59 protein-coding genes (1 of these 59 running past the window's edge) are annotated in these 54,947 nt (G+C 71.2%); 28 read left to right on the forward strand and 31 right to left on the reverse strand.

Features of this window, described 5'->3' with window-relative positions; all coding sequences use genetic code 11:
- The 3 genes from FK530_RS16975 to FK530_RS16985 all read right to left on the reverse strand — a co-directional run.
- On the reverse strand, window positions 1-1,653 hold a 1,653-nt coding region (locus FK530_RS16975), incomplete at its 3' end, for a SpoIID/LytB domain-containing protein (protein WP_146488172.1).
- 228 nt (window positions 1,654-1,881) lie between these two features.
- Window positions 1,882-2,685 carry an HAD family hydrolase gene (locus tag FK530_RS16980; protein WP_231706683.1) on the reverse strand — a complete coding sequence of 268 codons (804 nt, stop codon included), beginning with the start codon at window positions 2,683-2,685 and terminating at the stop codon, window positions 1,882-1,884.
- A gap of 112 nt (window positions 2,686-2,797) precedes the next feature.
- A complete protein-coding gene (locus FK530_RS16985; protein ID WP_146488174.1) occupies window positions 2,798-3,562 on the reverse strand; it encodes a lysophospholipid acyltransferase family protein in 765 nt (254 codons plus the stop codon).
- Window positions 3,563-3,663: 101 nt separating this feature from the next.
- Between FK530_RS16985 and FK530_RS16990 the strand changes: the two genes are divergently transcribed.
- The gene (locus tag FK530_RS16990) at window positions 3,664-5,253 is read left to right on the forward strand and encodes a Rieske 2Fe-2S domain-containing protein (RefSeq protein WP_146488175.1); all 1,590 of its coding nucleotides are present in this window, start codon (window positions 3,664-3,666) and stop codon (window positions 5,251-5,253) included.
- Window positions 5,250-6,818 (forward strand): roadblock/LC7 domain-containing protein, encoded by a 1,569-nt coding sequence (locus FK530_RS26700; protein WP_231706679.1) that lies wholly within the window; start codon window positions 5,250-5,252, stop codon window positions 6,816-6,818. The genes FK530_RS16990 and FK530_RS26700 overlap by 4 nt, the downstream gene beginning before the upstream one ends.
- Here the strand turns inward: FK530_RS26700 and FK530_RS17000 are convergent, their stop codons facing one another.
- Complete coding sequence (locus FK530_RS17000; RefSeq protein WP_231706680.1) at window positions 6,819-7,703, reverse strand: oxygenase MpaB family protein; 885 nt, start codon at window positions 7,701-7,703, stop codon at window positions 6,819-6,821.
- A gap of 106 nt (window positions 7,704-7,809) precedes the next feature.
- Between FK530_RS17000 and FK530_RS17005 the strand changes: the two genes are divergently transcribed.
- Window positions 7,810-8,370 (forward strand): hypothetical protein, encoded by a 561-nt coding sequence (locus FK530_RS17005; protein WP_146488176.1) that lies wholly within the window; start codon window positions 7,810-7,812, stop codon window positions 8,368-8,370.
- A 33-nt stretch (window positions 8,371-8,403) separates the two neighbouring features.
- Here the strand turns inward: FK530_RS17005 and serS are convergent, their stop codons facing one another.
- The gene (gene serS, locus FK530_RS17010; protein WP_146488177.1) at window positions 8,404-9,657 is read right to left on the reverse strand and encodes a serine--tRNA ligase; all 1,254 of its coding nucleotides are present in this window, start codon (window positions 9,655-9,657) and stop codon (window positions 8,404-8,406) included.
- An 87-nt stretch (window positions 9,658-9,744) separates the two neighbouring features.
- Here serS and FK530_RS17015 point away from each other — a divergent pair, with 87 nt between their 5' ends.
- From FK530_RS17015 to deoD, 3 genes are all read left to right on the forward strand, one after another.
- On the forward strand, window positions 9,745-10,752 hold the full coding sequence (locus tag FK530_RS17015; protein WP_146488178.1) for a septum formation family protein: 1,008 nt from the start codon (window positions 9,745-9,747) through the stop codon (window positions 10,750-10,752).
- 2 nt (window positions 10,753-10,754) lie between these two features.
- A complete protein-coding gene (locus FK530_RS17020; RefSeq protein ID WP_146437560.1) occupies window positions 10,755-11,099 on the forward strand; it encodes a metallopeptidase family protein in 345 nt (114 codons plus the stop codon).
- Window positions 11,100-11,172: 73 nt separating this feature from the next.
- The gene (gene deoD / locus FK530_RS17025; RefSeq protein WP_146488179.1) at window positions 11,173-11,880 is read left to right on the forward strand and encodes a purine-nucleoside phosphorylase; all 708 of its coding nucleotides are present in this window, start codon (window positions 11,173-11,175) and stop codon (window positions 11,878-11,880) included.
- Between the two features lie 44 nt (window positions 11,881-11,924).
- Here deoD and FK530_RS17030 read toward each other — a convergent pair whose 3' ends face one another.
- From FK530_RS17030 to FK530_RS17055, 6 genes are read right to left on the reverse strand one after another with little or no spacing between them, the layout of a single operon-like run.
- Window positions 11,925-13,448: an NCS1 family nucleobase:cation symporter-1 gene (locus FK530_RS17030; RefSeq protein ID WP_410468465.1), complete on the reverse strand. Its 1,524-nt coding sequence runs from the start codon at window positions 13,446-13,448 to the stop codon at window positions 11,925-11,927.
- Between the two features lie 21 nt (window positions 13,449-13,469).
- Window positions 13,470-14,966 (reverse strand): CoA-acylating methylmalonate-semialdehyde dehydrogenase, encoded by a 1,497-nt coding sequence (locus tag FK530_RS17035; protein ID WP_146488180.1) that lies wholly within the window; start codon window positions 14,964-14,966, stop codon window positions 13,470-13,472.
- On the reverse strand, window positions 14,963-16,279 hold the full coding sequence (locus FK530_RS17040) for an aspartate aminotransferase family protein (RefSeq protein ID WP_146488181.1): 1,317 nt from the start codon (window positions 16,277-16,279) through the stop codon (window positions 14,963-14,965). The genes FK530_RS17035 and FK530_RS17040 overlap by 4 nt, the downstream gene beginning before the upstream one ends.
- Before the next feature lies 1 nt (window position 16,280).
- Entirely contained in the window at window positions 16,281-17,306 is a 1,026-nt protein-coding gene (locus FK530_RS17045; RefSeq protein ID WP_146488182.1) for a TIGR03842 family LLM class F420-dependent oxidoreductase, read from the reverse strand.
- Window positions 17,307-17,315: 9 nt separating this feature from the next.
- Window positions 17,316-18,737 (reverse strand): dihydropyrimidinase, encoded by a 1,422-nt coding sequence (hydA, locus tag FK530_RS17050; RefSeq protein ID WP_146488183.1) that lies wholly within the window; start codon window positions 18,735-18,737, stop codon window positions 17,316-17,318.
- An 8-nt stretch (window positions 18,738-18,745) separates the two neighbouring features.
- A complete protein-coding gene (locus tag FK530_RS17055; protein WP_146437566.1) occupies window positions 18,746-19,594 on the reverse strand; it encodes a nitrilase-related carbon-nitrogen hydrolase in 849 nt (282 codons plus the stop codon).
- A gap of 122 nt (window positions 19,595-19,716) precedes the next feature.
- Between FK530_RS17055 and FK530_RS17060 the strand changes: the two genes are divergently transcribed.
- On the forward strand, window positions 19,717-21,105 hold the full coding sequence (locus FK530_RS17060) for an aminotransferase-like domain-containing protein (RefSeq protein WP_146488184.1): 1,389 nt from the start codon (window positions 19,717-19,719) through the stop codon (window positions 21,103-21,105).
- Between the two features lie 9 nt (window positions 21,106-21,114).
- Here FK530_RS17060 and FK530_RS17065 read toward each other — a convergent pair whose 3' ends face one another.
- Both FK530_RS17065 and pheA read right to left on the reverse strand, forming a co-directional pair.
- Window positions 21,115-21,741 carry a histidine phosphatase family protein gene (locus FK530_RS17065; protein WP_146488185.1) on the reverse strand — a complete coding sequence of 209 codons (627 nt, stop codon included), beginning with the start codon at window positions 21,739-21,741 and terminating at the stop codon, window positions 21,115-21,117.
- The gene (pheA, locus tag FK530_RS17070; RefSeq protein WP_146488186.1) at window positions 21,738-22,670 is read right to left on the reverse strand and encodes a prephenate dehydratase; all 933 of its coding nucleotides are present in this window, start codon (window positions 22,668-22,670) and stop codon (window positions 21,738-21,740) included. Before pheA ends, FK530_RS17065 begins: the two co-directional genes overlap by 4 nt.
- An 88-nt stretch (window positions 22,671-22,758) precedes the next feature.
- On the opposite strand from pheA, the gene FK530_RS17075 reads away from it, so the two are divergent.
- The gene (locus FK530_RS17075) at window positions 22,759-23,736 is read left to right on the forward strand and encodes a hypothetical protein (protein ID WP_146488187.1); all 978 of its coding nucleotides are present in this window, start codon (window positions 22,759-22,761) and stop codon (window positions 23,734-23,736) included.
- A gap of 1 nt (window position 23,737) precedes the next feature.
- Here the strand turns inward: FK530_RS17075 and FK530_RS17080 are convergent, their stop codons facing one another.
- Window positions 23,738-24,133, reverse strand: coding sequence for a hypothetical protein (locus FK530_RS17080; protein ID WP_146488188.1), 396 nt, complete (start codon window positions 24,131-24,133; stop codon window positions 23,738-23,740).
- A 91-nt stretch (window positions 24,134-24,224) separates the two neighbouring features.
- Here FK530_RS17080 and FK530_RS17085 point away from each other — a divergent pair, with 91 nt between their 5' ends.
- The 3 genes from FK530_RS17085 to FK530_RS17090 all read left to right on the forward strand — a co-directional run bounded on the left by FK530_RS17085 (window position 24,225) and on the right by FK530_RS17090 (window position 25,982).
- Window positions 24,225-24,959, forward strand: a complete 735-nt coding sequence (locus FK530_RS17085; protein WP_146488189.1) for a DUF2470 domain-containing protein — start codon at window positions 24,225-24,227, stop codon at window positions 24,957-24,959.
- Between the two features lie 173 nt (window positions 24,960-25,132).
- Entirely contained in the window at window positions 25,133-25,696 is a 564-nt protein-coding gene (locus FK530_RS25895) for a type IV toxin-antitoxin system AbiEi family antitoxin domain-containing protein (protein WP_158645119.1), read from the forward strand.
- Window positions 25,680-25,982: a DUF559 domain-containing protein gene (locus FK530_RS17090; RefSeq protein ID WP_158645120.1), complete on the forward strand. Its 303-nt coding sequence runs from the start codon at window positions 25,680-25,682 to the stop codon at window positions 25,980-25,982. Before FK530_RS25895 ends, FK530_RS17090 begins: the two co-directional genes overlap by 17 nt.
- A 47-nt stretch (window positions 25,983-26,029) precedes the next feature.
- On the opposite strand, the gene FK530_RS17095 is transcribed toward FK530_RS17090, so the two are convergent.
- Window positions 26,030-27,559 (reverse strand): MFS transporter, encoded by a 1,530-nt coding sequence (locus FK530_RS17095; RefSeq protein WP_146488191.1) that lies wholly within the window; start codon window positions 27,557-27,559, stop codon window positions 26,030-26,032.
- The gene (locus tag FK530_RS17100) at window positions 27,556-28,122 is read right to left on the reverse strand and encodes a TetR/AcrR family transcriptional regulator (protein WP_158645121.1); all 567 of its coding nucleotides are present in this window, start codon (window positions 28,120-28,122) and stop codon (window positions 27,556-27,558) included. The genes FK530_RS17095 and FK530_RS17100 overlap by 4 nt, the downstream gene beginning before the upstream one ends.
- A 76-nt stretch (window positions 28,123-28,198) precedes the next feature.
- On the opposite strand from FK530_RS17100, the gene FK530_RS17105 reads away from it, so the two are divergent.
- The gene (locus FK530_RS17105; protein ID WP_146488193.1) at window positions 28,199-29,029 is read left to right on the forward strand and encodes a hypothetical protein; all 831 of its coding nucleotides are present in this window, start codon (window positions 28,199-28,201) and stop codon (window positions 29,027-29,029) included.
- Window positions 29,030-29,035: 6 nt separating this feature from the next.
- Here FK530_RS17105 and FK530_RS17110 read toward each other — a convergent pair whose 3' ends face one another.
- On the reverse strand, window positions 29,036-30,496 hold the full coding sequence (locus FK530_RS17110; protein ID WP_146488194.1) for an NCS2 family permease: 1,461 nt from the start codon (window positions 30,494-30,496) through the stop codon (window positions 29,036-29,038).
- Window positions 30,497-30,560: 64 nt separating this feature from the next.
- Here FK530_RS17110 and FK530_RS17115 point away from each other — a divergent pair, with 64 nt between their 5' ends.
- The 3 genes from FK530_RS17115 to FK530_RS17125 all read left to right on the forward strand — a co-directional run bounded on the left by FK530_RS17115 (window position 30,561) and on the right by FK530_RS17125 (window position 33,500).
- Window positions 30,561-31,340, forward strand: a complete 780-nt coding sequence (locus FK530_RS17115; RefSeq protein WP_146488195.1) for a CPBP family intramembrane glutamic endopeptidase — start codon at window positions 30,561-30,563, stop codon at window positions 31,338-31,340.
- Between the two features lie 66 nt (window positions 31,341-31,406).
- On the forward strand, window positions 31,407-32,831 hold the full coding sequence (locus tag FK530_RS17120) for an LCP family protein (protein ID WP_438947254.1): 1,425 nt from the start codon (window positions 31,407-31,409) through the stop codon (window positions 32,829-32,831).
- 9 nt (window positions 32,832-32,840) lie between these two features.
- The gene (locus tag FK530_RS17125) at window positions 32,841-33,500 is read left to right on the forward strand and encodes a TetR/AcrR family transcriptional regulator (RefSeq protein WP_146488196.1); all 660 of its coding nucleotides are present in this window, start codon (window positions 32,841-32,843) and stop codon (window positions 33,498-33,500) included.
- Between the two features lie 21 nt (window positions 33,501-33,521).
- On the opposite strand, the gene FK530_RS17130 is transcribed toward FK530_RS17125, so the two are convergent.
- From FK530_RS17130 to FK530_RS17160, 7 genes are all read right to left on the reverse strand, one after another.
- Window positions 33,522-34,418, reverse strand: a complete 897-nt coding sequence (locus FK530_RS17130) for a DUF5926 family protein (RefSeq protein ID WP_146488197.1) — start codon at window positions 34,416-34,418, stop codon at window positions 33,522-33,524.
- Between the two features lie 10 nt (window positions 34,419-34,428).
- Complete coding sequence (locus FK530_RS17135; protein ID WP_146488198.1) at window positions 34,429-35,187, reverse strand: glycerophosphodiester phosphodiesterase; 759 nt, start codon at window positions 35,185-35,187, stop codon at window positions 34,429-34,431.
- Window positions 35,172-36,005 carry a DUF4328 domain-containing protein gene (locus tag FK530_RS17140; RefSeq protein ID WP_146488199.1) on the reverse strand — a complete coding sequence of 278 codons (834 nt, stop codon included), beginning with the start codon at window positions 36,003-36,005 and terminating at the stop codon, window positions 35,172-35,174. The genes FK530_RS17135 and FK530_RS17140 overlap by 16 nt, the downstream gene beginning before the upstream one ends.
- Entirely contained in the window at window positions 36,005-36,355 is a 351-nt protein-coding gene (locus tag FK530_RS17145) for a rhodanese-like domain-containing protein (RefSeq protein WP_166443306.1), read from the reverse strand. Before FK530_RS17145 ends, FK530_RS17140 begins: the two co-directional genes overlap by 1 nt.
- Window positions 36,356-36,487: 132 nt before the next feature.
- Entirely contained in the window at window positions 36,488-37,396 is a 909-nt protein-coding gene (locus FK530_RS17150; protein ID WP_146488200.1) for a S49 family peptidase, read from the reverse strand.
- 46 nt (window positions 37,397-37,442) lie between these two features.
- A complete protein-coding gene (locus FK530_RS17155; RefSeq protein ID WP_146488201.1) occupies window positions 37,443-37,862 on the reverse strand; it encodes a DUF2752 domain-containing protein in 420 nt (139 codons plus the stop codon).
- A 68-nt stretch (window positions 37,863-37,930) separates the two neighbouring features.
- Window positions 37,931-38,329, reverse strand: coding sequence for a hypothetical protein (locus FK530_RS17160; RefSeq protein ID WP_146488202.1), 399 nt, complete (start codon window positions 38,327-38,329; stop codon window positions 37,931-37,933).
- Between the two features lie 291 nt (window positions 38,330-38,620).
- Between FK530_RS17160 and FK530_RS25900 the strand changes: the two genes are divergently transcribed.
- From FK530_RS25900 to FK530_RS17185, 6 genes are all read left to right on the forward strand, one after another.
- Window positions 38,621-38,773, forward strand: coding sequence for a hypothetical protein (locus FK530_RS25900; protein WP_158645122.1), 153 nt, complete (start codon window positions 38,621-38,623; stop codon window positions 38,771-38,773).
- A 198-nt stretch (window positions 38,774-38,971) separates the two neighbouring features.
- Window positions 38,972-39,574, forward strand: coding sequence for a superoxide dismutase (locus FK530_RS17165; protein WP_146488203.1), 603 nt, complete (start codon window positions 38,972-38,974; stop codon window positions 39,572-39,574).
- Between the two features lie 129 nt (window positions 39,575-39,703).
- Entirely contained in the window at window positions 39,704-40,177 is a 474-nt protein-coding gene (locus FK530_RS17170) for a hypothetical protein (RefSeq protein WP_146488204.1), read from the forward strand.
- 43 nt (window positions 40,178-40,220) lie between these two features.
- Entirely contained in the window at window positions 40,221-40,829 is a 609-nt protein-coding gene (locus FK530_RS17175; RefSeq protein ID WP_146488205.1) for a class I SAM-dependent methyltransferase, read from the forward strand.
- Between the two features lie 303 nt (window positions 40,830-41,132).
- Entirely contained in the window at window positions 41,133-41,873 is a 741-nt protein-coding gene (locus tag FK530_RS17180; protein ID WP_146488206.1) for a TMEM165/GDT1 family protein, read from the forward strand.
- Window positions 41,874-41,932: 59 nt separating this feature from the next.
- Window positions 41,933-42,691, forward strand: a complete 759-nt coding sequence (locus tag FK530_RS17185) for an SDR family NAD(P)-dependent oxidoreductase (RefSeq protein WP_146488207.1) — start codon at window positions 41,933-41,935, stop codon at window positions 42,689-42,691.
- Here the strand turns inward: FK530_RS17185 and FK530_RS17190 are convergent.
- The 3 genes from FK530_RS17190 to FK530_RS17200 form a co-directional block, all read right to left on the reverse strand.
- A complete protein-coding gene (locus tag FK530_RS17190) occupies window positions 42,688-43,800 on the reverse strand; it encodes an MAB_1171c family putative transporter (protein WP_146488208.1) in 1,113 nt (370 codons plus the stop codon). The genes FK530_RS17185 and FK530_RS17190 overlap by 4 nt on opposite strands.
- Window positions 43,791-44,303 carry a hypothetical protein gene (locus tag FK530_RS17195; RefSeq protein WP_146488209.1) on the reverse strand — a complete coding sequence of 171 codons (513 nt, stop codon included), beginning with the start codon at window positions 44,301-44,303 and terminating at the stop codon, window positions 43,791-43,793. Before FK530_RS17195 ends, FK530_RS17190 begins: the two co-directional genes overlap by 10 nt.
- A 91-nt stretch (window positions 44,304-44,394) precedes the next feature.
- Window positions 44,395-44,886 (reverse strand): helix-turn-helix transcriptional regulator, encoded by a 492-nt coding sequence (locus FK530_RS17200; protein WP_068523327.1) that lies wholly within the window; start codon window positions 44,884-44,886, stop codon window positions 44,395-44,397.
- Between the two features lie 183 nt (window positions 44,887-45,069).
- Between FK530_RS17200 and FK530_RS26335 the strand changes: the two genes are divergently transcribed.
- A complete protein-coding gene (locus FK530_RS26335) occupies window positions 45,070-46,239 on the forward strand; it encodes a hypothetical protein (protein WP_146488210.1) in 1,170 nt (389 codons plus the stop codon).
- 19 nt (window positions 46,240-46,258) lie between these two features.
- Here the strand turns inward: FK530_RS26335 and FK530_RS17210 are convergent, their stop codons facing one another.
- On the reverse strand, window positions 46,259-47,806 hold the full coding sequence (locus FK530_RS17210; RefSeq protein WP_166443307.1) for a TM0106 family RecB-like putative nuclease: 1,548 nt from the start codon (window positions 47,804-47,806) through the stop codon (window positions 46,259-46,261).
- Window positions 47,807-47,903: 97 nt separating this feature from the next.
- Between FK530_RS17210 and FK530_RS17215 the strand changes: the two genes are divergently transcribed.
- Complete coding sequence (locus FK530_RS17215) at window positions 47,904-48,599, forward strand: DUF6474 family protein (protein WP_146488211.1); 696 nt, start codon at window positions 47,904-47,906, stop codon at window positions 48,597-48,599.
- A 22-nt stretch (window positions 48,600-48,621) separates the two neighbouring features.
- On the opposite strand, the gene FK530_RS17220 is transcribed toward FK530_RS17215, so the two are convergent.
- On the reverse strand, window positions 48,622-49,182 hold the full coding sequence (locus FK530_RS17220; protein ID WP_146488212.1) for a M15 family metallopeptidase: 561 nt from the start codon (window positions 49,180-49,182) through the stop codon (window positions 48,622-48,624).
- Window positions 49,183-49,373: 191 nt separating this feature from the next.
- On the opposite strand from FK530_RS17220, the gene FK530_RS17225 reads away from it, so the two are divergent.
- Together FK530_RS17225 and FK530_RS17230 are read left to right on the forward strand one after the other, a co-directional pair.
- Window positions 49,374-50,234, forward strand: a complete 861-nt coding sequence (locus FK530_RS17225; protein WP_146488213.1) for a glycosyltransferase family 2 protein — start codon at window positions 49,374-49,376, stop codon at window positions 50,232-50,234.
- On the forward strand, window positions 50,231-50,860 hold the full coding sequence (locus FK530_RS17230; RefSeq protein ID WP_146488214.1) for a VC0807 family protein: 630 nt from the start codon (window positions 50,231-50,233) through the stop codon (window positions 50,858-50,860). The genes FK530_RS17225 and FK530_RS17230 overlap by 4 nt, the downstream gene beginning before the upstream one ends.
- A gap of 10 nt (window positions 50,861-50,870) precedes the next feature.
- Here FK530_RS17230 and FK530_RS17235 read toward each other — a convergent pair whose 3' ends face one another.
- Window positions 50,871-51,362 (reverse strand): hypothetical protein, encoded by a 492-nt coding sequence (locus FK530_RS17235; RefSeq protein ID WP_146488215.1) that lies wholly within the window; start codon window positions 51,360-51,362, stop codon window positions 50,871-50,873.
- A gap of 87 nt (window positions 51,363-51,449) precedes the next feature.
- Between FK530_RS17235 and FK530_RS17240 the strand changes: the two genes are divergently transcribed.
- Window positions 51,450-52,376, forward strand: coding sequence for an SGNH/GDSL hydrolase family protein (locus FK530_RS17240; RefSeq protein ID WP_146488216.1), 927 nt, complete (start codon window positions 51,450-51,452; stop codon window positions 52,374-52,376).
- Between the two features lie 30 nt (window positions 52,377-52,406).
- Here the strand turns inward: FK530_RS17240 and FK530_RS17245 are convergent, their stop codons facing one another.
- Window positions 52,407-53,957 carry a succinic semialdehyde dehydrogenase gene (locus FK530_RS17245; RefSeq protein ID WP_146488217.1) on the reverse strand — a complete coding sequence of 517 codons (1,551 nt, stop codon included), beginning with the start codon at window positions 53,955-53,957 and terminating at the stop codon, window positions 52,407-52,409.
- A gap of 238 nt (window positions 53,958-54,195) precedes the next feature.
- On the opposite strand from FK530_RS17245, the gene rraA reads away from it, so the two are divergent.
- Together rraA and FK530_RS17255 are read left to right on the forward strand one after the other, a co-directional pair.
- Window positions 54,196-54,687 (forward strand): ribonuclease E activity regulator RraA, encoded by a 492-nt coding sequence (gene rraA / locus FK530_RS17250; RefSeq protein ID WP_146488218.1) that lies wholly within the window; start codon window positions 54,196-54,198, stop codon window positions 54,685-54,687.
- Between the two features lie 30 nt (window positions 54,688-54,717).
- Window positions 54,718-54,947 carry the 5' portion of a MerR family transcriptional regulator gene (locus FK530_RS17255; RefSeq protein WP_146488219.1) on the forward strand. It continues 502 nt past the right edge of the window, so 230 of the gene's 732 nt are visible here — the first part of the coding sequence; the start codon lies at window positions 54,718-54,720; its stop codon lies off the right edge, out of view.

The raw sequence follows: 54,947 nt of genomic DNA on the forward strand, positions 1-54,947 counted from the left end.
GTAGGCGGCCTGGATGGCGGCCTTGCCGGTCACGGCCTGCACTCGGGGCGCCGCGGCGGTGGCGGCGGGCGGGGCGGGGATGCCGGGGATCACGGGGGCGGCCGGCGCGGTGGGTGCGGCCGGCGCGGCGGGAGCCGCGGGCGCCACAGGCGCCGCGGGGGAACCCGCGGCAGCGACCGCCGGGGCGGCGCCGGGGACCGTCGGGACGGCAGGGGCCGCGGGCGCGGCCGGGGCCGCAGGGGCGCCGGGGGCTGCGGCGACAGCGCCTGCGCTCGGCGCGGTGGCGGTCGGGGTCGACGCGCCCGTCGGGGCGGTCTGCGCGGCGTTCGGGGCCGTGGGGACCGGGTTGAACGGGTCGACGGGAGCCGCGACGATCGGGCGGTCGACGACGCGGCCGGGCACGGGCGCCTGGGTCGCGGTCGACGGCGCGGACGCGGCGCCGGGGGCGCTCGGGGCGCCGGGAGCCGGTGCCGACGCCGGGGCCTGGCCGTCGATGGTGAACCAGTCCGACCGGAGGCCGAGCTTCTTGCGGACCTCGTCGCCCTTCGCGGTGACGGTGCGGTTCGCCCCGACGATCTCGACCGCCTCGACGCGCCCGGCCTGGGCCGATTGCACCTTGACCACGCGGATCGACTTCAGCGCACCGACGCCGAACTCCTGCGCGATCTTCGTGGCGGGCACCTTCTGGGTCCAGTTCTTGAACGGCGAGACGACGTCGCCGTCGTCCTTGACGGCCGTGAAGTCGCCGCCCGCGGTCCAGCCGCCCGTGGAGCTGGAGAACTCGGTGGGCACGGCGAAGCCGTTCTTCGCCATGACGAGGCCGGCGGTGCTCGCGACGGCCTTGTCGGTGCGCGGGTCCTCCTTGCCCGCGCCGCCGTAGACCTGCGAGTCCTGGGTGTCGTTGTAGCGGTCGCCGCGCTTGGCGCCCTCGGCGAGGGCGTACGAGCGGGCGGCGATGGCCTGGGCGCGCAGAGCCTCGTAGCCGCCCTGATCCGCCCACTCGACCTTGCTCTCGACGGGGACCACACCGCGGACGTAGTCCTCGATGTTGACCACGTTGAAGACCTTGCCGTCCTTCGCCGCGATGCCGCCGCGGTAGGTGGCGTTGGTGCCGCAGAACTTCAGCAGCTCGCCCGCGGGGCGGTTCGCGGCGGCGTTGAGCGGGGCGATGACGGCGTCGTCGCCGGCGGGGACGGTCTTGACGACGGGGCCGCCGCAGCCCGTGGTGATGACGGCGTTGCCGCCCTCGAGGCGCACGGCCTGGCCCTGCGCGATCGGCTGGTCGCCGATCTTCGCGCCGGCGGGGGCCAGCACGTTCGCGGTTTTCTGGGTGGTCAGCTGCACGCGGACGGGCAGGTTCACGTCGGCGCGGGAGAGCTGGGAGCCGCCGTAGTAGTGGGCGACGATCTGCTCGGCCTTCCAGCCCGACTTCGCGTAGCCGAAGGCCCCCCACTGGCCGAGGCCGCGGCCGTGGCCGTTGCCCTGCCCGGTGAAGGTGACGTCGCTGCCGGCGGCCAGGTCGGGGTCGCCGACGATGTTCGTGGTGCTGAGCAGCGCGGTCGCGCCACCCACGGCCAGGACCGGGAGCAGCGCGAGCGCGACGGTACGCCGTCCGCGGCGGCGACGAGGACCGCCGTCGATCCACACGGGCATGGCTTCTCCTTAGCTCGACAGGTGAGCCGTGCCCGATCGGGCAAAGCTCAACGTGAGGTCGAGACTAACACCATCTGCAACATTCGTCACGTGAGCAACACTCGTCACATGTGTCACATAGCGAAGGGGGTGGGTGGGCGCGCGGGGCCCAGACCACATCTTTCGAAGCGTTCTGCGACGAGATGGCCCGGATCCCTCGCAGAACACTTCGAAAGATGTGTGCCGACGCTAGAACCAGCGCTCGAGCACCCGGGCGACGCCGTCGTCGAGGTTGGTCGCCGTCACGACGTTCGCCGCGCCGCGGGCGATCGGGTGGGCGTTACCCATGGCGACGCCCATGCTGGCCCAGCGGAGCATCTCGGCATCGTTGGGCATGTCGCCGAAGGCGGCGGTGCGGACGCCGTCGGTCAGCCCCAGGTGCTCGATCGCGAGCCGGATCCCCGTGGCCTTGGTGACCCCGGGGACGTGGAACTCGATGAGCCCGTTGTTGGTGGCGTAGGTGACGTCGGCGAGGCCGTTCAGGTGCGGCGCGATCCGGGCGTGCATCTCATCGGAGGTCATCCCCGGCTGCCGGACCAGCAGCTTCACGGCGGGATGCGCGAGGACCTCGGCGTCGGCGGCGGTCACGGTGTCGGGCTCGAGCCAGGCGTGCTGATACCCGGTGGACGCGGCGAACCGCGGCGTCGCGGAGTCGTGCTCGCCCTGCGCGACCCGCTCGGCCGCGAAGCCGGCGCCGGGCAGGTGCCGTCGGACGAGCTCGGCGACGGTCTCGAGCAGCTCGGGCGACATCAGCGCCGCCGAGACCACCCGGCCCGAACCGGTGTCGTACAGCACCGCGCCGTTCGCGCAGACCGCCAGCGGCGCGAAGTCGAGCTGCGCGGCGATGGGATCGACGGCCCGCGGCGGCCGGCCGGTGGCGAGCACGAAGTGTCCGCCGGCCGCGCGCACCGCGTTCACGGCGACGTGGGTGCGCAGCGTGAGCCGCTCGTGATCGTCGACGAGCGTGCCGTCGACGTCGCTCGCGACCAGCAGAGGCGCCGAGCCGAGCGCGTCGAGACCGGGCGCCTCGACGCCGGCCCCGCCCGCCTCGCGGGAGGCGTCCACCACGCCGAACTCGCTGCCGCCGGCCCCTGTCCGTGGCGCCTCAGGCACCGTCGGCCTGACGTTCCTCCCGGCCGCGGCGACGCTCCTCGAGGTCGGCGGCATCCATGGCGTCCGCCTCGTCCAGCGTGGGCGCGGTGCCGCCGAGGCGCGCTGGCACCCACGGCTCGCCCTGCGGGTGCGGCCCGTAGAGGTCCTGCAGCTGCAGCAGCATGGCCTGCATCGACTCCTTGAGCCGCGCGGTCAGCTCCTCCGGCGGCCCCACGGGGTCGAGCGGATCGCACACGCCGATGACGATGCGGAACTTGTTCCGGCCGAGCTTCTTGGGCAGGCCCTTGGTCCAGATCTGCTGGGCGCCCCACACCACGACGGGGACGATCGGCACGTTCGCCTCGATGGCCATGCGGGCGGCGCCGGACTTGAAGCCCTTGAGCTCGAAGCTGCGGCTGTGCGTGGCCTCGGGGTACACGCCCACGAGCTCGCCGGCCTTGAGCGCGTCCACCGCGGCCGCGTACGCGGAGGCGCCGGCCTCGCGGTCGACGGGGATGTGCTTGAGCGCGCGCATGATGGGCCCCGACGTGGAGTTGTCGAAGACCTCCTTCTTCGCCATGAACCGCACCTTGCGGCGCCCGGCTGCGTACGCGGGCTTCCCGGCGAAGGGGAAGTCCAGGTAGCCGGTGTGGTTGATGGCGACCACAGCCCCGCCCGTACGGGGGAACTTATGGAAGTCCACCTCGGTGAACTTGATGCCTTGGAAGGCCCACATGCCGCGGGCAACTTCGAGAATCGTTCCGTAGACGGGTTCCACACCGCCAGCGTAGCCGCGGAGCCGAGTCCGCGGTGTGTCAGCCGGGTGCTCGGGCGCCCATTAGGCTGTAGCGGTAACGAACACAGGCGAAAGGCTCCACAGTGCAGGTCACCAGCGTCGGGCACGCGGGTTTCCACGTCTCCACCGCCGCAGGAACCATCCTGTGCGATCCGTGGGTCAACCCCGCGTACTTCGGGTCGTGGTTCCCCTTCCCGGACAACACCCAGCTGGACTGGAAGACGCTCGGCGACGTCGACTACCTCTACGTCTCCCACCTGCACCGGGATCACTTCGACGCGCGCAACCTCGCGGAGAACGTCAGCAAGGACGCCACCGTCCTGCTGCCCGACTACCCCGTGCCGGACCTGCGGCGCGAGCTGGAGAAACTGGGCTTCACGAAGTTCTTCGAGACGCAGGACTCGGTGAAGCACACGATCAGCGGCCCCAAGGGCGATCTGGACGTGATGATCATCGCGCTGCGCGCCCCCGCCGACGGCCCCATCGGCGACTCGGGCCTCGTCGTCTCCGACGGCGAGACGGTGCTGTTCAACATGAACGACGCCCGCCCCGTCGACATGGAGGTGCTCGACGAGTTCGGCGGCGTCGACGTGCACCTGCTGCAGTACTCGGGCGCCATCTGGTACCCCATGGTCTACGACATGCCGAAGGGCTCCAAGCGGCGCTTCGCCGAGCAGAAGCGCCAGCGCGGCATGGACCGCGCGCGCAGCTACGTCGACCAGGTCGCCGGCACCTGGGTCGTGCCGTCGGCGGGCCCGCCCGCCTTCCTCGACCCCGAGCTGCGCTACCTCAACGACGAGGGCCGCGTGGACCGCGAGACGATCGGCGGCGACCCGTCGAACATCTTCCCGGACCAGATCACCTTCCTCGAGGAGATGCGCAAGAACGGGAACGACGGGGGCCTGCTCATGATCCCCGGCACGGTCGGCGAGTTCCGCGGCAAGGAGCTGGTGGCGCTCACGCACCCGGTCTCCGAGGCCGAGGTCATGGACATCTTCGAGAACAAGACCGCCTACCTGGACGCCTTCGCGGCGCGTCAGGCACCGGTCCTGGAGGCCGAGAAGGCCACCTGGGCGAAGGACGACGGTACGCCGCTCCTCCCCGCTCTCAAGGCCAAGTTCGAGCCGATCATGCAGGCGTCCGCGCTGATCAGCGACGGTATCGGGTACCCGGTCGGGCTGGAGATGGCCGCGTCCGACGGCTCCGTCGAGACCGTGGTGCTCGACTTCCCGCAGCGCATCGTCCGCGGGCCGGAGGAGGGCGACGGCAAGTACCGGTACGGCTTCCGCATCGCCGCCGAGCTGGTGCGCACCGTGCTCCGCGACGACGAGCCGGACTGGGTGAACACGATCTTCCTGTCGACGCGGTTCACCACGTGGCGCATCGGCGGCTACAACGAGTTCCTCTACACCTTCTTCAAGTGCCTCACCGACGAGCGGATCGCCTACGCCGACGGCTGGTTCTCCGAGGCGCACGACGACACCGCGTCGACCGAGCTGGACGGCTGGGAGGTGCAGCGCCGCTGCCCGCACCTCAAGGCGGACCTGTCGAAGTTCGGTGTGGTCGAGGGCGGCAAGCTGACCTGCAACCTGCACGGCTGGCAGTGGGACCTGGAGTCGGGCCGCTGCCTGACCTCGAGTGGGCACGAGCTGCGCGCGAAGAAGCTGCCATGAGCGGGCCGCGGCGTCCGCGCAACAACCGGCAGCGCGTCGAGGACTACTACGGCGTGCACGACACGGGCATGGGCTCGCGCCCGGCGCCCGCCGCACCGCCCGCTCCCCCGACGGTGCCCCCGGCGGGTCCACCGCAGGGCCCGCCCCAGGGGCAGGCACAGCAGGGACCTCCGCCGCAGGCTCCGCGCCGGCCGCGGGTGATCCCGCCGCCCGAGGAGCAGCTCGCCGCGAAGGAGGCGGCCCGTGCCGCCGCGGGCGTGCCGCCGTCCGCGCCCGGCTCGCCCTCCGCTCCGATGCCGGGCCCCGGTCCGGCACCGTCCGACCCGCTGGCCGGCGTCGCGGCCCCGTCGTTCCCGCAGCCGGGCAGCCCGGCGCCCGACGCGCCCCGCACCAAGCCCGACCCCTTGACCGATCCACTCACCTCGGAGACCTTCCAGGGCGTGCAGCAGGCGTCGGACACCTTCGAGGCGGGCGTGGTCGGCGGCTTCGGCTACAGCGCGTCGACGGGCCCGCAGACGCGTTCGAACACGTCCGCGACCGCGTTCGACGGCGGCTTCGACCAGTTCGCGCCGCCCCGGTTCGAGCGCCGCGCCGACGGCCCCGAGGGGGACGGCTGGACCGACACCGCGCCGCAGCCGGGGCACGCGGGCGAGACCTTCGAGGCGACGTTCGAGGCGCACCCCGAGAGCGAGACGCTCGACGAGCCCGACGAGTCGTACATCGACGTCGAAGTGGTCGACGTCGAGGTGCACGAGGGTGCCGTGCCCACCGCGGCGGACGCGCCCGCGCGCGATGATGCCGAGGAGCACGAGGGCGAGGTGCACCACGCGGAGTTCGTCGACCACGAGCCCGAGACCGCACCCGTCGACGAGCCCGACGCCGCCGGGCATCCGACGGGGGCGACCGCGCATCCGGCGGACATCGACGTCGACGGGCAGGCGGACGCCGACGAGCGGCGCGGTGCGGCGACGAGCACCGGCACGGACGGGACCGGCGACGAGCACGCGGCGGCCGAAGAGGGCGTGGCGGGCGAGGAGTCCGGGCCCACGGAGAAGCAGGCTCCGCCGCGGTTCCGCGAGCCGCTCGCGATCGACCCGTACCCGTACACGCAGATCGATGAGACCTACGTCGATCCCGAGACGCTGCAGGATCTGCAGGACCGCCAGGCACAGCACGAACCGAAGGAACCCGGTGACATGACCGAATTCAACGAGTCCCTCCAGGAAGCCATGACCATCGACGGCGCGCTCGGCGTGGCGCTCGTCGACGCGGGCAGCGGCATGGCCCTCGCGACCGCCGGCAACCCCGCGGAGTTCAACCTCGAGGTGGCGGCCGCCGGCAACTCGGCGCTGGTGCAGGCGATGAGCCGCACGCTGGGCGATCTGGACCTCGACGATCACATCGAGGACATCCTCATCACCCTCGGCACGCAGTACCAGATCGTGCGCCCGATCAACCAGGGCAGCGACGACCTGTTCCTCTACCTCGTGCTCGACCGCTCGCGCGCCAACCTCGCGATGGCCCGCTTCCGCCTCACCAAGCTCGCGGAGCAGATCGAGGTCTGATCAGGCGGCCCGGGCGCCCGCGTCGAGACGGGTGCGGCCGAGTGGGTCGAGCCCCAAGGCGAGGCGGGCGCGCAGGTCCACGAGGTGGCCGCGGTAGAGCAGGCTCGCGGGGTAGAACCGGTCGGCGACGCGCACCACGCGCATGAGGAGTTCGAGGCGGCGCTGCTCGGCGTCCGACCAGGTCCAGCCCATTGCCTCGCGGATGCGCGGGTGCACCGTGCCGCGGGTGAAGAACCGGAACGGTCGTCCCAGAAGGCCTGCGAGGATCACGCCGGCGGGCCCCATCGGCTCCTTGATGAAGTCGAGCGTCGCGAGATCCTCGAGGTAGTCGCGCACGGGCTGCGCGATCGCGACGTCGTCGAGCGAGGCCTCCCAGTACGCGGTGAACTCGGCCCAGGTCGCCGGCCACTCCTCGGCGGTGAGGTTCACGCCGGTGGCCAGCGTGACGGCGTCGGCGGTCAGCCTGTCGAGGGTCGGCTCGTCCAGCGCACCGTAGAGCAGCTGGTACTGGTCGACGTAGTAGTAGAACAGGCACGCAGCCACCCAGAGCTGCAGCTTGCGGGCGTTGCCGCTGTACCGGACCGGGCTCTTCTCGGTGGAGTGGACGTGCGCGTGCACCGCCGCGATCGCCCGACGGTACGCCGACCGGTCCTGTTCGGAGCCGTAGAGCGCGACGGCGAGGTACTGCGTCGTGGTCCGCGCCCGCTTGAACGGCCGGTCGACGACCCGCCCGGAGGCCACCCGGCTCTCCTGCACACCGTGCCCGACGCCGGGGATGGCCAGCTGCATCACCACGTTGGCCGCGTTGTTCGACAACCCGGCGAGCGTCACGAGATCGTCCAGGGTCTCCGGCGTCCGCCGCCGCATGCGATAGAACTCGGTCATGAATCTATCGTGAACCACGTCACACGCGATTGTAAGAGTTTGCGAATATTCATTCACATTCCACTCGCCCGCCCCACCGCCGACAGCGTTCACCTACGCTCGGCGCATGATCGCTGAGCCTCGCACCCTCGTCCGAGCCGGGTGGCTCCTCACGGGCCTGGTCCTGGCGAACTGTGTCTTCGTGCTGCGCTCCACGATGCTCGGCGTCGACGACTTCACGGAGATCTTGCCGTGGCTCTTCGGTCTCATCCTGTTCGGCCTGTGGGTGACCTACCTTGCCGTCTGTTTCCGCCGGGGGATGTCCCCCTCATGGCTCCTGCTGCCGATCCCACTCATCGGAGCACTCACCATCGCACTCTGGGTGACCGATACCCCGCGACGGCTGCAGTGGGCCTACGACGAGCCCCGACTGACGGCGGCCGCCCAGCAAGTACTCACCGACCCACGCGTCGACTTCACCGACCAGGGCGATCGTCGCATCGGCACGCTGCGGGTCCACCGGACGACCAAGCAGGGCGGCAACGTCGCCTTCGCAATCCCTCCCACCGACAACACGACCGGCATCAGCCACCTGGAGTACCGACCCGATGGCAGCAGTCCGGCCGTGGACAGCGTCGCCGTCGCTCACAGGCTCAGCCCGGAGTGGTGGCGCGTGATCGGATTCTGACCGACGAGCGCAGGCGCGCCGCGGGCCGAAAACCTACGGCCGCAGCACGTCCGTCCCGATGAAGGGCTGCAGCGCCGCGGGGACGCGCACGGAACCGTCGGGCTGCTGGTGGTTCTCCCAGATCGCGACGAGCCACCGCGTCGTGGCCAGGGTGCCGTTGAGGGTCGCGGCGATCTGCGGCCGGCCGTCGTCGTCGCGGTAGCGGATGCCCAGGCGGCGGGCCTGGAAGGTGGTGCAGTTCGAGGTCGACGTGAGCTCGCGGTAACGACCCTGCGACGGCACCCAGGCCTCGCTGTCGTACTTGCGCGCCGCCGACGAGCCGAGGTCGCCCGCCGCCACGTCGATCACCCGGTAGGGCACCTCGACGGCCGCGAGCATCTCCTTCTCCCAGTTCAGCAGGCGCTGATGCTCGGCCTCCGCGTCCTCGGGCTTGCAGTAGACGAACATCTCGATCTTGTCGAACTGGTGCACGCGGATGATGCCGCGCGTGTCCTTGCCGTACGAGCCGGCCTCGCGCCGGAAGCAGCTCGACTGCGCGGCGTACCGGACGGGACCGTCGGACAGGTCCAGGATCTCGTCCATGTGATAGCCGGCGAGCGGCACCTCGGAGGTGCCCACGAGGTACAGGTCGTCGGCTTCGAGACGGTAGATCTCGTCGGCGTGCGCGCCGAGGAAGCCGGTGCCCGCCATGACCTCGGGCTTGACCAGGACGGGCGGCACCATCAGCGTGAAGCCGTTCGCGACGGCCTTCTGCACCGCGAGCTGCAGCAGCGCCATCTGGAACAGCGCGCCGTGGCCCTTCATGAAGTAGAAGCGCGACCCCGAGACCTTCGCGCCGCGCTCCATGTCCAGCAGGCCCAGGCCCTCGGCGAGCTCCAGGTGGTCCTTCGGGTTCTCGATCTCGGGGATCTCGCCCACGTGCTCGAGCACGACGAAGTCGTCCTCACCGCCGGCCGGCACCCCGTCGATGATGACGTTGCCGATCTTCCGTGCGACCTCGTCGAAGACCTCATCGGCCCGGGCCTGCGCCGCCTCGGCCTCCTTGACCTTCCCGGCGAGCTCGCCCGCGGTCGCCACCAGGGCCTTGCGGTCCTCGGGGGCCGCCTTGCCGATCGATTTCGACGATGCCTTGTGCTCGGCCCGGAGGGTATCGGCCGCCAGCACCGCCGCCCGACGGTCCGCGTCCGCGGACAGCAGGGCGTCGACCAGCGACGGGTCCTCTCCACGGGCGCGCTGCGAGGCGCGCACACGGTCGGGGTTCTCGCGTACCAGCTTGACGTCGATCACCCGACCAGCCTATTACGGCACCGTCGACCGGCCCCAACCGCTACACCGCCCACCCGTCCCGGCCCGCACCGGGCATGATGGAGGGCGATGGCCGACGACACCGACACCCAGCCCGCCCCCACCGAGAAGTCCAGCCGCTCGGGAGCGGTTGCCGTGCGCGCCGTACTGGCCGCGGTGATCGTGGGCGCGCTCGCGATCGGCGCGGGCCTGTACTTCACCGGCGCGTTCGAGCCCAAGAACGAGGAGAAGGCGCCGCGACTCGCAGCGGCCGGGACCACGCTCGCCCGCTCCAAGCCCGGCACGTGCCTGACCTGGGACAAGGACCCCACCACCATGGCGCCCGTCGACTGCCTCCAGCCCCACAAGTTCGAGGTCGCGGGCGAGCCGGCCCGCACCCTGCCGGAGAACGCGCCCTACCCGACCCAGTCGGTCATCGCGGCGCAGCGCGACCAGCTGTGCCCGCCCGTCGTCACCGAGTACCTCGGCACCCGGCTCGACCCGAAGGGCCGGTTCCAGATGGGACTGCTCGCGCCCGGTGAGAAGGCGTGGGAGTCGGGCGACCGGACCATGCGCTGCGGAATCCAGGTGTCCGATGCAGCCGGCGAGGTGCAGGACGTGCAGGGCAAGGTCGTGAACCAGGACAAGTCGCTGACCTGGCCGCCGGGCACCTGCATCGGCATCGACGACCGCGGCCAGCTCACCGGCCCCGTCGCCTGCGCCCAGCCGCACGCCTTCGAGGTGACCTCCGTGATCGACATGCGGCAGGGCTTCCCCGACGCCTCCTGGCCCACCGAGCGGCAGCAGGAGGAGTACCTGAGCCGCATCTGCCCGTCGCGCACCACGGGCTGGTTCGGCTCGCAGGACGGGCTCCGCAAGTCGGGCCTGCAGCTCGCCTGGAACAAGCTCTCCCAGCCCTCGTGGACCGCGGGCTCGCGCTCGGTGATCTGCTTCCTCGCCTCGTCGAAGGACGGCAGGACCTTCACCCCGATCACGGGCTCCGCGAAGTCGCCCGACCTCCTTATCGACGGCAAGAAGCCCGTCATGCCGACCTTCCCCGGCGCCGGCCCCGCCCCGACGCCCGCCCCCGGCCGGTAGCCGTGCACGTCTCCCGCCGCGCCTTCCAGGAGTGGGTGTCGGACGCGCTCGACGACGTCCCGCCCGAGCTCGCCAAGGCGATGGACAACGTGGTGGTGCTGGTGCGCGACCGCAACGAGGAGGAGCCGACGCTGCTCGGCCTGTACGAGGGCATCGCGCTGACCGAGCGGGACTGGAACTACGTGGGCACCCTGCCGGACACCATCACCATCTACCGCGAGGCGCTCATGGACATCTGCGACACCGAGGAGCAGCTACGCCACGAGATCCGGGTGACCGTGCTGCACGAGATCGGCCACCATTTCGGAATTGACGACCACCGACTCCACGACCTGGGTTGGGCCTGACCGGGCGGGTGCCACCCTCCGGAATAGACGACCACCGACTCCACGACCCGGGCTGAGCCTGAGAGGAATCCACATGCCGACACCGCACAACTCCGCCGCCCCCGGTGACTACGCGCCCGCCGTCCTCATGCCGGGCGACCCGCGGCGCGCCCGCCGCATCGCCGAAACCCTGTTCGACGATGCCCGCCTGGTCAACGAGGTGCGCGGGATGGAGGCGTACACGGGCACCGTGGGCGGGCGGCCGATCTCGGTGATGGGCTCGGGCATGGGCATGCCCACCATGACGATCTACGCCACCGAGCTGTACCGCGAGTACGGCGTGGAGCGGATCATCCGGGTGGGCACGTCGGGCGGCTTCCAGGACGACCTCGCCCTCGGCGACGTGATCGTCGCGACCGCCGCCCACACCGATTCCGCGATCAACGATCCCCGCATCCCCGGCGTGCGGTTCGCCCCCGCCGCGTCCTATCCGCTGCTCCGCGCCGCGGTGGACGCCGCCGAGCGGGCCGGCACGCCCGTGCGGGTGGGGCCGGTGTACTCGTCCGACCACTTCTACCTGGCGCGCCCGGGCCTGCACGAGGGCCTGCGCGACCACGGCGTCCTCGGCGTCGACATGGAGACCGCCGCGCTCTACGCCGTCGCCGCAGCGGAGGGCCGCGAGGCCCTGACGGTGCTCACGGTGAGCGATCACCTCTTCCGCGAGGAAGCGATGCCGTCCGACGACCGCGAGAAGAGCTTCGCCGCCGCCGCGAACATCGCGATCGAGGCCGCCTTCAGCTGAGCACTAACCCATCGGGTCCAGGCGCGACGGGGCGTCGACCCGGGTCACGCCGGCGTACCCTGCACCGGCGCCCCGGCATCGTCCTCGGGCGCCCGAGGCGGCTGCGGAGGGGCCGCCTCGGCTTCCGGATCCGGGGTCCGACCGCCGCCGCCCAGGATCGGAGTGAGCACCAACACCAGCACCGCGCCGAGGGCGGCACCGATCGGCCAGCTCAGCGCCGTCACGTATTGCGAGCTCGGCACCAGGGCGATCACCACGGCCACGGCGCCGGAAATCACGAGGGCTACCACCGCGGCGGGGTTGACGCCCCGGACGAAGTAGTAGGAGCCGTCGGGACGAGTGGAGTACAGGTCGGCGATCCGCGTGCCCTGCTTGCGGATCAGGTAGTAGTCCACGACCAGGATCCCGAACACCGGCCCCATCAGCGCCCCGACACCGCCGAGGAAGTAGACCACCGCGGCCTCGCTGCCCCACACCTTCCACGGCAGCACGACGATGGACAGCACGGCGGTGATGATGCCGCCGGTGCGGAAGGAGATGTACTTGGGCGCCACGTTGCTGATGTCGTAGGACGGCGAGACGAAGTTCAGCACCACGTTGATCCCCACGGTGGCGACCGCGAACAGGAGCGCGGCGATCACGACGACGACGTCCGAGTCGATCTCCGAGACCAGCGCCACCGGATCTTTCGAGCTGTCGCCGAACACCTTGAGCGAGCACAGCGAGATCACCAGGGAGATCAGCACGAAGGCGGTCTCGTTGAGCGGGATCCCGAGCGCGTTCCCGCGCCGGATGGCGCGGGTGGAGGGCGACAGTCGAGCGAAGTCGGCGTAGTTCACGAGAGGGCCGGCCATGAACGCCACCATCAGGAAGGCGACGGCCACGAAGGCCGCGACGGTGCTCGGCCCCGACAGCGGAGATCCGGCGCGCGCGTTCCAGTCGATGCTCCAGTCCGCCTTGTTCAGCATCCACAGCGCCAGCGCGAACATCCCGATCCACACCACCGGACCGGCGAAGTCCGAGACCCGGCGGACGATGTCCATGCCGTACGACAGGATCAGCAGCTGCACCACCCACAGGCTCATGAAGACCGCCCATCCGAGCGGGCTCTGCCCGAGGAAGCCGCCGTGCGTCCAGGCCTCGGTGGAGGGCCAGATCCGCACGATGAGGGCGATCACCGCCAGCGCCGCGAGGTAGGTCTGGATGCCGTACCAGAACACGGCGACCAGGCCGCGCAGCAGCGCGGGAATGTTGGCGCCGAAGATCCCGAAGGTCGCCCGGGCGAACACCGGGAAGGGCACGCCCACCTTCTGCCCGGCCACGCCGATCAGGTTCGATCCGGCCCACAGCATCAGGACGCCGACGAACAGCGCGACCACGGTCTGCCACCCCGTGAGGCCGAGCGCCAGCATGCCGACGGCGAATCCGTAGCTCCCCAGGCTGTGCGCCGAGGTCATCCACAGGCAGAACAGGTCCCACGACTTCCAAGTGGCGTTCTCCTTGGTGGTGGGAGCCAGATCAGCGTTCAACAGCGCCGAACCGCTGGGCGCGGTAACCCGTTCGGACATGACGGAGCCCCTGTCGTTCGATCAGTCGTTCTGCGGGAACCCGAGATTGATGCCGCCGTGGCTGGGATCCAGCCACCGCGACGTGACGGCCTTCTCTCGGGTAAAGAAGGCATAGCCGGCGGCGCCGTAGGCCTTCGCATCGCCGAACATCGACGCCTTCCATCCGCCGAAGCTGTAGTAGGCCACGGGAACCGGGATCGGGACGTTGATCCCGATCATGCCCACCTGCACCTGCCGCTGGAAGCGGCGCGCCGCGCCGCCGTCGTTGGTGAAGATCGCGGTGCCGTTGCCGTAGGGAGAGGCGTTGATGATGTCGACCGCCTCGGCGAACCCGGACACCCGGATCACCGAGAGCACGGGGCCGAAGATCTCGTCGCAGTAGGCCTGGGAGTCGAGCGGGACCCGGTCGAGCAGGGTGGGGCCGAGCCAGAAACCGTCGGCGGCACCGTCGAACTCGCCGCCGCGCCCGTCGACGACAACGGTGGCACCGTCGGCGGCGGCCACGTCGATGTACCCGGACACCCGGTCGCGGTGCGCGGCGGTGATCAGGGGTCCCATGTCGCACCCCCGCCGGCCGTCACCCGTCCGCAGCGCCGCCATCCGGGTGCGGATCCGCTCGATCAGAGCGTCCGCCACCGAATCGACCACCAGGAGTGCGGAGACCGCCATGCACCGCTCACCCGCACTGCCGAATCCGGCGTTCACCGCGGCGTCGGCGGCGAGATCCAGATCGGCGTCCGGGAGCACGAGCATGTGGTTTTTGGCGCCGCCGAGTGCCTGCACCCGCTTCCCCGCCACGGTCGCTTGCTGGTACACGTACTGCGCGATGGGGGTGGAGCCGACGAACGAGATCGCCGCCACGCCGGGGTGCACCAACAGCGCGTCGACGGCCTCCTTGTCGCCGTGCACCACGTTCATCACCCCGGGCGGCAGGCCGGCCTCATCGAGCAGGGCGGCCAACCAGTTCGAGGCCGACGGGTCCTTCTCGCTCGGCTTGAGCACCACCGCGTTCCCGGCCGCGATGGCGAGCGGGAAGAACCACAGCGGCACCATGGCCGGGAAGTTGAACGGACTGATGATGCCGACCACGCCGAGCGGCTCCCGCACCGAGTACACGTCGACACCGGTGGACGCGTTCTGGGTGAATTCGCCCTTGTTCAGGTGCGGCATGGTGAGCGCGAAGTCGACCACCTCGATCCCGCGGGCGATCTCGCCGGCGGCGTCGGCGAGCACCTTGCCGTGTTCGGCGGTGAGGATCTGCGCCAGCTCGTCGCGGCGGGTGGTGAGCAGCTCGCGGAACCGGAACAGCACGTCCATGCGGCGGGCGATGGACGCCTCGCCCCAGTCCACCTGGGCGGCCCGGGCCTGCGTCACGACGGCGTCGACATCGGCGGCGGAGGCGAGCCGGACCTCGGTGCTGACCACGCCGAGGGCCGGATCGTACACCGGTGCGGTGCGGGTGGAGGTGCCGGCCCACGGCCGGCCGGCGACGAGGTGATCCAGGGTGGTGACGGTCATCGGTGTTCTCCCATCAGGACGGAGCGGTAGATCGCGATCGCCTCGGCGACCTCGGAATCGGTGACGGTGCACGGCGGGACCACATGGATCCGGTTGTCGGCCACCATCGGCAGCAGCCCGCCGGCGATGAGGCTGGCCTTGATCCGGGCCAGCCGGTCGGCACGGAGCGGCGCACGGGTGGTGCGGTCCTCGACGAGCTCGAGCGCCCAGAAGACGCCCTCGCCGCGCACCTCGCCGATCAGCGGGCAGTCGTCGGCGAGCGCGCGCAGTGCGGGACCGAGCACGTCGCGACCGATGCGGGCGGCGTTCTCGACGATGCCCTCCTCGGCCATCGCATCGAGCGCCGCCACGATGGACGCGCACGCCAGCGGGTGGCCGCTGTACGTCAGGCCGCCGGGGAAGACGCGATCGTCGAAGGTCTTCGCGATGGCCTCGCCGATGACAATGCCGCCGACCGGTACGTATCCGGAGTTGACGCCCTTGGCGAAGGTGATGAGGTCCGGCCGCACGCCGTGCCGGGTGTGCGCGAACCACGCGCCGGTCCGGCCGAAGCCGGCCATCACCTCGTCGAGGATGAGCAGGATGCCGTGGCGGTCGGCGATCTCCCGCACACCCGCCAGGTATCCGGGCGGCGGCACCAGCACCCCGGCGGTACCGGGTACGGACTCCAGCAGGATCGCCGCGACGCTGTTCGGGCCCTCGACCACGACGGTGCGCTCCAGGTGCGCGAGCGCGCGCTCGCACTCCTGCTCCCGCGTCTGCGCCCAGAACTCGGAGCGGTACAGATACGGGCCGTGGAAGTGCGCGTGGCCGTGGGCGTACTCGTTCGGCAGGCGTCGCCAGTCGCCGGTCGCCACGACGGCCGCCCCCGTGTTGCCGTGATAGGAGCGGTAGGCACTGAGCACCTTGGTGCGCCCGGTGTGCAAGCGCGCCATGCGGATCGCGTTCTCCACCGCGTCCGCGCCGCCGTTGGTGAAGAAGACCTTGGTGAAGCCCTCGGGCGCCAGCCCGACGATCCGGCTGGCCGCCTCGCCGCGCGCCAGATTGGCGACGGACGGCCCGACCGTGCACAACTGCTCCGCCTGATCGGCGATCGCGCGCAACATCTTCGGGTGCTGGTGCCCGATGTTGACGTTGACCAGTTGGCTGGAGAAGTCGAGGTAGCTGCGCCCGGAAGCGTCCCACACCCGGGTGCCGAGCGCGCCGCTGATCACCATCGGGTCGAGCGCGGCCTGCGCCGACCAGGAGTGGAAGACGAAGTCCCGATCCAGCTCGTACGCGCGACGATCCAGGTCCGCGGTGTCGGCGGCCATGTCAGGCGTCCTTCTTCGCCGTGATGGTGCGGTTGACGGCGGGGATGATGTGTTCGCCGTACTGGCGCATCGTCTCCTCCTTCTGGTCGTGCTGCAGGTAGCCGGCGAACTGGTGCACACCGAGCTTCTGCAGCGCCTCGATCTTGGTGAGGTGATCGGCCACGGAGCCCAGCAGGCAGAACCGGTCGATCACTTCGTCGGACACGAAGTCGGCGTGGGTGTTCCCCGCCTGCCCGTGCTGGTTGTAGTCGTACCCGCTGCGCTGGGCGATGTAGTCGGTCAGCGCGGCGGGCACCGCGCCGCCGGTGGCGCCGTACCGGGCGACGATGTCGGCCACGTGGTTTCCGACCATGCCGCCGAACCACCGGCACTGATCGCGCTGGTGGGCGAGATCGTCCCCGATGTACATCGGGGCGGCGACGCAGATCTTCACCGCCTCGGGATCGCGGCCGGCGTCCGACGCGGCGGACTTCACCGCGTCGATCATCCACGCGGCGATGTCCAGGTCGGCCAGCTGCAGGATGAACCCGTCGGCCACCTCGCCGGTCAGGGCCAGGGCCTTGGGGCCGTACGCCGCCACCCACATCTCCAGTTCCGAGCCGGCGCTCCAGGGGAACTGCAGTGTCGAGCCGCGGTACTCGACCGGACGGGAGTTGGCGAGTTCGCGGATTACGTGGATGGATTCACGCAGGGTCGCCAGGGTGGTGGGCTTCCCGTTGGTCACCCGGACCGCGGAATCGCCGCGTCCGATGCCGCAGACCGTCCGGTTGCCGAACATCTCGTTGAGCGTTGCGTACAGCGACGCGGTGACGGTCCAGTCGCGGGTGGCGGGGTTGGTCACCATGGGCCCCACCGTGACCCGCCGGGTCTCGGCGAGCATCTGCGAGTACAGCACGTAGGGCTCCTGCCACAGCAGGTGCGAGTCGAACGTCCACACGTGGTTGAAGCCGTGCGACTCCGCCAGTTTCGTGAGTGCGATGGTGCGGGCGGCGGGCGGGTGACACTGCAGGACGACGCCGAAATCCATGGTCAGCTCCTAGATGAGGTACTGGCTAAGTGCGCGATGGACGAACCGGCCGTCGCCCTTGCGCCCGAGGTACTGGCCGTCGTCGACGATCACCTTGCCGCGCGAGAGCACGGTGTCCACGTGGCCGTCGATCTCGAATCCCTCCCAGGCGGAGTAGTCGAGGTTCATGTGGTGCGTCTTCTCGAGCCCGATGGACGTGTGCCCGTTCGGGTCGTAGACCACGATGTCCGCATCGGCCCCCGGGGCGAGTACCCCCTTGCGGCCGTACATCCCGAACATCCGGGCCGGCGTCGTCGACGTGATCTCCACCCAGCGTTCCAGGGTGATCTTGCCCGACACCACGCCCTGGTACATCAGGTCCATCCGGTGTTCCACCGAGCCGATGCCGTTGGGGATCTTGGAGAAGTCGCCGATCCCCATGTCCTTCTGGCCCTTCATGCAGAAGGGGCAGTGATCGGTGGACACCATCTGCAGGTCGTTGGTGCGCAGCGCCTGCCAGACCTCGTCCTGGTGGTGCTCGTGCTTGGACCGCAGGGGCGTGGAGCACACCCACTTCGCGCCCTCGAAACCCGGTGCGCCGAGCTGATCCTCGAGCGAGAGGTAGAGGTACTGCGGGCAGGTCTCCCCGTACACGTTCTGTCCCTGATCCCGCGCCGCGGCGAGCTGCGCCACGGCCTGCTTCGCCGAGACGTGCACCACGTACAGGGGCGCCCCGGTCAACTGCGCCAGCATGATCGCGCGGTGCGTGGCCTCCTCCTCGAGCTGCCAGGCGCGGGCGATGCCGTGGTAGTACGGATCGGTCTTGCCCTGCGCGAGGAGTTGCTGCACGAGCACGTCGATCGCGGGGCCGTTCTCGGCGTGCATCATCGTCAGCAGTCCGGTGTCGGCGGACACCTGCATGGCCTGCAGGATCTGCGCGTCGTCGCTGTAGAACACGCCCGGGTAGGCCATGAACATCTTGAAGCTGGTGATGCCCTCATCCTGCAGGCCGCGGATCGCCGACAGCGATGCCGAGTTCACATCTCCCACGATCTGGTGGAACGCGTAGTCCACGGCGCATTCCCCGCCGGCCATCGCGTGCCAGGTGGCGAGCGAGTCCTCCAGTCGCTCACCGAACTTCTGCACGGCGAAATCGACGATGGTGGTGGTTCCGCCCCAGGCCGCCGCGCGCGTGCCGGTCTCGAAGGTGTCCGAGGCGTTGGTGCCGCCGAAGGGCATCGACATGTGCGTGTGCGCGTCGATCCCGCCGGGGATCACGTACTTGCCGGTTGCGTCGATCACGGTGTCCGCGGTGGCCGCGAGGTCGCTGCCGAGCACGGTGGTGCCCGGTTCGAGCAGGGCGACGATGCGCTCCCCGTCGACCAGCACGTCCGCCGCTCCGCGGCCGGTGGCCGAGACCACGGTGCCGCCGGTGATGAAGGTCGTCGACATGGCGGCGCCTACCGAGCCGGGATCGCGGTGTAGGAGTCAGGCCGGCGGTCCCGATAGAACTGCCAGTCGTTGCGGACCGCGCGGACCAGTCCGAGGTCGAGGTCGCGGATCACGATCTCCTCCGTGTCGGTCGAGCCCGCGTCGCCGACCAGGTTGCCGCGCGGGTCCACGAAGTAGGAGGTGCCGTAGAAGGTGACGGCGAGGTCGCCGAATTCGTCCGTCTCCGTGCCGATCCGGTTGTTCGCCGCGACGAAGTACTGGTTGGCCGCCGCCGCGGCCGGCTGCTCGAGCTCCCACAGGCGGTTCGACAGCCCGGGCTTGGTCGCCGACGGATTGAAGACCAGTTCGGCCCCGCCCAGGCCCAGCTCGCGCCAGCCCTCCGGGAAGTGCCGGTCGTAGCAGATGTACACGCCGACCTTGCCGACGGCGGTGTCGAACACCGGGTATCCGAGGTTACCCGGCCGGAAGTAGAACTTCTCCCAGAAGCGATCCAGGTTCGGGATGTGGTGCTTGCGGTACTTGCCGAGGTAGGTGCCGTCGGCGTCGAGAACGGCGGCGGTGTTGTAGTACAGGCCGGGCATCTCCTCCTCGTACACGGGGAGCACGATGACCACCCCGAGTTCGCGGGCGAGGGCTCCGAACCGCTCGGTCAGCGGGCCCGGCACCTGCTGGGCGTACTCGTAGTACTTGGCGTCCTCGACGATGCCGAAGTAGGGGCCGTGGAACAGCTCCTGGAAGCAGACGATCTGTGCGCCGTCCGCCGCGGCCTGCCGCGCCAGCGCCTCGTGCTTGTCCACCATCGACGCCTCGTCGCCGGTCCATGTGGCCTGAGTGATGGCCGCCCTGATCACCGTCATCGTGTCCTCCGATCCGTCTCGACTTGCTTCTGTTACTCTATTGTTTGAACATTTCTCTAATATTTCAGCTGCGTGAGGTTACGTTAAGGAGTGTGCCGCACCGCGGCGCTCGTGGAGGCGAGATGGATAAATCACCGACCGAACCGGTCCGCGACACCCCCGCCCTCCACATCGACGATCCGTCGCCGGCCGGGATCGCCGGCGCCATCGCCCGGATGATCAACGCCGGCGAGCTGGTCCCCGGCGACCGGCTGCCCACCGTGCGCGCCCTCTCCCGACAACTGAACGTCTCGCCCGCCACCGTCAGCCAGGGCTGGCAGGCCCTCGCCCGGTCCGGCCTCGTCGTCTCGCGGGGCCGCAGCGGCACCTTCGTCGCCGAGGGGGCCGCGCGGAGGCCCGCACCGGCATCGCGGACGATGACGATGGCCGGCCCGGACGGGGACGTCCGGTGGGATCTGTCCCTCGGGGCTCCCGACCCGCGCCTCCTGCCCGAGATCGCGCAATCCCTTGGCGCCGTTGCCCGCCGGGCGGAGACCACGAACTACCACGAGCACCCCGTGGTCCCCGAACTCGGCGCTCTGCTGAGCGACAGCTGGCCGACCTCCTCCGAAGCACTGACGATCGTCGACGGCGCGCTCGACGCAGTGGTCCGGGCGGTGGACGCCGTCACCCGCTACGGCGACCGGGTCATCGTGGAGAACCCGACCTTCCCCCAGTTCCTCGACCTCCTGGAGGTCAACGGCCTGCACCCCCTGCCGGTCCGGCTGGACGAGGAGGGGATCCGGCCGGACGACTTCGCGCGCGCGCTGGAACAGGGCCCGTCCGCCGCGATCATCCAGCCGCGAGCGCAGAACCCCACCGGCCGGTCGATGTCGCGGAGCCGCGCGGAGGAACTCGTCCGCCTGCTGCGCGGGGACGCGCGCTGCATGGTGATCGAGGACGACCACTCCGGTTCGGTCGTCTCCGCGGGCGACCTCAGCCTCGGCCAATGGATACCCGAACGGGTCCTGCACATTCGGAGCTTCTCCAAATCGCACGGGCCCGACCTCCGGATCGCCGCGATGTCCGGCCCCGCCGCCGTGATCAACCGGGTGGTCGCGCGGCGCGCACTCGGCCCCGGGTGGACGCCGCGGATCCTCCAGCGCCTGCTCTACGACCTTCTCTCCGACGCGACGGCGGAACGCACCGTGGCCCGCGCCCGCGACGAGTACGCGCGCCGCCGCGACGCGCTCGTCCCCGCGCTCGCGGGAATCGACGCCGGCGCGGCCACCGCGGAGGGACTCAACCTCTGGATCCCCGTGGAGGACGAACGGCGAGCCCTGATCCATCTGGCCGCCGAGGGCATCCGCGTGGCCCCCGGCACGCCGTTCGTGGTGGGCACACCGGACATCGACCACATCCGCGTCACGATCGCCCCGCTCGACACCGACTTCGCCGACGTCGGCCGCGCCGTGGCCACCGCCGCCGCCCCCGTCCGGCGGGACGGGTTCTACGCGCTCCGCGAGCTCTGAACGCGCGGACTAGCCCATCGGGTCCAGGTGCGACGGGGCGTCTGCCCAGCTCACCAGCTCCCAGCCGGCGTCGACGGGGCGGAGCACGATCTCGCCGGTGTTCGGCAGGTGATGCTTGTGCGCGTAGGCGCCGTCGACCCCCGACAGGTGGAAGCCGACGAGCCGGATGGCGGCCCCGTGGCTGACCAGGTAGGCGTCGCCGCGCGGCAGGTGCTCGGCGCGGATCGCGTCCACCGCGGGCAGGTACCGCGCCAGCAGATCCTCGGCGCTCTCGCCGCCGGGCATCGCGGCGGTCGGCTCGCCGGAGTACCAGCGGCGCACGACGTCCTGGAAGACCTCGATGGAGGCCTCGTCGTTGAAGCCCTCGAGGTCGCCGGCCTGCACCTCGTGCACCCCGTCGATCACGGAGGTCGGCACGCCCCAGGCGTCGGCGATGTGTCCCGCGGTCTGCTGCGCGCGGCGCGCGACCGAGCTGAGCAGCACGGCCGGAGCGGCGTTCGGCCGCCCGACGCCGAACCGACGGGCCTGCTCGGCCCCCTCGGGCGTGAGCGGCGCGCCGGGCGGCAGGGTGTCGAGGATCCGTGCGACGTTCGCGGTGGTCTGGCCGTGCCGGACCAGGTGCAGCAGGCCGGTCATCGCTCTCCCCTCCGCAGGCCGTCGAACCAGGCCTCGGAGTCACCGGGGTCGACGGGGGCCGTGCCGGGCCCGCCCGGGCGCGGCCAGGAGCCCAGGAAGCGGAGGTCGTCGCACACCCGGTGCAGGGCGCGCAGCGCCTCGCCCACCGCGGGATCGTCGATGTGGCCGACGCAGTCGAAGTGGAAGACGTAGCTGCCGAAGACGGTTCGCTTCGGGCGTGACTCGATCCGCGTGAGATCCACACCGCGCAACGCGAACTCGGCCATCGCCAGGGCCAGCGACCCGGGCCTGCTCGGCACGTCGAGAACGACCGCCGTGCAGTCGCTGCCGGTGCGCTCGGGCGCCGGACCGGGCTTGCCGCACAGCACGAATCGAGTGCGGGCGTCGGCGACGTCGGCCACGCCGGTCGCCGCCTCGGGGACGTCGTACATCCGCGCGGCGAGCGCCGTGGTGACCCCGGCGTCCACCCGCCCCTCCGCCACGTCGAGTGCCGCGGCGGCGTTGGAGGCGGCCGGAACCACCTGAGCCTGCGGCATGTTCGCGGCGAGCCACGCGCGGACCTGCGCGGCGGCCACCGGATACGCGCCCACGGTCCGGGCCTCGGCCAGCGGCTTCGACGACGCGAGCGAGAAGGCGACGGCCAGGTCGGTCTCGGCGAAGATCTGCAGCGGCGCGCCGAACCCGAGGGTGTCGAGCGTCGGTGTGACGGGCCCCTCGACGGACGACTCGATGGGCACGCACGCGAGATCGGCGGCACCGTCGGAGACCATCTCGAGGGCGGCCACCTGACTGGGGGCGCTGATCCGCTCCGCCCCGACGAGGTCGACGCCGGGCACCGTCATCGCACCGCGAGCGGCGAGTTCCTGGCACTGGAGCAGCGCCATCTCGGTGAACGTCCCCTCGGGGCCGAAGTAGGCGATGCGCGTCACGCCACGAGCCTAGCGGGGCCGCCACCGCGGGGCGGCCACGCGGCGATTTAGTAGAGTCACTTCAATCTTTGCAGAGATGGGGATGGGGATGTCGTACGACGAGAATCCGCTGGACCGGATCAGTTCCGGTCCGGCGCCGACGGGTCCGAGTCCGTGGCGCTCGAACCGCCTCCCCACCGGCAGTCCCTACGCGGGCGGCGGCCGGTACGGAACCGGCGACGTGCGGAACCGCCGGCGGCGGCTCGGTCGCGGCGGATGGATCACGCTCGTCGTCGCGGTCGTCCTGATCGCCGGGGCCGTGGGGTGGGCAGCGGTCTCCAAGCCCGGGACGCCCGAGTTCGCCTCCCCGATCGGCACGGCGACGGCTCCCCCGCCGCCGCCGAGCGTCGGCCAGATCACCGGCAGCAGCGTCTTCACCACCGGCCTGGTCTCGCCGCCCGGATGCGCGCTCCCGCCGCTCGCCGCCACCCGCGAATCCGTCGAGGCCTTCGCGCGGACCGGCACCGTCTGCCTCGAGGCCGTGTGGGGCCTGCGCGCCGGAACCGTCCGCCCGTTCAGCTCGCCCGACGACGTGCCGCCCGGCCCGGGCTGCTACACCGGCGTCCCGGTGACCAGCTACGGGACCTGCAACGACATCATCTACCTCAACGTCGACGCGGCGATCGAGGCCGCCGGCAACCAGGCCCCGCGCCTGCTGCAGTGGCTCGCGATGGCGGTCGCCGACCGGGCCGAAAGCCGCGCGGGTGTCGCCTCCGACACGGGCGCGCTGGTCCGGTCCGTCGACGCCGACAGCGCCCTCGGACTCGAGTACCGCAAGCGCGATAAGGCGCAGCACCTGTGCCTCGCTGGCGCCACGATCCAGCGCCTGGTCGACCACGGGATCACGCGTGCCGATGTCGAGCAGGCGTCGGCCCAGTCCCGCGTCTGGACGTTGCTCGGCGAGGGCCCGGACGGCCCGCGCGTCCAGGCCGCCACGGCGCAGCAGTGGTTCGACCGCGGCAGCCTGTCCCCGACGCAGGAGGTCTGCCGGACCGCGTGGACCGTCCCCGTCGACCAGGTGTCCTGAGCTACTTCAGCCCGAGGGCCCGCAGCCGATCAGTGACCGCCTGCGGGTCCGGGGCGACGAGGTGCCGCAGCCGCTCACGCACCGCGTCCTGCGCCATCGGGTTGAGTGCGGCGAGCCGCGCCTCGTCGGGAGCCTCGAGGGCCGCCGGGATGTCGTCGCCGGTGAGCGCCGCGACGGTCGCGCAGAGCACGGCCACGGCCTGGTCGGCATCCGCCACCGCGATCTCGAAACCGGGCCCCTCGTCGTGCACGCCGTGCACGAGGAACTCCACGAGCGCGGTGGGATCGCCGGGCGCGTAGGTGCAGCTCGGACGGCCCGACGGTGCCGCCACGGCCAGCCCGTCGACCAGGGACATCGGCTCGCGCGGGGGCGCGAGCAACTCCAGTTCGATCGCCATCACGTTGACCCTAACTCTTGCCCGGGGTTGCTCGCCGCATTAGGTTAGGGTTACCTTCATGTCTATCCAGCACCGAGCGAGAGGAGTCGTCATGAGCGCCCCGACCATCGCCGAGCCGACACCGGCCGAGCGCGTCCGCACCATCGCGGCCGTCCCCCATGCCGCGGTCCTCGCGGCCGACGGTTACGAGCCGATCACCGTCGCGCTGCACCACGTGCTGGGCGACCGACTCGTGGTCGCCGTCTCCGACGACGCGCCCTGGCTCGAGGGCGCGCGCGCCATGGTGGAGATCAACGACATCTCGCCGCTCCCGCTGCGCGAGCGCACCCGCTCCCTCGTCTGGCTCTCCGGCCGGCTGTCCGAGGTGGCCGACGGTGCCGCGCTCGCCGCCCGCATCGCGGTGGACAACCCGCTCGAGGAACTGCTCGACGTGGGCAACGGCTCGCGGCTGCTGACCATGCCGATCGAGACGGCCGTGCTCGCGGACGCCGCCGGCGCCTCGTCCGTGACGGGCGACGAGTTGGCCGCCGCCGAACCGGATCCGTTCGCCGGCTACGAGACCGCCTGGCTCGCGCATGTGGAATCCGGGCACCCGGAGATGGTCGGGCAGCTCGCCCGCCGCCTGCCCGGGAAGCTGCGCAACCACCGCATCCGGCTCCTGGGCATCGACCGCTTCGGCATCCGCCTGCGCGCCGAGCACCACGAGCTCTCCGACGTGGACGTGCGGCTGAACTTCCAGCAGCCCGCCGACGACATGGCCGCGCTCCAGCGCGGCATCCGCATCCTGCTGGGCTGCCCGTTCCTCAACGGCCTCCGCACGAGCTGAGCGTTCTCAGGATGTCGAATTCCTGAGCGGCGGAGGCGCGCTCACACACCTCGACCGCACCAGAACTCGACGTTGTGAAGCAATCGACCGTCCGGCGAAGGTTTCGTACGCTTTCTGGGGATAGCGGCCGTCGGCCGGGCGCCCCGCTCGCGTCGGCGGGGGACCGTTGCGTCATGGACCTCAGCGCACTGATCGCCGCGCACGCCGATGGAGGGGTCGTCTCCCGCGCCCGACTACTCGCGCTCGGTGCCGATCCGCGGGAGGTCAGCGCGCTGCGCCACGCCGGCGCCCTCACGGTGATCCGGCGGGGTTGGTACGCGATCGTCGGCGCGGATCCCGCGGTGGTCGCGGCGGTGCGCAGCGGCGGCACACTGACCTGCGTCTCGGCCCTGCGGTTCGCCCAGGGCGTGTGGGTGCCGCCCGGCATCACGAGGGCGCACGTCCGCTGGCCGGCGCACCTCGCGACGGCGGCCTCGGCCCGTCGGCTCCGAACTCGCGCAACAGGCACGCCCCGGTGCGGCACGCCGAGCACACCCGGCTCGACCGACCGCTCCACCCGCTGCCACGCGCATCGCGGGCTGCCGACGTCGATCCGCGCGATCGACCCCCTCACCGTGGCACTGCAGTGCGCGGCGCACTGCCTCTCGGACGACTACCTGGTGGCGGTGCTGGACTCGACGCTGCGGATGCCGCATCCGGCTCCGGAACCACCATGTCCTGGTGCGGAGTCAAGCTGAGATCGAGGACGTCGGCCGCGTCGACCTTCTCGTCGGCGAGAAGCTGATCCTCGAGTGCGACAGCCGGGAGTTCCACAACGACGCGCAGCGTCGGAAGGACAATCGACGCGACCGCATCGCCACGGTGGGCGGCTACTGCGTGCTGCGGATCGACTACGCCGAGGTGATGTTCGGCTGGGATGCGGTGTTCGCCGACGTCATGGACCTCGTGCGCGTCCGTCGGCATCGCGCACCCCGGCCGAGGCGGCTCACGATATCGAGTTCTGGAGACACGGAGGTGTTCTGACGCACGTCCGCCTCGTCGAAACCCGACATCGTGAACCGTCGACGGGTTCAGTGCGCCTGCACCGTGATGTCGGTGCCCTTCGGGGTCAGGGCGTACACCCCGACCGCGACGACGAACAGGATCACGCCGCCGACCAGGCCGGTGGTCTGCAGTGACGCCGTGAAGCCGGTCGCCGCGTGCTCGGCGAGCGCGGGCAGGCCCGCCTGCTGCGCGATCGCCATGGCGGCGCCCAGCGATTCGCCCGCGGCGTCGGCGACCGCCGCATCCACGCCGGGGATCGCGCCGAAGTCGGCGTCCGCCGTGTAGAGCATCGCGGCGACGCTGCCGAGGATCGCGACGCCGAGCACGTTGCCCAGGTCGTAGCTCGTCTCCTCGAGCGCGGCGGCGTTGCCCGCCTTCTCCTCCGGCGTCCCGGACATGATCATCGCGGAGGCCACCGTCATCGCGCCCATGCCGAGTCCCACGAGGACGAGCGGCGCCAGCAGGCCCGCGTAGTCCAGGTGCTCGGGCGCCGCGAGGAGAACCATGCCGATCGACGCCGCCACCAGACCACCCGCGAGGACGATTCGCGCGTTCAGGACGTTCGCCAGCCACGGCGCGGCGAGCGAGGCCACCACCGCGGCCACGGCGACGGGGAGCAGCCGGACGCCGGTCTCGATGGGCCCGTAGCCCGCCACCAGCTGCATCCACTGCGCGAGCAGCAGCAGCGCCGCGGCCATCGCGAACATGACGCCCAGCGCCGCGATGATGCCCGCGGAGAACTGGCGCCGCTCGAAGAGCCGCACGTCGAGCAGCGGGTTCTCGCGGCGCAGCGACCGCCGCACGAACAGCCCGAGCACCACGACGGCGATCAGCAGGGCCACCAGCCCCGGCCCCGAGAGCAGGGTGTGGTCCTTCGCGAACCGCTTGATGGACCACACCAGCGCGACCATCCCGGTGATCGACATGAGCGCGCCGAGCCAGTCCCATGCGCCGGGCGAGGCGACCTTCGATTCGGGCAGCAGGAAGAAGCCGACGATCAGCACGATCACCATCACCGGAACGTTCACCATGAAGGCGGCGCGCCACGAGAAGTTCTCCAGCAGAACGCCGCCCACGATCGGTCCGATGGCCGCGCCGACGCCGGAGACCGCGGCCCACAGACCGAGCGCCTTGGCGCGCTCCGCGGGATCGGTGAAGATCACCCGCAGCATGGTCAGCGTGGTCGGCATGATCATCGCGCCGCCCACGCCGAGGGCCGCCCGGAGGGCGATCACCTGGGCCGGCGTCTCCGCCCACATCACCAACGCCGAGGCGACGCCGAAGACGATGTAGCCGAGGAGCAGCATGCGTTTGCGGCCGAACCGGTCGCCCAGCGAGCTGGTGGAGACGAGCAGCCCGGCGAGCACGAGCGAGTAGGCGTCGATGATCCAGAGCTGTTGCGCCGCGGTGGGCCGCAGGTCGGCGGCGAGGTCGGGGATGGCGATGTTGAGGATCGTCATGTCCACGGTGATGACGAGCAGGCTCGCCGAGAGGAGCAGCGCCGCGGCCCAGCGCCGGGTCGCGGACGCCACGGGCGCGGTCGAGAGGTCGGTCATTCCGTCGTCTCCTGTCGAGGGGTCCACAGTGCGGTGATCGCACGTTCGAGCAGCTCCGGATCGGCGGGCTGCTCGTCGAGCACGGTGGTCATGATCGCGCCGTCGGTGAACATCGCTACCGCGCGGGCGCTTTCGGGGGTGATGTAGCGCTCCAGGGTGGCCGCGAAGTCCGCGGCCCAGTGGGTGCTCAACGCGCGCAGGTCAGGATGCGACGGCGCGGCGCAGGTCACCGCGAAATCGCCGCCGACGAGCTGCGGGTCGCTCAGATAGCAGTGGAGCGCGGCGGTGTAGGCCGCCGGCGAGGCACCGTCGCGGACGAAGGTCTCCTCCAGCTCGTCGAGCCAGACCTCAGCCTCCTCGATCAGCGACCTGAGCGCGGCCGCACGCAGGTCGGCGAGCGTGGCGAAGTACTGCGTGGTCGAGCCGAGGGGGACCTCGGCACGCGCGGCGACCTTCCGGTGCGTCAGCGCGTCCGGGCCCGATTCGACGACGATCGCCGCGGCGGCGGCGATGATCTCGCGCCGACGACGTTCCGGGTCGCGGCGGCGGGGCGTCTCGGTCATCACTCTCCTCATGGACGTTTGTACATGTACAACTGTACATCATGTGCGACAGCGAAGAACGGGTTAGATTGGGGCGATGAGCACCACACCGGACGATCCGTCGCCTGACCAGCCCGAAAGCGCGTCGAAGCCCGACTTCGCCTCGCGCACCAAGAGCCACGTCGATGACGTGACCACCCGCGCGCGGACCCACGTCGACGACGCGGCGGCGCGCGCCCGGACGCACGCCGACGACGTCGCCGGCCGGGCCAAGACGAAGGCCGGCGACGCCGCGACCCGCGCCGGCGAGGCGGCGAAGAAGTGGCTGCGCCGCGCGATCGTCGCGGCCGTCCTCATCCTGGTCCTCATCGGCGCCTACTTCGCGCTCGCGGCGTACCTGCCGCGCAAGTGGGCGGACATGCTCGTCGGCTGGGTGGGCACCGACGGCGGCACTCTGAAGGGCACCGCGTTCGGGCTCGGCATCGGCTTCCTCTGCGCCGGACTCCCGCTCCTGATCCTGTGGTTCGCCGCCAAGCGGGCGGCCAGCCATCCGAAGATCGCGACCGTGCTCGGGCTCATCGCCGTGGTGGTCGCCGTGCCGAACCTCATGACGCTCGCCGTCGCCATCGGCACCGGCAGCGGCGCGAACTACGCGCGCACCAAGCTCGACCAGAACGCCGCGGGCTTCCGCTGGTCGACGCTCATCGGCGTGATCATCGGCGTCCTCGCCGCGATCGCCCTCGCGATCTTCCTCGAGGTTCAGCGCCGCAAGCGAGCGAAGAAGAAGCAGCGCAAGGCCGCCGAGAAGGAGGCCAAGGCGCTCGCCAAGCAGGCGGAGAAGGACGCGAAGGCCGCCGAGAAAGCCCGCGGCGGCCACGCTCCCGGCCTCGACGAGCAGCCACCGTCGGGCGAGGGCGACGGGCGATAGCGCCCGTCAGATCCCGAACAGCACCTCGATCGGCTCCTTCGCGAAGTACAGCAGGAACAGCCCGGAGACGATCCACAGCAGCGGGTGCACCTCCCTGGCCTTCCCGCGCGCCACGGCCATCACCACCCAGGTGATGAAGCCGATGCCGATGCCGTTGGCGATCGAGTAGGTGAAGGGCATCGAGACCACCGTGAGGAAGACCGGCAGCACGACGTAGAACTTGCTCCAGTCGATGTCCTTGAGCTGGCCCAGCATCATCGCGCCCACGATGACCAGCGCCGGAGCGGCGGCCTCGGAGGGGACCACCTCGTAGAGCGGGGTGAAGAACATCGCGGCCAGGAAGAGCACGCCGGTCACGATGTTCGCGAGGCCCGTCCGCGCCCCCTCGGCGATGCCCGACGCGGACTCCACGAAGACCGTGTTCGACGAGGCCGAGGCGCCGCCGCCCACGATCGCGCCCGCACCCTCCACGGCCAGCGCCTTGCCGATGTTCGGCACCGTGCCGTCCTCGCGCATCAGGTTCGCCTCCTTGGTGAGGCCGGTGATGGTGCCCATGGCGTCGAAGAAGTTCGACAGCACCAGCGCGAAGACCAGCACCGACGCCGCCAGCACACCGATGCGGGTGAACGCGCCGAAGACGTCGACCTCGCCGACCAGCGACAGGTCCGGCAACCCGCCGAGGCTCGACGGGAGCTCGGGGATGTTCAGGCTCCAGCCGTGCGGGTCCTTGAACGACGGCCCGAGGCCGGCCACCTTCTGCACGATCAGGGCGACGATCGTGGTGATGACGATGCCGAGCAGGATCGCGCCCGGCACCTTGCGGACCACGAGCACACCGATGAGCAGGACGCCGAAGACGAAGACCGCCGTGGGCCAGGCCGCGACGGAGTTGCCGATGCCGAGGCCCACGGGCACCGTCGTGCCGGCGGCGTCCGGGATGCGCCGGACGAAGCCCGCATCCACGAAGCCGATGAACGCGATGAAGCAGCCGATGCCCGCGGCGATCGCGGCCTTGAGCTCGGCGGGGATGGCGCGGAAGACCGCCGTGCGGAAGCCCGTGACGCCGAGCAGCACGATGATGATGCCGTCGATCACCACCAGACCCATGGCCTCGGGCCAGGTGACCTGCGGCGCGACGCTCACGGCCAGGAGGCTGTTGACGCCGAGACCGGCGGCGATGCCGAACGGATAGTTGACGATGGCGCCGAAGACGATGCACATCACGCCCGCGGCGAGCGCCGTCACCGCGGCGACCTGCGCGGTGGGCAGCACGTGGCCGAGCACGTCGACGTTCTTGCTCTGCCCGACGACACCGCCGATGATGATCGGGTTGAGCACCACGATGTAGGCCATCGTGAAGAACGTGACGAGACCGCCGCGGAGCTCGCGCGGCACCGTCGAGCCGCGCTCGGAGATGCGGAAGTACCGGTCGATGGGCCCCAACTGGGGCTCGGTGGGAGCGGACACGTCGTGACCCCTTCGCTCGCTGCAGGACCGGGCAATCGTAACGGTGCCCGGATAGGGTGTCCCGGTGAGCGCCCCCGAGCCCGTGCCGACCGCCGAGCGACGCCCGTTACGCGCCGAGGTCGCCATCGTGCTGCTGGTGACTTTCGCCTGGTCGGGGCTGTATTCGGTGATTCGGTTGATCGGCTACCAGCTCGGCGCGGGCGTGGGCTCGACGACGGTGACCCTCAACCCGGTGCGGAGCCCGCACGCGGTGATCGACTTCCTCCTGCAGGTGATGGGGGCCGTCCAGCTCTTCGGCTGGGCGGCGCTGGCCCTGTACCTGCTGTACCGGTCCGGCATCGGTTTCGCCGACATCGGCTTCGCGCTGCGCCGGCCGCGGCGCGCGCTGTTGCGCGACATCGGCCTGGGGACCGGGCTCGCGGCGCTCATCGGCGTCCCCGGCCTGGCGCTCTACGCGGCGGGCCGCGCGCTGGGCGTCACCGCGAGCGTCGTGCCCGCGTCGGGCGATGTGCAGTGGTGGCGCGTCCTCGCGTACGTGCTGCTCGCGGCGGGGAACGCCGTCGCCGAGGAGGTCGTGGTCGTGGGCTACCTCATGACCCGGCTGCGGCAGCTGGGTGTCGGGCGGGCCGGTTCCATCGCGGCGTCGTCCGTGCTGCGCGGTTCGTACCACCTCTACCAGGGCTTCGGCGCGGGCCTCGGGAACCTCGTGATGGGCGTGATCTTCGGCGCCGCCTACGAGCGGTGGCGCCGGCTGTGGCCGCTGGTCATCGCCCACTTCCTGCTCGATGTCGTGGCCTTCGTAGGCTACGCGCTGTTGCGCCCCTACCTCGGATTCCTCGGTTGACCCACCCTGCGACCCGGGTCACGCGCTGAGGCGATTTCTCAGTTCGTGCCCGTACAGTCGATGTGCGTGAACGACGAACGACCGCGCGACGAGCGGAACCTCGCCTGGTCGCAGGTCCCCGAGGGCGACCCGCGCTCCCGCGCGCCGCGGCACCCGCAGGGCATCCCCCGCCCGCGGCAGGGCGCCCGGCCCGGCCCGCCCCCGCAGCGTCCCGCGCAACAGCCGCCCCGCCGGCCGATTCCGCCCCAGCAGCCCGCCCCGGCACCGCCCCGGGCCACCCGGGTCGAGCGCCCGCAACCGCAGCCCCGCCAGGCTTGGGCTCCCCGCCAGGAGCCGGAACCGGTCCCCGCGAGCGAGGTCAAGCGCACCGTCGGGGCGCGGGGCTCCAGCGACGGCCGGGTCCCGCCGCCCCCGCGCCCGCCGCGCGGCCGCTCCCGCGACCGGGATCCGGGCCGACGGTCCTCCGCCCCCGCTCCGGCGGCGCCAGCGCCGAAGAAGCTCCGGCGCAAGCGCAAGCTGCACCCCTTCCGCTGGCTGGGCCTGTTCCTCGTCCTGCTGCTCGTGGGCACGGTGGCCGGCACGATCTACTTCGACGGCAAGCTCACGCGGATCGACGCGCTCGCGGCGTACGCGGGCCGCGTCGCCGACACCCCGGGGACGAACTGGCTGCTCGTGGGCACCGACGCCCGCGAGGGCCTCACGCCCGCGCAGCAGAAGGCCCTCGCCACGGGCGGAGACCTCGGCGGCGCCCGCACCGACACGATCATGCTGGTGCACATCCCGACGTCGGGCGACGCGACGGTGGTCTCGATCCCCCGCGACCTCTACGTGCAGATCCCCGGTCAGGGCGGACACAAGATCAACGCCGCCTACTTCCTCGGCAGCACCTCGGGCGCCGGCGACGCGGGCGGCGCACAGCTGCTCGTGCAGACCTTCGAGAAGGCCTCGGGCGTGCACATCGATCACTACGCGGAGATCGGCTTCGGCGGCTTCGCGACCATGGTCGACGCGATCGGCGGGGTCGAGATGTGCCCGAAGTACCCGATCAACGACCCCAAGGCCGGGCTGCGCATCAAGGCCGGATGCCAGACGCTCGACGGTGCCCAGGCCCTCGGCTACGTCCGCACCCGCGCCACCCCGAACGCCGACCTCGACCGGGTGGTGCATCAGCGCGAGTTCATGTCGGCGCTGTTCAAGGAGGCGACCTCGCCCACGACGCTGCTCAACCCCTTCGAGGTGTGGGGCCTGTCGAACGCGGTGGTCGAGGCGCTCTCCGTCGACAAGGAGACGCACCTGTGGGACCTCGCCCGCCTCGCCTGGGCGATGAGCGGCACCACCGTGACCACGACGACGCCCACCGCGGGCAGCGAGTACACCAGCGACGGGGACTCCCTGGCGTGGGGGAAGAACACCGACGAGTTCTTCGGTCTGCTGGCCGCCGACCGCCCCGTTCCCGCTCGTCTCCTGAGCGGGACCCCGGGAACCGGTTAAGGTGGCGCCATGAATGAACGCGGCCGTATCGGCCGCCCGCCGAAGGTGAATCGCGAGCAGGTGGTGGCCGCCGCCGCCGACATCCTCACCACCGACGGGCCGTTGAAGTTCTCGATGCGCACCCTCGCCGCGCGCCTGGACATCAGCGCCATGGGCATCTACCACTACTTCGACTCGAAGAACGACCTGCTCGGCGCCGTTCTCGAGCATCAGTCCTGGAACACGCCCGTGCCGGAGCTGGCCGAGGATCCGCATGAGCGGCTGGTGCAGCTGCCGCTCATCGTGATCGACCACCTCACGCGCCATCCGTGGGTCATCGACGTGCTCTCGGCCGACGAGATCATCGACGCCTACTCGGCGTGGTCCTTCGACGAGTTCCTGCGGACCACCGACGAGATCGGCATTCCCGAGGCCGAGTCGCTGCACCTGCTGCTCGGGCTGTGGCGGTTCACCATCGGCGAGGTCACGGTGCGCACCAACCAGGCGATGCGCGACGCCCGCCCGACGTCGAGCGCCTGGTACGAACGGGAGATCCCGCAGCACGTCATCGACCGGCCACGGCTGGCCCGCGCCCTCGGCGCGCTGGATCCGAGCGCCGAGACCTACGACGTGCGGCAGACCATCCTCGCGTACCTCCGCGGCGCGCTCGGCGACCGCTTCCACGGCTGACCCGGCGCCCGCCGGGCGGACCTACAGCGAGACCTGGCGGCCGCGCAGCCCGTCGCGGCTGCGCCGCTGCGCGGCGGTGAGCTCGGAATCGTCGGTGAGGGCCTCGGCGAGGCGCTTCGCCAGTTCGACGGTGCCCGGCACCCACTCGTCCGGGTGCGACTCCGGATCGAGGTCGAAGACCGGCACGAGCAGGCCGTCGGAGCGGAACGAGCCGGCGAACCGCGAGCCCTCGCCCACGGTGAGGCCGCCGGCGGCGTGCACACGGGCCAGCGCGGCCATCAGCTCGTCCTCGGGCGCGGGGTGCACCCAGCGCAGGTGCGCCTTGGAGCCGGTGTCGGCCCACCAGGGCGCGCCGACGCCGTCTGCGCCCAGGTCCAGGCGCGCGGCGGGGGTGATGAGCGAGTTGGCGTGCTCGACGAGCTGCCGGGTCTGCGCATCGGCATCGCCGGCGAGCCACCAGTCGAAGTCCTTGTGCACGGTCACCTCGAGCGGCGCGGCGGCGTCGAGAACCTCGAGCAGCGCGCCGTCGCGCTCCTCGGAGAGCGCCTCGCCCGCCTCGGCGTCGGCGGCGAACCGGGCGGCGCCGGCGAGCGCGGCGCCGGGCTCGAGCGGGCGGGTCGCGGTCTGCAGGGCGGCGTAGCCGATGACCCCGTCGGACTCCTCGCGGACGAGGGCCTGCGCGGCGCCTGGGAGCACCGTCGCGAGGCGGATCTCGCGGTTCGCGCCGGCCACCGTCAGGGGCGCGGTGGCGCTGGGCACGAAATTGCGGAGGGCGACGATGTCGCACTCGGCGACCAGGCCCTCGAAAGGACGGGCGGTGTCCGCGGCGCTCGCCTCGGCGCGGGCGCGCTGGGCGGCGACCTTCTCGGCACGGTTCGATCCCTCGCGGGGAGTGGCATTGCGTTCGCGTCTACCCATGCCCGGCAGCCTATCCCCGCAGCCAGGAGCGCGTGCGGGCCGGGTGGTTGGTGGCGATCCACTCGACGCCGAGGCCGTTGCAGAGGGCGACGTCGGCCTCGGAATCGACGGTCCAGCAGTAGGTGAAACGGCCGGCGGCACGGGCCTTGGCCACGGTGTCGGGGCGCTCGCGCAGCGAATCCACCGACGGCCCGATGCCCTGGGCGCGGACCGCGGTCGCGGCGCCGCCGCCGAGCAGCCGCGAGGCCTCACCCAGGAGCACTGCGGGGACGCCCGGCGCGTTGCGCCGCACGCGCCAGACGGCGGAGCCGGAGAAGGAGATGACGACGACGGGCGCGTCGGCCGGGTCGTCGGGGTGGGAGAGGCCGTGCCGCTGCAGGGTGGCGAGCAGCTTCTGCTCCACCATCGCGCCGAACCGCACGGGGTGCTTGGTCTCGACGAAGAGCTTGCGCCCGGACGTGCGGGCCAGCTCGATCAGTTCGTCGAGGGTGACCACCGACTCCGCGTGGCCGGGCCGCTTCCACGAGCCGAAGTCCATGGCCCGCAGGTCGGCGAGATCGAGCTCCGAGACGGCGCCGGTGCCGTCGGACGTGCGCTCGACGGTGCGGTCGTGGAGGCAGACGAGATGCTGGTCCTTGGTGAGCCGGACGTCGCATTCGATCGCGTCGGCGCCCTCCGCGACGGCCGCCTCGAAGGCGCTCATGGTGTGCTCGGGGAACTCCCCGCTGGCACCCCGGTGGGCCACGATCCCCGCTACGCCGCCAACCATCGCGTCCCGTCCTCCTGCTTCCGGGCCGTGGGCCCCCCGTCGATCACGCGGACCAACCGTGCCGTGACCAGCAGGAACGCTCCGCACAGCAGGTAGGTCAGCGCGGTGTAGACCATCGCGTCGGCGCCGTGCTGCAGGCCGCCGTCCGCGCGCGAGTACGCCACGCACCCCAGCGTGACGATAGTCAGCGCGACCCACGCGACCCACCACCGCCGGATGAACAGAGCGCGACGATCCGTCGCCAGCCCCGCGGCCCGCTTCTGCGCGTCGGCCAGCTCGAGGACGAGGACGGGCGCGGCCGCGAGATTCACGACGGGGACCAGGCAGTACACCCACAACTGCCACCCGGGTCGGGGCTCGCGCGTACCCAGGTCGGCGTAAGCGCGCTCGCGCGCGACCCGCAACCACAGCGCGAGCACGACGAACAGCGCGATCACCGCGAGCACGGCCAGCCACCCCACGGCGAAGACGGCGACGGTCGCGGTCACGGCGAGCCACCCCGGCAGGGGGGCCGCCCGGTTGATCACCAGGAGCAGGTAGGCCAGGCCCTCCACGACCGCCGCGGCGAAGACGATGCCGGTGGTCAGGCGGAGGACGAAGGGAGTCGCTTCGGCCGCGGTCTCCGCCGTGGTCGGCGCGGTCGACGGGGCCGGGGTGAAGTCCTGCCGCAGCCCCCAGCGCGGGGTGACGGGGTAGCGCGGCGTCGGCTTCGGGTCCGACGGTCCGCGGCGCGGCACCGGCAGCGTCTCGGGTGGGCGACGGGCCAGCCAGCGGAGCCGGCCGCGGGGCTGCGCGGTGCGCCCGGGGTTCGGGTACATCACACGACCCCCGGGCTGCCGTCCGGTCGCACCACGGGTCGGCCGACGGACGCCCAGGCGATCATCCCGCCGTCCACGACGGCGGCCTCGATCCCGACGGTCTCGAGGTAGCGCACGGCCTGCTCGGAGCGTCCCCCGCCACGACAGATGACGTACACCCGGTCGTCGAGGTCGATCTCCTCGAAGCGGACGGGCAGATCGGGCAGCGGCAGGTGCACGGCTCCGGGAGCGTGGCCGAGCTCCCATTCGCCCGGGTCGCGGACGTCGAGCACGGTGAGGCCCGGCGCCGCGGCGAGGTCGGCGGGCAGGGCGTCGACGGGGATCGGACCGTCCGCGGGGTAGTCGGTCATGGCTCCAGTCTTCCACGGGCGGCGGGGGCCGCCGACGATTCATCCACAGTTTCCACAGGCTCATCCACAACTTGAGGGTTGTGCTGTGAGTGCTTCACCAGCGCGAATCGCGCGCCCTGTGGATCGACCATGTCAAGCCCCGAAGTTCGCCCACAGGCCGCGGCGCTGCAGGCCCGCGAGCGCACCGTCGAGCACGCCGGCCGTGACGGAGGCGGCGAGCCCGGCACCGTCGACCGCGGTGCCGCCGCCCAGCAGGCGTGCGAGCAGGGGTTTCGGGGTGTGCATGGCCTCGACCTCCGCGTCGGGGTAGCGCTCGTCGAGCACGCCGCGCAGGGTGCCGATGCCGTCGGCGAGACCCAGGTCGACGGCCTTGCGACCGATCCACACCTCGCCCGTGAAGAGGGATGGATCCTGGCCCAGGCGATCGCCGCGACGGCTGGTGACCCACTCGCGGAAGGCGCTGTGGATATCGCCCTGGATGCCGTGCAGCCACTCGATGTCGCCCTCGCGGACGTCCTCGAACATGTCGAGGCGGTGCTTGGCATCGCCCTCGGTGAAGACGCGACGCTCGAGGCCGATCTTGCCGATCAGCTCCTTCGCCCCGAAGCTCGCGGAGATCACGCCGATGGACCCGACGATGGACGTGGTGGTCACGAAGATCTCGTCGGCGGCGCAGGCCAGCCAGTACCCGCCCGACGCCGCGACGTCCTCGCAGAAGGCGAGGACGGGCAGTTCGTGCTTCGCGGCGAGTTGCCGGATCCGGGTGGCGATGAGCTCGGACTGGGCCGGCGAGCCTCCGGGGCTGTTGAGCACGAGCGCGACGGCGACGGCATCGTCGGTCTCGAAGGCGCGGCGGAGCACCGACTCGACCCCCGCGAGGTTGAGGGTGCCGCGGCCGAGCCCGCCCGACATGGCGGGCGCCGCGATGGGGCCTTCGAGGCGCACGACGGGGACCACTCCCCCGGCCTGCCCGAGGGCGGAGCGCACGCGATGACTGGCGGCCTTCGCCGCGTCCTGCAGTTCGGTCACGAGGGGACTCATGGCCCCGACGGTAGCGGGCGAATCCGGCATCCGTGATCGCCGCAGGTCAGGGCGCGAGCGGAGACCCGGGGAAGTTCCGCGCGACGGTCCACACGACGGCCAGCACGCCGACGGTGATCCAGAGGTACTTGTTCTGCGGCACCGCCGGCACCGAGAAGCCCACCCGGCGGCCGAGCCAGGCGAGCCACAGCCAGACCAGCACCGCGCCGGCCGGGTAGATCAGCGCGTTCGAGCCGAGGGCGGCCAGGAAGTCGCCGTTGGTGACGTCGTTGACGGCGCGCAGGCCGCCGCAGCCGGGGCAGTACAGCCCGGTCGCGGCGTAGAGCGGGCACACGCCCCAGCTGTTCTGGACGTGCGGATCACGCACGTGCAGCGCGAGGACGACGGCGCCGGTCCCCGCCGCGGCGGCGAGGGGCCATGCGGCCGCCCGCAGGCGCGCGGCCGGCGACGGCGCGGTCGTGGTCATGTCCTCAGGTTAGCGCCGCGCCCCGCGGGCGCGCCGGTGCGGAGTGGGGCACTCGCGGCGGCGCATCCCTACAGCGCGGAGACGAACGCGAGACCGCCGAACAGGCAGCCGAGGGAGACGAGCGCGTCGAGCAGCGCGTACCCCCAGGCGAGGCGGCGATTGAGCAGGTTGAGCACCGCGTGCGCGCCGAAGGTGGTGCCGAGCAGCAGCGAAGTCAGGAAGGTGATGGCCAGCACGTCGAACGTGCCGGTGTACGTGCACGCCATCGCCGCGCACTCGCGGATCGAGGGCATCGCGCGCACGGCGAGCACGAGGTTGAGAATCGTCGCCGTGAAGGAGGCGACGAGCAGTGTCATCGACACGACGATGTCGGCGCGGGTCTGGCGGCCGCCGACGAGGGTGCGAATGCGGCCAGCCCGATCACCGCTGAGGCGCTGGGTGCGCACCCCGATGCTGGTTCCGGTCATGTCCACCATCGTCGCGCGCCGGACGGCGGATTCCAAGCGTTTGCGATAGGAACCAGTGGCGTTTCTATCGGATCCCGCCGAAGCGATGCAGGTGGACGCCGTAAATCGATCCGCCGGTCTAATAGGTCACATTTGCTTGAATGAACAACAAACATCGGGCATTTCCGCCCGGCCGCCGATGCACGCCCCGCGCCGCCCTGGGCGATTTCCTACCCCGGTGTAGGTCCGCTACAGTGTTCCACACCACATCTGTGACGCGCTTCACAGGTGCAACACACGGAAGGCGGCGCGATGACGGTCAAGCACACCCACTCCCTCGCCGCCGGGCGCGATGCTGCGTCGCGCAGTTCCTGCACCGTGTACTTCTCGCGATCGCTGACGCGCACGCTGCTGACGGTCGCCGTGCTCGCGCTGGCCCTGGCGCTCATCGTCGTCCTGGGCTGACCCCTCCGTTCGGCACGCGCCACTTCTCGGCCGGGGCCCTCGTCGTCGCCCCGGCGAAACCGCCGCACCCCGCGAACCTCAACCGCACTTCATGCGCTTTCGGCCGTCCTTATTGCGGAACCATTCCAGATAAGAAAGGCTGGAAGGGTACGAAGGACCAACCAGGAAGCGATCGCTTCCGCTATCGAAGGGAAAGACGTGGCCGTCTACACTCTGCCGGACCTCGACTACGACTACAGCGCGCTCGCGCCCCACATCTCGGGCGAGATCATGGAGCTGCACCACAGCAAGCACCACGCCGCCTACGTCGCCGGCGCCAACCAGGCCCTCGAGCAGCTCGCGGAGGCCCGCGAGGACGGCTCGATCGCCACCAAGGCGCCGCTGCTGAGCAAGAACCTCGCCTTCCACCTCGGTGGCCACACCAACCACTCGATCTTCTGGAAGAACCTGTCCCCCAACGGTGGCGACAAGCCGGTGGGCGACCTGGCCGCCGCCATCGACGAGTACTTCGGCGACTTCGACAAGTTCCAGGCCCACTTCACCGCCGTCGCGATGACGCTGCAGGGCTCCGGCTGGTCCGTGCTGGCGTACGACCACATCGGTCAGCGCCTCGTGCTCCAGCAGCTCACCGACCAGCAGGGCAACATCTCGATCAACCTGACCCCGCTGCTCATGCTCGACATGTGGGAGCACGCCTTCTACCTGCAGTACAAGAACGTCAAGGCCGATTACGTCAAGGCCTGGTGGAACGTCGTGAACTGGGACGACGTCGCTGCGCGCTACGCCGCAGCGAAGGCCTGATCCTCCCTTCTCAGCCTCGGAACCCCGTCCAGCGCACTCGCGCCGGCGGGGTTTCGTCGTTCCCCGCTCATGGGCACGACGACCATTCGCTATCGTGAGTTCGAAATCCACGTATCGGAAAGGTCCGTCATGCTCTCGCGCCTCACCGCAGCCCTCACTTCCGCTGCCACCGTCGTCGTCCTCGCCCCGGCCGTCGCGCACGCCGCGCCCGCCCCCGGCGACGAGGCCACCGCCCGCCGCATCGCGTGCCAGGAGTACGCGGTCGGAGCGGCGACCCTCGACTACCGCGCACCGGCGGTGTGGCGCGCCAACGTCGTCCGCGGCACATCGCCCGAACTGCGCACGAAGATCGAGAGCAGCTCCGGCGCACTCGAGCGGATCCAGCAGGATCTGAAGTGGGTTGCCAACGCCAGGCTTTCCGGTGCCGAGGTCCGCCCCATCGGTGGCGACGTCTGGGCGGCGAAGTGCTTCGTCGCCGTTCACTCGACCACGGTGAAGTCGCCCCAGGGCATCGACACCGTCGCCGTCTACAACATCACGCTCGACAAGAAGCGCAACTGGCTCATCACCGATGTCACCGGGGACGACACCCAGCGGCGCTGACGCCGCGGCGCCGGATGTCAGTCGGCGATGCGAGAGTGGGCACATGACGCAGCCGGGATACGACGCCCTCGCCGACCTCTACGCCGAGACCTTCCCGGATCCGTATCAGTTCCCGATCGAGCGGCACGCCGCGGCGGCCTTCGCGGAAGCGGCCGCCGAGCGGCCGGGCCGCACGGTGGACGTGGGCTGCGGGCTCGGCCACGTCGCGGCGGATCTCGCCGAGCGGGGGCTCGACGTGGTCGGGGTCGACCCCAGCGCCGGCATGCTCACACACGCCCGCCGGTTGTACCCGGAGCTGCCCTTCGTCGACGGTGACGCCTCCCTCGCCGCCCTGCCCTCGGACGTCCCGATCGCGGCGATCCTCGCCCGGTTCAGCCTGATCCACGTGGCGCCGGCGCAGGTCCGCGCCGCGCTGCGCGGCTGGGCCGGCCGCGTGGATGCGGGCACGCCGGTGCTCGTCGCCTTCCAGGCCGCCGATGAGCCCGGCCCTCCGATCGCCTTCGACCACGTCGTGGCGCCCGCCTGGCGCTGGAATCCCGACGCGTTCGCGCAGGCTCTGGCCGACGCGGGCTTCTCCGAGTCGTGGCGGATCATCCACCGCGACAAGGACTACCGCTTCCCCATGGCACAGCTCCTCGCCGTCCGCGCCTGACCCGGGCGCGACGGTGCCGGACGGCCGGCACCGTCGGATCCGGGTACCCGAAACCGGCCCGACGGGCCCGTGAAGAATCCATGCAGGGCTTCAAAACTCTTGCGCTACTTGTCATTTCGACGAACCCCGACTAATCTGGTGATCGCACGAAGGGGAGTAGCCCCCAATCGCGCGGTCGACACACTGGCGAGAGCCCGGCCGCGCGAACCGAGCCGGAGGCTTCGGTGGGCGAGACCTTTGTGCCACTTGCGCGGTCCGACGGTCGGATCCGTGTGGCACAGGTCTTCGCAGGAGGTATGCACCGTGCTCAACGCGTTGCTCATCAGTTTCGCCGTCGTCTTCGTGGCCGAGCTCGGCGACAAGTCCCAGCTCATGGCGATGACCTTCGCCGCCCGCTTCAAGTGGTGGGTCGTCCTCCTCGGTATCACCGCGGCGACCGCTCTCACCCACATCGCGTCGGTGGGGATCGGCTTCGCCCTCGGCTCGGCGATCCCCAGCCAGCTCATCACCGCCGTCGCGGGCATCTCGATGCTGGTCTTCGCCTTCTGGACGTGGCGCGGTGACACCCTCTCCGACGATGAGAGCGGCACCGCCGACCGTGTGACGCGATCCGTCTTCCTCGCGGTCGCCTCGGCCTTCTTCCTCGCGGAGCTCGGCGACAAGACGATGCTCGCGACGATCACCCTCACGACGCAGCACAACTGGTTCGGCGTGTGGATCGGCTCGACCCTCGGCATGGTGGCCGCAGACGCCCTCGCCATCGCGGTCGGAGCCCTGCTCGGCTCGAGGCTGCCCGAGCGCGCCATCGCGATCGGCGCCACCGTCCTGTTCTTCGGCTTCGGCGCCTGGCTCCTGGCCGAGGCCTGGCCGGAGCTGGACGGCACCAGCCGCATCGTCACCGGCCTGGTCGTCGCCGTCACGATGGTCGGCGGCGGACTGATCGTGCGCCGGGCCCACCGCGCCGCGGCGGCGGCACCGTCGACCCCGGAGGTCCCGACGGCCGACGACAGCACCCCCGGACCCGGAAGAACCGCCCTTCACTAATGTGAGGTGGGTCGCGCCGCCCACCGGCGAGTGCGCTCCACTACAGAAGGGAATCAGCCATGGATGTCTCCGGCTCCTCCGTCATCGTCACCGGTGGCGCATCCGGCCTCGGCGCCGCCACCGCGAAGCGCTTCGCCGATGCCGGCGCCACCGTCTTCGGCCTCGACCTGCAGCCGTCGATCGATAAGGCGACCCCGGTCGAGAACGTGCACCTCATCGCGACCGACGTCACCAAGGAGGACGAGGTCCTCGCCGCGATCGCCGAGGCCGTCAAGGCGGGCCCGCTCCGGGTGGCCGTCAACTGCGCCGGCGTCGGCTGGGCCGGCCGCATCCTGTCGAAGAACGGGCCGCACGCGCTGGACCTGTTCCAGACGGTCATCAACATCAACCTGGTGGGCACGTTCAACGTGATGCGCCTGGCCGCCGACCAGATGTCCAAGCAGGAGGCCGTCGACGAGCAGGGCTCGCGCGGCCTCATCGTCAACACCGCCTCCGTCGCGGCGTTCGAGGGCCAGATCGGCCAGATCGCCTACACCGCGTCCAAGGGCGGCGTGCACGCGATGACGATCACCGCGGCGCGCGACCTCGCGCAGTTCGGCATCCGCGTCAACACCATCGCCCCCGGCACCATCAACACCCCGATGCTCGCCGGCGTCACCCCCGAGTTCAAGAAGACCCTCGAGGCGGGCATCCCGTTCCCGTCGCGCCTGGGCGAGCCCGCCGAGTACGCGCAGCTGGCGTGCTTCCTCTCGGAGCACGACTACATCAACGGCGAGACGATCCGCATGGATGGGGCACTGCGGATGGCGCCGCGCTAGATCTGCAGCTCTTCCGCCGGCGTCGCCCCGACCGCGTCCGACAGGACGAGGAGCGGGGCGGCGTCGTCGTCGATGGAGGTGCCGTCGGGCGGCAGCACCATGCTCGACGGTGCCGGGGTCGCCCCGGCCTCGTTGCGCAGGTCGATCGCCACGAGCAGGTTGTGCACGTTTTCCTCGGGCACCCCGTCGCCGAAGTCGTCGGGCAGGTACGGGCTGAGCTGCACCAGCACGTCGCGGATCTCGACGACCCGGCGCTGGAAGCGCAGGTGCGGGTCGCGGCGGGCCTTGCCCGCGTCGAGCACCACCTCGGGCACGGCGGTGGTGAGCAGCGTCCACAGCGGTTCGAGCCGCTTGTAGTCGCGGCGGTGCTTCTTGCGGTACTGCAGCTGCACGACGAAGCCGCGCACGCCCGGGTAGCTCAGGCCCACCACGAACAGCAGGATGCCGCCCGCGGTGCAGGCCTGCGACAGACTGAGAAGCATCGGCCAGGAGGCGACGTGGCCCGCGCTGGTGAGCACGAAGGCCACCTGGGCGAGGGAGCCGACCGCGGTGATGGCGAGGCCCGCGGACATGAGCCGCAGCGAGGTCGTGAGGTAGCCGTCGGCGAAGGGCATGAGCCGCGTCAGCGAGAGCACGCAGTCGGCGAGCCCGTACATGAGGTAGCCGCCCGCGATCACGAAGAAGACGGCGAAGCCGAGTTCCTGCACCGTGAGGGTGTCGAGGGTGGCGTCGCGCAGCGAGGGCGGCGTCACCGTCATGGCGACGGACAGGCCCACGACCGCCGCGATGAGCGGGATCGCTTCCATGCCGGCGCGGCGCTGCCGGGCCGATTCGGTGGGGCCGTAGAAGAACGCGACGGCCAGCGCCGCCACGCCCAGGGCGAGCGAGGCGTAGCCGCCAAGGCGCGAGGAACCGCGCCAGAGCGCACCGTCGATGCTCTCGGCGAGTGGCGAGCCGAGCAGGAGGACGGCCAGGGTGAGCGCGGCGATCGCGACCGTGACCGCGACGGCCTGGATGCCGGCCTTCGCGCGGTAGAGCCGGTCGACGCGCCAGCACAACACCAGTGTGAAGAACGCGACGCCGAGTACGTTCACGAGCTTCACAGCCACCGGGAATGACCTCCCAGGGCGCGCTGGATCCCGCGCAGGCTGTCGTGCTTGGCGGTGCGACCGGCGAGGGCGCCGGCCTCAGAGGCCCACCCGAGGATGATGGAGGCGATCATCTCGGCCTCCCACTCGTGCTCGTCGTCGTAACAGGTTCGGTGCAGGGCGGCATCGGCCTCCGGGGAGGACATCTCCGCGGTCTGCGGGGCGGCCGCAGCGGGGCCGGCGTTCTGGTGGCCCGCGATGAGGTGGCCGAACTCGTGGATGATGATCTGGTCGCGATGCGTGCGCGACGTATTGGCCTGGTAGAAGAAGTAGTCGGCGTCGTCACCCACCAGCCACAGCCCGTTCGGCATACCGACCGGCAGGGGCTGGGAGATCACCAGGATGTCCCGGCCGCGGCGCTTGCCGTACTTCTCGCACAGCTGCACGGCGTCGAAGGGCAGGTCCAGATCGAGGCTGCGCACCTCGTTCTCGCACAGGCGGCGCAGCGCTTTCACGGAACGCATAGACCACCTCCACACGGTCGTAGAGGGACGACGCGCGCCGGAGGCACACCCACGGCGGCCCGGACGGGCCGCACCGTGTCAGCCGATGAGGCTAGAGCCCCTCGTTTTCGCGCGAGTCTACGGGAAGCTCGGGCGGGTCGGCGGGCAAGCCCTGCTGCACGCGCAGCACCTTGATGAGCTCGTTGACCATGTTCACCGAGTCCGGCGAGAGCCCCGCCAGGCGGAACGCGGCCATCTGCACCTTGGTGTCGGCCTGCAGACGCATGAGGTGGATCTGATCGCGCGTGCGCTGGGCGGCCTCGTCCTCGAGGAAGTAGTGCACGTCCACGCCGAACGCGGCCGAGATGCCCTCGACGGTGCGGAAGGACGGCGACTTCGCCTTGCCGGAACGGAGCTGGCTCAGGTACGACTCGCCCAGGCGGAAGCCCAGGGCGGTCGAGCGCTGGGCGATCGCCTTCGCGGTGAATGCGCGGCCGTTCGGGCCGGGCACCGTGCGGAACAGCTCCTCGAGACGACTCGCGAACAAGCCCTGGCCCACCAGGGCGTCGCTGTCGTACTTATTACCTGTATCCACTTGTGCCATCCCTCTCTATCACCGGCACGACCTCCGCCCGCGGAACACATTTTGTTGCGAGTCCACAAGCTTCAATCACACTATAGCGCACTTCACCATGAGACACGACCGCTTCGTGATCAGCTATCACTCATGAGCGCGGATACTGTATTCTTACCTACGCCTGTGTACGAATAGCGGAAGGGGTGTGTTGTGTCGCGTCCGACGCACCTCGGTCGACGTCTCCGCGCCATCGGCGTGACCGCTCTCGCCGTGGGCGCCATCGCGTCCGCGCCCGCCTGGGCCGACCCCGATTCGTCCGATAACAGCAGCTCCGGCTCCGATTCGACGTCGCAGACGGACTCCGGCTCGTCCGGCTCCACCGGTTCGTCCTCCAGCTCCAGCGGCTCGTCGAGCGCGGGGTCCTCGAGCGCCGGCTCCTCCGGCTCGATCGGTGCGTCGAGCACCGGCTCGTCCGGGCGCGGTTCCGGGTCCGACGACAGCTCGTCCGCGCGGACGAGCTCCTCCGACGACGACAAGGCCGGCGCCGACAAGACCGATCCGACCACGCACGAGAAGGACCCCGACGAGGGCAAGGACGCGGACGACAAAGACCAGTCCGGCAAGGACAAGGACCAGTCCGGCAAGGACAAGGACCAGTCCGGCAAGGACAAGCACGGGGGCGGTCTCCTCGGAGGAATCCTCGGAGGGATCTTCGGCCACGGCGGCTCCGGCGGCGGTTCGACGGGTGGTTCGACCGGCGGCTCGACGGGTTCGACCGGCGGCTCGGCCGGCGCCCCCGCCACCGGCCCGAGCGGCACGAGCGGCTCCACCGGTACGACGGGCTCCGGCGGCGCGCCCATCTCCAGCGGCGGCGGCGTCCGCACCGGCAACCCGCTCCCCGAGTCCTCGGGAGCGGGGAAGGACAGTGCCGACGGCGGCAGCGGTGGCAGCGCCCCGAACTCCGGCGCCCCGGCTGCGGCGCCCGCCGCACCGGCGGCACCCGTCCCCGCGGCCCCCGTCGTCGCGGCACCGATCATCGTCCCGCCGGCCGTGATGGGGCCGGCCGTCCCCGCGCCGGCGGCGAAGCCGCGCCCCGCGGCCCCGGCCCCCGCGCCGGCACCGGCACCTGCACCGGCACCTGCGCCGGCACCGTCGAACACCGATCGCGCGCCGTCGGACCGCAGCTCCGGGGGGAGCGGTGAGTCGACCGTCTTCGCGGCGGCGTACACCTCCGCGCAGCGCGTCGCGCCCGTCGCGGCGGAGACCGCACGGCAGCTCTCGCCCGCGATGATCGCCATCCTCGGCGGCATCGCGCTGCTGGGCAGCGGCAGCTTCGCCGATGCCCTGCGGCGCGCGCACCTGCGCCAGGCCCAGGCCTGACGCCCGCCTCCGGCCGGAGCTAGCCCTCCACGACCGGCAGCGCCAACACGCGCTCGCTCGCCATGAACGCGCGCAGCGCGGCGGTGGCCTTCACATCGTCCTCGTTGTACTCGAGGATCCGCTGCCGCTGCGCCGCACGATCCGCGTCGGCGAACCCCGCGTCGATGCCGACACCCACCCGGTACCAGAGCATCGACGCCTCGCCGCCCGCCTCGGCGTCGCGCCACTGGAATCCGGCGACCGGCGCGACCTTCTTCAGGCCGCGCCCCTCGAGGGAGAGGAAGGCGTCGCCGACGGCGTCGAACATGTCGACCCACTCCGGTGAGGCGATGAACTCCTCCACCGCGCGCCGTGCGGGGATGCCAGGCTCGCCGGCGAACCGGTCGGCGGAGGCCAGCAGCCACTTGTTCTCGGCGTTCTGCGAGTAGCAGTACGCGGCGAAGGTCTTGCCGGCGGCGTGCGCCTCCGCGCGACGGTCCATCAGGTACGCCCAGAACTCGGCGAAGGAGCGGGCCTCGTCGCGCGTGGGCACGGGGTCCCAGGTGACGAACGGCCGGTACCCGAGCTCGACCCCGTCGCGCCGCAGCCACGTGCCCCAGAGGTACGCGCCGTACTCCTGGTAGCTCTCCATGTCGACGTCCACCTCGACGTCGGCCCGCCGGACCTTCACCTCGGGCCGCCGGCGCACCAGCACCTGCCCCTCGCGCCAGGCCCGCGCCATGGCCCGCAGGTCCGCGATCGGCACGGGCACGTCCTCGGGCTGCGGCCCCGCGTACTCGGCCAGTTGGTCGACGGTGACGATGCCCACCGCCCGCAGTCCCGCCACCGAGCGCCCGTCGGCCACCAGGCTCACATCGCGCGCCAGCGTCAGCGTCTGCGCGCACTGCGGCCACCAGGGGCACCGCCGGCATTCCGCGACGCGCACCGGCTCGGTCGGGGCGGTCCCGGCCAGCACGGCCCGACGGTCCGCGAACCGCTCGTCGTAGGCGGCCAGGAGCGGGCCGACCTCGTGCACGACGATGCGCGCACCGTCGACCCCGATGCTGCCGCCGAGCAGTGTGCGGGACGCGAAGCCCGAGTCCTGCAGCATGCGGGTGAGGTGGGCCAGGCGCATCTGGTCGCCGCGGTGCTGCCGCGAGCGAACCGTCCCGTCCTCCCGGGGTTCCCAGCGGTCCAGCGGCGACGTGACGGCGCCGGAGCCCGGGTCGCAGGTCTTGTGGTTGACCACGATGACGGGGATGTAGCCGTCGGCGAGGCGGATCAGGAGCTCGCTGTGGCCGCGACGGTCGTGGGCCGTGGGGAGCACGGCGTTCCAGATGCGGTCGGCGCCGTCCTCCATCGCGGCGAGGGTGCGGCGCACCGCGCCCTCCCCCGGCTCGATGATCGTCAGCCCCGGCAGCCGGTCCCGGACGGAGGCGCGGAAGACCGCCGCCGCCTCGACCCGCAGCTCCATGCCGGGGTCGGGGTCGCCCTGCGGTGCCCGCGCCTCGAGCGCCAAGCGGTGCCGACAACCGGTGAGCGACCGCGCGCTCACCGGATTCGTCGTCGTTGCCTCGTCGATGTTCACTTCACTAGCAGTATGGCGGGCGGCACCGACAACCCGCGGAGCCGCGCTGTGCAATGCTGTAGCGGACGGCAGTACTGACCTACAAGGACGTGCACTGATGGGTTTGTTCGGCAAGAAGACGAAGTCCTCCCGCGCGGAACGTCGCGCGCAGGCCAAGGCGCTCAAGTCCAAGGCGCGCCTCGAGGCGAAGCTCGCCGCCAAGAACGCGGATCGTGATGCCAAGCGCGTCGTGAAGACCGCGTCGAAGAGCGAGCGCAAGGCCCTCAAGGCCGACCTGCAGCGTTCCAAGATCGTGGCGAAGGCGCAGGGCAAGGCCGATGCGGCCAACCTGAAGATCGCCGAGACGAACGCCCGCGCGGCCGTCGAGGGCAAGCTGCTCTCCGAGGCGCGGCTCAAGCGCTACATCTCGACCGCGCGCCTCCTGGCGCCCGTCGTGGTGCCGATCGCCTACCGGGCCGCACAGGCCGGCCGGAACCAGCTCGACGCCGCGAAGGCCTCGCGCCTGGGCGTGCCGGTCGACGAGGTCGCGGCGTTCGCCGGCTACGGCGGCGGCCTGTCGGCGCGGGTCGCGGCGGCCCGGCGCTCCCTGGATCAGCTCGCGGCCACGCACCCCGATGCGGAGACCAAGTCCTTCACCGCCGCCGTCGCGCAGCGCCTCGACGATCTGGGCACCGCGATCACCGCGTCCGAGTCGATGCCGCCCGCCCGGCGTCGCCCGGCGCACCAGGCGATCGCCCGCGAGCTCGACGGCATCGACGCCGACCTGCTCAACCGCCTCGGCGTCAGCTCCTGATCCGGGCCCTCCGCGCGGCGGTTCACCGCTGCCGCGCGGAGGCGTCGGTGACCAGCTCCGGACACGACGCACCGGTCCGTAGCTCGTAGTGCCAGACCTCGTTCGCGTACGTCCGGCACAGACCGAAGCGCTCGGAGTAGCGGTCCATCCAGTAGGCGGCCTCCGTCGGACCGACGTCGACGGCGTCCCCCGTCACGTGCTCCGACTCCGCCGGGCTCGCGACCAGCCGCGCCGCCTCCTCCGCCCCGTCGCGGCGCACGGCATCGTCGTAGAGGTACTGCTGGTATCGAGCCGATCGCCAGCCCGAGGTGAGATGCATCGTCACGCCGTCGCGCTCGGCCGCCTGTGCCGCCCTCCGCACCGCCTTCCGCAGGCGCGGGTCGAGCTTCGTGACCGCCGGGACGTCCGCGTCGACGGCCACGCGGTCCAGGACGACGCCGTCGGCCTCCCCCAGTTGCCCGACGGTGCCCGGACCCGTCCCGTTCGGTATCCCCGGGAGCGTCTCCGAACACGCCGCGATCACCGCCACAGCGGCGATCAACACCGCCAGCGCCGCAGCCGATTTCGTGAGTAGCTGAGCCATGTGCTCACGATGGGCTGCGCACGTCTCGGTACCGTCCCCGACGGTCCGCCGTCCCGTCCCAGTCGCGCCTCAAACCTGCGACCCACGCTGTACCGCACACCCTGCGAAGCCCGCGACGACGGTGTGGGCCTGTGAGTAGTCTCACCGGCTGCCGCACTGCGACCACCGCGGGGCGGACGTAGCGTTTCGCCATGGCAGAGAGCACATTGACCGTTGTCGTTCCCGCCTACAACGAGGACGAGGTCATCGAGGAATGCCTCGAGCGACTGCTCGCCGAGGGCTCCGAGATCGACGAGATCATCGTGGTCGACAACAACTCGACCGACCGCACCGTCGCCCTGGTGGAGGCCACTGCCGCGGCGAACCCCGTCGTGAAACTGATCCGCGAGACCCGGCAGGGCCTGGTGTGGGCCCGCAACGCGGGTCTCGACGCCGCCACGTCGTCGGTGATCGCCCGCATCGACGCGGACACCGTCGTCGCTCCGGGGTGGGCGCGGCGCCTGCGCACGTTCTTCGACACCGACGACGGCCGCGGCTTCGACGTCGTCTCCACCCTCGGGGAGTTCCGCGGGCTGCCCGGACGCCGCTTCCAGTCCGCGCTGAACAAGTGGAACGATCCGTTCGGGCGCAACGAGAAGCGCGCGCAGCGGGTGAGCTACTGCTTCGGCCCGAGCATGGCCTTCCGCGCCGAGACGTGGCGTCGGATACGGCCGCGCGTCGCGATGCGCCGCGACGTCTTCGAGGACGTCGACATCGCCCTCTGCGTCCAGGACTCCGGCGGGGAGTGCGCGCTGATCCGCGATGTCGTGGTGGAGGTCTCGCCCCGCCGCTTCTACACCGGCGTCGGCAGCTACGCGACGTACGCCGCGTACCTGCCCCGCACCTTCTGGATCCACGGCAGGCGGGGAACGGCCACCTGGCTGACGGCGGCGCTCCCGCTGACCGTCGGCTTCCACGCGGCGCGACTCGCGATCCTGCGCGGCATCGGCGACGGCGGCTTCGCCCTGCGGAACGTCTTCCGAAGCACCGGCACGGAGCGAGAGCGACCATGAGGCGGCCGCCACCGGCGATCCTGGGCGCACTCCTCCCGGTGATCGCCTACTTCAGCGCCACGCGCCTGGCCGGCCTGTCACAGCTGAACGGCGTCGTGCTCGGCATCGTCACGGGTTTGGTGATCGTCGCCTGGCGCATGCTCGCCACCCGCCAGGTCGGTCAGCTGGAGCTGTTCACGACGGCCATCCTCGCCGTGGCCCTCATCCCGTCACTCGTCACCGGGGAACCGCGGATCGCCCTGGCGGCGCAGTCCATCGACGGCTTCTTCGCGGCGGCCTACTTCCTCGTCTCGGCCTTCACCCGCAGACCACTCGTGGCGAGCATCCTCGAGCCGATGTACGTGAAGGCGCTCAAGGTCGAACCGACGGCGTGGGAGCGGTGCCTCGATGAGTCACCGCGGTTCCGCAACCGGATCCGCTGGATGAGCGCGGTCTGCGCCGTCACCGCAGTCACCGGATCGTCGGCCGGCCTGTACCTCGCCCTGCACTACCCGATCGACACCGTGGTTCTCGTCGGTCCGGTGATCGGCTTCGTCCTGGTACCGCTGGCACTGATCGTCATCAAACTGGCGGACCGGCCCCTCCGCACGGAGCTGCGCCGCCCCGCAGGCCCCCAACCCGCCTGACCGCGCGCGGTCACCACCGCAGCGTGAGCTCGCCCCCGTCGGGCAGCGCCGCCCAGCGCGGCGCGAAATCGTCGTACCGCGCGAAGATCCGCTCGCGCAGTGCGGGGTCGATGTCCGCGTCGTCGAGCGCGCCGGGCCACGCGGGCTCCGGCTTCCGATGCCCGCGCTCGACCTCCCACAGCGCTGCGGTGAGCGACGCGAGGTACTCCGAGCGCGCCATGTCCGCCGACTGCGCCGCGGTCGGCCGCCGCTTCCTCCGCGAGGCCTTGCGGCGCTCCGCGGGATCCGCGGGCCAGAAGAGCCCGTCGAGCCCGTTCGCGTCGGCGATCCGGCCGAACACCCCGCCGCGCAGGCCCGCCTCGGCCTCGACGATGAGGTGCGCCGCGTCGTGCGGCACCGGCGGCCGGCCTCCCGGGCCGCCGCGGGGCGCCAGCTCCGGGCCCTGCGCACGGCTGATCCGCACGTCGTACCCGTTCCGCCGCTTGATGAACGTCACCTCCATGCCGTCCAGGGTCTCGCCGGGGGCGCCCGCTGCGCAACGGGTTTTCGACGGGCTGCGGAAGGTCGCCGCGGGCAATACAGTGACGGCATGTCGATGCGCGCGCGCCGGTCCCCGTCCCTGCTCGGCGCGGCGGTCCTCGCCACGACGGCCGCGATCGGCGCAGGAGCGGCGCAGGCCGCGCCTGCCGCGCCCGTGTACGTCGCGCTCGGCGACTCGTACTCCTCGCTGCCCGCCGATGCCACCGTCGGTCCGACGCAACAGGAGCTCTCCTGCGGGCGATCCACGGGCAACTACCCCAAGCTGGTGGCCGCCTCCCTGGGACTCGCTCCGAACGCGCTGCGGGACAACACCTGCGGCGGCGCCAAGACCCAGGACGCCTTCACGAGCCAGCGCGCCGGCTCGGCGGACACCGGCTACTACAACGCCGCTCCGCAGCTCGACGGGATCACATCCGCCACCCGACTCGTCACGATCTCGCTCGGCGGCAACGACGGCGACCTGTACTCGAGCATCCTCGAATCGTGCGCGGTCGGCCCGACGTCGGCGGCGGCGCGGTGCACCGCCGATCAGCGCACGCGCCCGGCCCGCCTGTCCGACGACGCCGTCTCCTCCCGGCTCGCACGGATCACCGCGGCCAACGAGCGCATCATCCGCGCCGTTCGCGAGCGGTCGCCCGGCGCACGAATCCTCGTGGTGGGCTATCCCTCCGTCTTCGCCGGCGACCGGACCTGCGCCGCGATCGCGCCCTTCCGCTCCGTCTCGATCCCGTGGATGCGCAGCGTCCTCACCGAGCGGCTCAACCGGGCCGTGCACCGCGCAGCGGTGACCGAGCGCGCCGAGTACATCGACATGGAGCCCGCGTCGAAGGGGCACGAGCTGTGCAGCGCGCAGCCGTGGATCAACGGCGTCGAGGAGGTTCCCCGCGCCGCCGGGATGCACCCCTTCCCCGAGGAGGGCCGGGCGGTCGCCGCAGCCGTCACCGCCGCGGTGCGGGCATCAGGCCCGCGCCCGTAACGACGGCAGGAACGGCGGCAGGAACTCGGACTACCGCCCGATCAGCTTGAGCGCCTTGATCACCGAGGGCACGACGTTGAGGAAGACGTTGCGCGGCACGCCCTTGATCCCGCCGATGCCGATGATCCGCTGCTGCGCGATGGTCTTGGACTCGCAGTACTTGAGCAGGCCCTCCGCGCCGTGGCGGCGGCCCACGCCGGAGATGCCCATGCCGCCCATGGGCGCCGCGGTGGAGCCCCACGCCGCGGCGTAGCCCTCGTTGATGTTGACGGTGCCGGCGTTGATGCGCTCGGCGATCTCCTGCGCCTGCTTCGACGAGCCGGCGAAGACGCTGGCGTTGAGACCGTACTCGGTGTCGTTCGCCTTCTCGACGGCCTCGTCGATGGAGTCGACGGGGTAGATCGAGACGAGCGGGCCGAAGGTCTCCGACTTGAAGCAGACGGCCTCCTCCGGGACGTCCTTGAGCACGGTCGGCTCGTAGAAGAAGGGCCCGAGGTCGGGACGGGCCTTGCCGCCGGCGAGCACCGTGGCGCCCTTGGCGACGGCGTCGTCGACGTGCGCGGCGACCGTATCGATCTGCGACTTCGACGCGAGCGAGCCCATCTCGTTCTCGAAGTCGTAGCCGGCGCCCAGGGCGAGGTTCGCGGTGCGCTCGGCGAAGGCGCGCGCGAACTCGTCGGCGATCGCCCGCTCGACGTAGATCCGCTCGATCGAGATGCACAGCTGACCCGAGTTCGAGAACGCGGCGCGGGCGGCACCGTCGGCCGTGTGCGCGATGTCGGCGTCCTTGGTGACGACCATCGGGTTCTTGCCGCCCAGCTCGGCGGAGAAGCCGATGAGGCGCTTGCCGCACTGCTCCGCGAGGGTCGCGCCGGTGGCGGAGGAGCCGGTGAACATGAGGTAGTCGGCCCGCTCGACGATCGCGGTGCCGACGACGCCGCCGGGTCCCGGGACCACGGCGAAGAGGTCGCGCGGCAGGCCAGCACGGTAGAGCAGCTCGACGGCCGCGAGCGCGCAGTAGGGCGTCTGCGAATCGGGCTTGAGGACGACGGCGTTGCCGGCGGCGAGCGCGGCGATGCCGTCCGAGACGGCCAGGGTGATGGGGTAGTTCCACGGCGCGATCACGCCGACGACGCCCTTGGGCTGGTAGCGCACGCGGGTCTTGGTGAACACCGGCAGCATGCCGTCGGTGCTCTTCTCCGCCAGGATCTTCGGCGCGTTCTTGCCGTACCAGCGGGCCGTCATGGCGACGTCCAGCGCCTCCTCCTGGGCGTACTGGCGGGCCTTACCGGTCTCCAACTGCACCATGTCCATCAGCTCGCCGCGGTGATCGCCGACCAGATCGGCGAACTTCAGCAGCACCGCGGCGCGGTCCTTCGCACTGCGAGCGGCCCACTGCTTCTGCGCGAGACGAGCCCGCTCGAAGGCCTTCTCCACGTCCTCGACGGTGCCGACGGGGATGGTGGTCACCTTCTCGCCCGAGAACGCCTCGAGGACGTCGCGCGACTCGCGCTGCTCGGGGTGATCGATCGCCGCAAGGGCGCGAAGACGGTCGAACGTGGCCTGGGTGGGTGCTGGCATGACGCCAGGTTACCTGCTTGTTGACGACGCCTCAATAGCGCGCCGATTTCCGAGGCGGAGAACCAGCCGAATTCGTCGCGGGGCCGGATACATGTGCTCTGAGCTCGTATTCAGCGGATTTTCCGAAGCCTCCCCTCCACAGGTGAGGTTATGAATCCGCCGATGACGGCGCGGCGCCGCAGATATCGATCGCCACCTCGAAATCAGCCGATTCCTCGAGCCGGATACCCTGGCGACCATGAGCGACGTGCAGTTCACCCCCACCGCGGACCTGGTCGACGAGATCGGCCCCGACGTGCGCAGCTGCGACACCCAGTTCCGCCAGTTCGGCGGGAGGCGACAGTTCGCCGGCGAGGTCGTCACGGTCAAGTGCTTCCAGGACAACGCGCTGCTCAAGTCGATCCTGGGCGAGCCCGGCGAGGGGCGAGTCCTGGTCATCGACGGCTCGGACGCCGACGGTGTGCCGTCGCTGCACACCGCGCTGGTCGGCGACCTCATCGCCGAGCTCGGTCGCGGCAACGGCTGGGCGGGGATCGTGGCCTACGGCGCCGTGCGCGACGCCGCCGTGATCGGCACGCTCGACATCGGCGTCAAGGCGCTCGGAACCAACCCGCGCAAGTCCACCAAGACCGCCGAGGGGCAGCGCGACGTGCCGCTCACCTTCGGCGGCGTCACGTTCCACCCGGGCGACGTGCTGTTCAGCGACGACGACGGCATCGTCCTCCGGTAGCGGCCCGCGAAAGCGCCCCTGTCCGAAGCCGTGTGGAGCACGCGAGAGGTCGCTGAGCTGGCGGGGACCAGTCTGCGCACCGTGCGGCACTACCACGAGGTCGGCCTGCTGAACGAGCCCGAGCGACGCTCGAACGGGTACAAGACCTACGGCGTGGAGCATCTCGTACGACTGGTCTGGATCCGCCGGATGACGGGACTGGGCTTCAGCCTCGCGCAGATCGCCGCGATGGACACCGACGGTGTGGACGACGACGCGGC

This window comes from Tsukamurella conjunctivitidis (genome assembly GCF_007858475.1).
GTDB lineage: Bacteria > Actinomycetota > Actinomycetes > Mycobacteriales > Mycobacteriaceae > Tsukamurella > Tsukamurella conjunctivitidis.

Coding starts and splice junctions, on each gene's coding strand:
- FK530_RS26700 (WP_231706679.1), top strand. CDS start 5,250: ATGAGCGGGCCGCGGCGTCCGCGCAACAACCGGCAGCGCGTCGAGGAC.
- FK530_RS17000 (WP_231706680.1), bottom strand. CDS start 7,703: ATGACCGAGTTCTATCGCATGCGGCGGCGGACGCCGGAGACCCTGGAC.
- FK530_RS17005 (WP_146488176.1), top strand. CDS start 7,810: ATGATCGCTGAGCCTCGCACCCTCGTCCGAGCCGGGTGGCTCCTCACG.
- FK530_RS17015 (WP_146488178.1), top strand. CDS start 9,745: ATGGCCGACGACACCGACACCCAGCCCGCCCCCACCGAGAAGTCCAGC.
- deoD (WP_146488179.1), top strand. CDS start 11,173: ATGCCGACACCGCACAACTCCGCCGCCCCCGGTGACTACGCGCCCGCC.
- FK530_RS17030 (WP_410468465.1), bottom strand. CDS start 13,448: ATGTCCGAACGGGTTACCGCGCCCAGCGGTTCGGCGCTGTTGAACGCT.
- FK530_RS17035 (WP_146488180.1), bottom strand. CDS start 14,966: ATGACCGTCACCACCCTGGATCACCTCGTCGCCGGCCGGCCGTGGGCC.
- FK530_RS17040 (WP_146488181.1), bottom strand. CDS start 16,279: ATGGCCGCCGACACCGCGGACCTGGATCGTCGCGCGTACGAGCTGGAT.
- FK530_RS17045 (WP_146488182.1), bottom strand. CDS start 17,306: ATGGATTTCGGCGTCGTCCTGCAGTGTCACCCGCCCGCCGCCCGCACC.
- hydA (WP_146488183.1), bottom strand. CDS start 18,737: ATGTCGACGACCTTCATCACCGGCGGCACCGTGGTCTCGGCCACCGGC.
- FK530_RS17055 (WP_146437566.1), bottom strand. CDS start 19,594: ATGACGGTGATCAGGGCGGCCATCACTCAGGCCACATGGACCGGCGAC.
- FK530_RS17060 (WP_146488184.1), top strand. CDS start 19,717: ATGGATAAATCACCGACCGAACCGGTCCGCGACACCCCCGCCCTCCAC.
- FK530_RS17065 (WP_146488185.1), bottom strand. CDS start 21,741: ATGACCGGCCTGCTGCACCTGGTCCGGCACGGCCAGACCACCGCGAAC.
- FK530_RS17075 (WP_146488187.1), top strand. CDS start 22,759: ATGTCGTACGACGAGAATCCGCTGGACCGGATCAGTTCCGGTCCGGCG.
- FK530_RS17080 (WP_146488188.1), bottom strand. CDS start 24,133: ATGGCGATCGAACTGGAGTTGCTCGCGCCCCCGCGCGAGCCGATGTCC.
- FK530_RS17085 (WP_146488189.1), top strand. CDS start 24,225: ATGAGCGCCCCGACCATCGCCGAGCCGACACCGGCCGAGCGCGTCCGC.
- FK530_RS25895 (WP_158645119.1), top strand. CDS start 25,133: ATGGACCTCAGCGCACTGATCGCCGCGCACGCCGATGGAGGGGTCGTC.
- FK530_RS17095 (WP_146488191.1), bottom strand. CDS start 27,559: ATGACCGACCTCTCGACCGCGCCCGTGGCGTCCGCGACCCGGCGCTGG.
- FK530_RS17100 (WP_158645121.1), bottom strand. CDS start 28,122: ATGACCGAGACGCCCCGCCGCCGCGACCCGGAACGTCGTCGGCGCGAG.
- FK530_RS17105 (WP_146488193.1), top strand. CDS start 28,199: ATGAGCACCACACCGGACGATCCGTCGCCTGACCAGCCCGAAAGCGCG.
- FK530_RS17125 (WP_146488196.1), top strand. CDS start 32,841: ATGAATGAACGCGGCCGTATCGGCCGCCCGCCGAAGGTGAATCGCGAG.
- FK530_RS17130 (WP_146488197.1), bottom strand. CDS start 34,418: ATGGGTAGACGCGAACGCAATGCCACTCCCCGCGAGGGATCGAACCGT.
- FK530_RS17135 (WP_146488198.1), bottom strand. CDS start 35,187: ATGGTTGGCGGCGTAGCGGGGATCGTGGCCCACCGGGGTGCCAGCGGG.
- FK530_RS17140 (WP_146488199.1), bottom strand. CDS start 36,005: ATGTACCCGAACCCCGGGCGCACCGCGCAGCCCCGCGGCCGGCTCCGC.
- FK530_RS17145 (WP_166443306.1), bottom strand. CDS start 36,355: ATGACCGACTACCCCGCGGACGGTCCGATCCCCGTCGACGCCCTGCCC.
- FK530_RS17150 (WP_146488200.1), bottom strand. CDS start 37,396: ATGAGTCCCCTCGTGACCGAACTGCAGGACGCGGCGAAGGCCGCCAGT.
- FK530_RS17155 (WP_146488201.1), bottom strand. CDS start 37,862: ATGACCACGACCGCGCCGTCGCCGGCCGCGCGCCTGCGGGCGGCCGCA.
- FK530_RS17160 (WP_146488202.1), bottom strand. CDS start 38,329: ATGACCGGAACCAGCATCGGGGTGCGCACCCAGCGCCTCAGCGGTGAT.
- FK530_RS25900 (WP_158645122.1), top strand. CDS start 38,621: ATGACGGTCAAGCACACCCACTCCCTCGCCGCCGGGCGCGATGCTGCG.
- FK530_RS17170 (WP_146488204.1), top strand. CDS start 39,704: ATGCTCTCGCGCCTCACCGCAGCCCTCACTTCCGCTGCCACCGTCGTC.
- FK530_RS17175 (WP_146488205.1), top strand. CDS start 40,221: ATGACGCAGCCGGGATACGACGCCCTCGCCGACCTCTACGCCGAGACC.
- FK530_RS17185 (WP_146488207.1), top strand. CDS start 41,933: ATGGATGTCTCCGGCTCCTCCGTCATCGTCACCGGTGGCGCATCCGGC.
- FK530_RS17195 (WP_146488209.1), bottom strand. CDS start 44,303: ATGCGTTCCGTGAAAGCGCTGCGCCGCCTGTGCGAGAACGAGGTGCGC.
- FK530_RS17200 (WP_068523327.1), bottom strand. CDS start 44,886: ATGGCACAAGTGGATACAGGTAATAAGTACGACAGCGACGCCCTGGTG.
- FK530_RS17215 (WP_146488211.1), top strand. CDS start 47,904: ATGGGTTTGTTCGGCAAGAAGACGAAGTCCTCCCGCGCGGAACGTCGC.
- FK530_RS17220 (WP_146488212.1), bottom strand. CDS start 49,182: ATGGCTCAGCTACTCACGAAATCGGCTGCGGCGCTGGCGGTGTTGATC.
- FK530_RS17225 (WP_146488213.1), top strand. CDS start 49,374: ATGGCAGAGAGCACATTGACCGTTGTCGTTCCCGCCTACAACGAGGAC.
- FK530_RS17230 (WP_146488214.1), top strand. CDS start 50,231: ATGAGGCGGCCGCCACCGGCGATCCTGGGCGCACTCCTCCCGGTGATC.
- FK530_RS17235 (WP_146488215.1), bottom strand. CDS start 51,362: ATGGAGGTGACGTTCATCAAGCGGCGGAACGGGTACGACGTGCGGATC.
- FK530_RS17240 (WP_146488216.1), top strand. CDS start 51,450: ATGTCGATGCGCGCGCGCCGGTCCCCGTCCCTGCTCGGCGCGGCGGTC.
- FK530_RS17245 (WP_146488217.1), bottom strand. CDS start 53,957: ATGCCAGCACCCACCCAGGCCACGTTCGACCGTCTTCGCGCCCTTGCG.
- rraA (WP_146488218.1), top strand. CDS start 54,196: ATGAGCGACGTGCAGTTCACCCCCACCGCGGACCTGGTCGACGAGATC.